At 41.4% G+C, this 57,671-nt stretch carries 58 protein-coding genes and 1 tRNA gene (1 of these 59 running past the window's edge); 35 read left to right on the top strand and 24 right to left on the bottom strand.

Annotated elements, in window-relative coordinates; translation table 11 throughout:
* Window positions 1–25: 25 nt before the first annotated feature.
* Window positions 26–730 (bottom strand): 2OG-Fe(II) oxygenase, encoded by a 705-nt coding sequence (locus tag H5162_RS16295; protein WP_145238009.1) that lies wholly within the window; start codon window positions 728–730, stop codon window positions 26–28.
* A gap of 31 nt (window positions 731–761) precedes the next feature.
* Between H5162_RS16295 and H5162_RS16300 the strand changes: the two genes are divergently transcribed.
* Window positions 762–1,160, top strand: a complete 399-nt coding sequence (locus tag H5162_RS16300) for a thioesterase family protein (RefSeq protein ID WP_182718911.1) — start codon at window positions 762–764, stop codon at window positions 1,158–1,160.
* Between the two features lie 7 nt (window positions 1,161–1,167).
* Here H5162_RS16300 and glpD read toward each other — a convergent pair whose 3' ends face one another.
* From glpD to H5162_RS16315, 3 genes are all read right to left on the bottom strand, one after another.
* Entirely contained in the window at window positions 1,168–2,661 is a 1,494-nt protein-coding gene (glpD, locus tag H5162_RS16305) for a glycerol-3-phosphate dehydrogenase (protein ID WP_182778998.1), read from the bottom strand.
* 47 nt (window positions 2,662–2,708) lie between these two features.
* Window positions 2,709–4,211, bottom strand: a complete 1,503-nt coding sequence (glpK, locus tag H5162_RS16310; protein ID WP_145238018.1) for a glycerol kinase GlpK — start codon at window positions 4,209–4,211, stop codon at window positions 2,709–2,711.
* Window positions 4,212–4,386: 175 nt separating this feature from the next.
* A complete protein-coding gene (locus H5162_RS16315; protein WP_145238021.1) occupies window positions 4,387–4,632 on the bottom strand; it encodes a YdcH family protein in 246 nt (81 codons plus the stop codon).
* Between the two features lie 268 nt (window positions 4,633–4,900).
* Here H5162_RS16315 and H5162_RS16320 point away from each other — a divergent pair, with 268 nt between their 5' ends.
* From H5162_RS16320 to H5162_RS16365, 10 genes are all read left to right on the top strand, one after another.
* Complete coding sequence (locus tag H5162_RS16320; RefSeq protein ID WP_145238024.1) at window positions 4,901–5,482, top strand: aminodeoxychorismate/anthranilate synthase component II; 582 nt, start codon at window positions 4,901–4,903, stop codon at window positions 5,480–5,482.
* A gap of 57 nt (window positions 5,483–5,539) precedes the next feature.
* A complete protein-coding gene (locus H5162_RS16325; RefSeq protein WP_145238027.1) occupies window positions 5,540–6,700 on the top strand; it encodes an HDOD domain-containing protein in 1,161 nt (386 codons plus the stop codon).
* 383 nt (window positions 6,701–7,083) lie between these two features.
* A complete protein-coding gene (locus tag H5162_RS16330; RefSeq protein ID WP_149980483.1) occupies window positions 7,084–8,289 on the top strand; it encodes an aspartate aminotransferase family protein in 1,206 nt (401 codons plus the stop codon).
* Window positions 8,290–8,377: 88 nt separating this feature from the next.
* Window positions 8,378–9,394 carry an arginine N-succinyltransferase gene (astA, locus tag H5162_RS16335; RefSeq protein WP_145238033.1) on the top strand — a complete coding sequence of 339 codons (1,017 nt, stop codon included), beginning with the start codon at window positions 8,378–8,380 and terminating at the stop codon, window positions 9,392–9,394.
* A 15-nt stretch (window positions 9,395–9,409) separates the two neighbouring features.
* Window positions 9,410–10,879, top strand: coding sequence for a succinylglutamate-semialdehyde dehydrogenase (gene astD / locus H5162_RS16340; RefSeq protein WP_182740846.1), 1,470 nt, complete (start codon window positions 9,410–9,412; stop codon window positions 10,877–10,879).
* A gap of 140 nt (window positions 10,880–11,019) precedes the next feature.
* Entirely contained in the window at window positions 11,020–11,367 is a 348-nt protein-coding gene (locus H5162_RS16345; protein WP_149980484.1) for a DUF3802 family protein, read from the top strand.
* Window positions 11,368–11,448: 81 nt separating this feature from the next.
* On the top strand, window positions 11,449–11,862 hold the full coding sequence (locus tag H5162_RS16350) for an OsmC family protein (protein ID WP_145238042.1): 414 nt from the start codon (window positions 11,449–11,451) through the stop codon (window positions 11,860–11,862).
* 88 nt (window positions 11,863–11,950) lie between these two features.
* The gene (gene speD / locus H5162_RS16355; protein WP_145238045.1) at window positions 11,951–12,763 is read left to right on the top strand and encodes an adenosylmethionine decarboxylase; all 813 of its coding nucleotides are present in this window, start codon (window positions 11,951–11,953) and stop codon (window positions 12,761–12,763) included.
* A 220-nt stretch (window positions 12,764–12,983) separates the two neighbouring features.
* Complete coding sequence (locus H5162_RS16360) at window positions 12,984–14,474, top strand: NAD(P)H-hydrate dehydratase (RefSeq protein WP_182779000.1); 1,491 nt, start codon at window positions 12,984–12,986, stop codon at window positions 14,472–14,474.
* Window positions 14,475–14,661: 187 nt separating this feature from the next.
* Window positions 14,662–16,554 carry a methyl-accepting chemotaxis protein gene (locus H5162_RS16365; protein ID WP_259398268.1) on the top strand — a complete coding sequence of 631 codons (1,893 nt, stop codon included), beginning with the start codon at window positions 14,662–14,664 and terminating at the stop codon, window positions 16,552–16,554.
* Between the two features lie 45 nt (window positions 16,555–16,599).
* On the opposite strand, the gene H5162_RS16370 is transcribed toward H5162_RS16365, so the two are convergent.
* The 6 genes from H5162_RS16370 to H5162_RS16395 form a co-directional block, all read right to left on the bottom strand.
* The gene (locus H5162_RS16370; RefSeq protein ID WP_149980487.1) at window positions 16,600–16,884 is read right to left on the bottom strand and encodes a hypothetical protein; all 285 of its coding nucleotides are present in this window, start codon (window positions 16,882–16,884) and stop codon (window positions 16,600–16,602) included.
* A gap of 131 nt (window positions 16,885–17,015) precedes the next feature.
* Window positions 17,016–17,414 (bottom strand): VOC family protein, encoded by a 399-nt coding sequence (locus tag H5162_RS16375; protein ID WP_149980488.1) that lies wholly within the window; start codon window positions 17,412–17,414, stop codon window positions 17,016–17,018.
* A gap of 236 nt (window positions 17,415–17,650) precedes the next feature.
* Window positions 17,651–18,064, bottom strand: a complete 414-nt coding sequence (rnk, locus tag H5162_RS16380; RefSeq protein WP_182718918.1) for a nucleoside diphosphate kinase regulator — start codon at window positions 18,062–18,064, stop codon at window positions 17,651–17,653.
* Between the two features lie 178 nt (window positions 18,065–18,242).
* Window positions 18,243–19,889 (bottom strand): chaperonin GroEL, encoded by a 1,647-nt coding sequence (gene groL, locus H5162_RS16385; protein ID WP_145238063.1) that lies wholly within the window; start codon window positions 19,887–19,889, stop codon window positions 18,243–18,245.
* A 47-nt stretch (window positions 19,890–19,936) separates the two neighbouring features.
* A complete protein-coding gene (locus H5162_RS16390; protein WP_054204533.1) occupies window positions 19,937–20,224 on the bottom strand; it encodes a co-chaperone GroES in 288 nt (95 codons plus the stop codon).
* A gap of 153 nt (window positions 20,225–20,377) precedes the next feature.
* Window positions 20,378–20,854: an FxsA family protein gene (locus H5162_RS16395; protein ID WP_182735547.1), complete on the bottom strand. Its 477-nt coding sequence runs from the start codon at window positions 20,852–20,854 to the stop codon at window positions 20,378–20,380.
* 211 nt (window positions 20,855–21,065) lie between these two features.
* Here H5162_RS16395 and cutA point away from each other — a divergent pair, with 211 nt between their 5' ends.
* The 15 genes from cutA to H5162_RS16470 all read left to right on the top strand — a co-directional run bounded on the left by cutA (window position 21,066) and on the right by H5162_RS16470 (window position 36,626).
* Window positions 21,066–21,386, top strand: a complete 321-nt coding sequence (gene cutA, locus H5162_RS16400; protein ID WP_182732161.1) for a divalent-cation tolerance protein CutA — start codon at window positions 21,066–21,068, stop codon at window positions 21,384–21,386.
* Window positions 21,386–23,215 (top strand): protein-disulfide reductase DsbD, encoded by a 1,830-nt coding sequence (locus H5162_RS16405; RefSeq protein WP_182760333.1) that lies wholly within the window; start codon window positions 21,386–21,388, stop codon window positions 23,213–23,215. Before cutA ends, H5162_RS16405 begins: the two co-directional genes overlap by 1 nt.
* A gap of 227 nt (window positions 23,216–23,442) precedes the next feature.
* Window positions 23,443–23,895: a type II 3-dehydroquinate dehydratase gene (gene aroQ / locus H5162_RS16410; protein WP_145238079.1), complete on the top strand. Its 453-nt coding sequence runs from the start codon at window positions 23,443–23,445 to the stop codon at window positions 23,893–23,895.
* Between the two features lie 33 nt (window positions 23,896–23,928).
* Window positions 23,929–24,390, top strand: coding sequence for an acetyl-CoA carboxylase biotin carboxyl carrier protein (gene accB, locus H5162_RS16415; RefSeq protein ID WP_182735549.1), 462 nt, complete (start codon window positions 23,929–23,931; stop codon window positions 24,388–24,390).
* 26 nt (window positions 24,391–24,416) lie between these two features.
* Window positions 24,417–25,757 (top strand): acetyl-CoA carboxylase biotin carboxylase subunit, encoded by a 1,341-nt coding sequence (gene accC / locus H5162_RS16420; protein WP_145238085.1) that lies wholly within the window; start codon window positions 24,417–24,419, stop codon window positions 25,755–25,757.
* Between the two features lie 128 nt (window positions 25,758–25,885).
* Window positions 25,886–26,359, top strand: coding sequence for a tRNA (adenosine(37)-N6)-threonylcarbamoyltransferase complex ATPase subunit type 1 TsaE (gene tsaE / locus H5162_RS16425; RefSeq protein WP_145238089.1), 474 nt, complete (start codon window positions 25,886–25,888; stop codon window positions 26,357–26,359).
* 29 nt (window positions 26,360–26,388) lie between these two features.
* Window positions 26,389–27,732: an N-acetylmuramoyl-L-alanine amidase gene (locus H5162_RS16430; protein ID WP_145238092.1), complete on the top strand. Its 1,344-nt coding sequence runs from the start codon at window positions 26,389–26,391 to the stop codon at window positions 27,730–27,732.
* Window positions 27,733–27,748: 16 nt separating this feature from the next.
* Window positions 27,749–29,596 carry a DNA mismatch repair endonuclease MutL gene (gene mutL / locus H5162_RS16435; protein WP_182760334.1) on the top strand — a complete coding sequence of 616 codons (1,848 nt, stop codon included), beginning with the start codon at window positions 27,749–27,751 and terminating at the stop codon, window positions 29,594–29,596.
* A 10-nt stretch (window positions 29,597–29,606) separates the two neighbouring features.
* Window positions 29,607–30,524, top strand: a complete 918-nt coding sequence (miaA, locus tag H5162_RS16440) for a tRNA (adenosine(37)-N6)-dimethylallyltransferase MiaA (protein WP_182760335.1) — start codon at window positions 29,607–29,609, stop codon at window positions 30,522–30,524.
* A 79-nt stretch (window positions 30,525–30,603) separates the two neighbouring features.
* Window positions 30,604–30,867 (top strand): RNA chaperone Hfq, encoded by a 264-nt coding sequence (hfq, locus tag H5162_RS16445; RefSeq protein WP_064668197.1) that lies wholly within the window; start codon window positions 30,604–30,606, stop codon window positions 30,865–30,867.
* Between the two features lie 16 nt (window positions 30,868–30,883).
* Window positions 30,884–32,167, top strand: a complete 1,284-nt coding sequence (hflX, locus tag H5162_RS16450) for a ribosome rescue GTPase HflX (RefSeq protein ID WP_149980498.1) — start codon at window positions 30,884–30,886, stop codon at window positions 32,165–32,167.
* Between the two features lie 106 nt (window positions 32,168–32,273).
* On the top strand, window positions 32,274–33,440 hold the full coding sequence (gene hflK / locus H5162_RS16455) for an FtsH protease activity modulator HflK (RefSeq protein WP_145238104.1): 1,167 nt from the start codon (window positions 32,274–32,276) through the stop codon (window positions 33,438–33,440).
* A gap of 5 nt (window positions 33,441–33,445) precedes the next feature.
* On the top strand, window positions 33,446–34,324 hold the full coding sequence (gene hflC, locus H5162_RS16460) for a protease modulator HflC (protein WP_145238107.1): 879 nt from the start codon (window positions 33,446–33,448) through the stop codon (window positions 34,322–34,324).
* Between the two features lie 216 nt (window positions 34,325–34,540).
* On the top strand, window positions 34,541–35,854 hold the full coding sequence (locus H5162_RS16465; RefSeq protein ID WP_145238109.1) for an adenylosuccinate synthase: 1,314 nt from the start codon (window positions 34,541–34,543) through the stop codon (window positions 35,852–35,854).
* A 148-nt stretch (window positions 35,855–36,002) separates the two neighbouring features.
* Window positions 36,003–36,626 (top strand): tetratricopeptide repeat protein, encoded by a 624-nt coding sequence (locus H5162_RS16470; RefSeq protein WP_145238110.1) that lies wholly within the window; start codon window positions 36,003–36,005, stop codon window positions 36,624–36,626.
* A 66-nt stretch (window positions 36,627–36,692) separates the two neighbouring features.
* On the opposite strand, the gene H5162_RS16475 is transcribed toward H5162_RS16470, so the two are convergent.
* A complete protein-coding gene (locus H5162_RS16475) occupies window positions 36,693–38,555 on the bottom strand; it encodes a sodium:proton antiporter (RefSeq protein WP_145238113.1) in 1,863 nt (620 codons plus the stop codon).
* 919 nt (window positions 38,556–39,474) lie between these two features.
* Between H5162_RS16475 and proB the strand changes: the two genes are divergently transcribed.
* Window positions 39,475–40,581: a glutamate 5-kinase gene (gene proB / locus H5162_RS16480; RefSeq protein WP_145238116.1), complete on the top strand. Its 1,107-nt coding sequence runs from the start codon at window positions 39,475–39,477 to the stop codon at window positions 40,579–40,581.
* Window positions 40,578–41,825 (top strand): glutamate-5-semialdehyde dehydrogenase, encoded by a 1,248-nt coding sequence (locus H5162_RS16485; RefSeq protein ID WP_145238119.1) that lies wholly within the window; start codon window positions 40,578–40,580, stop codon window positions 41,823–41,825. The genes proB and H5162_RS16485 overlap by 4 nt, the downstream gene beginning before the upstream one ends.
* A 193-nt stretch (window positions 41,826–42,018) precedes the next feature.
* Here H5162_RS16485 and H5162_RS16490 read toward each other — a convergent pair.
* Window positions 42,019–42,094 (bottom strand) — tRNA-Ala (locus tag H5162_RS16490).
* A 175-nt stretch (window positions 42,095–42,269) separates the two neighbouring features.
* Here H5162_RS16490 and H5162_RS16495 point away from each other — a divergent pair.
* The gene (locus H5162_RS16495) at window positions 42,270–42,659 is read left to right on the top strand and encodes a hypothetical protein (RefSeq protein ID WP_145238122.1); all 390 of its coding nucleotides are present in this window, start codon (window positions 42,270–42,272) and stop codon (window positions 42,657–42,659) included.
* Window positions 42,660–43,160: a prolyl-tRNA synthetase associated domain-containing protein gene (locus H5162_RS16500; RefSeq protein ID WP_145238125.1), complete on the top strand. Its 501-nt coding sequence runs from the start codon at window positions 42,660–42,662 to the stop codon at window positions 43,158–43,160.
* On the opposite strand, the gene H5162_RS16505 is transcribed toward H5162_RS16500, so the two are convergent.
* Window positions 43,127–44,269, bottom strand: coding sequence for an MFS transporter (locus H5162_RS16505; RefSeq protein ID WP_145238127.1), 1,143 nt, complete (start codon window positions 44,267–44,269; stop codon window positions 43,127–43,129). The genes H5162_RS16500 and H5162_RS16505 overlap by 34 nt on opposite strands.
* A gap of 222 nt (window positions 44,270–44,491) precedes the next feature.
* On the opposite strand from H5162_RS16505, the gene H5162_RS16510 reads away from it, so the two are divergent.
* The 4 genes from H5162_RS16510 (at window position 44,492) to H5162_RS16525 (ending at window position 47,629) form a co-directional block, all read left to right on the top strand.
* The gene (locus H5162_RS16510; protein WP_149980503.1) at window positions 44,492–45,031 is read left to right on the top strand and encodes a DUF2058 domain-containing protein; all 540 of its coding nucleotides are present in this window, start codon (window positions 44,492–44,494) and stop codon (window positions 45,029–45,031) included.
* A gap of 142 nt (window positions 45,032–45,173) precedes the next feature.
* Entirely contained in the window at window positions 45,174–45,497 is a 324-nt protein-coding gene (locus H5162_RS16515) for a c-type cytochrome (RefSeq protein ID WP_145238134.1), read from the top strand.
* Between the two features lie 160 nt (window positions 45,498–45,657).
* A complete protein-coding gene (locus tag H5162_RS16520) occupies window positions 45,658–46,425 on the top strand; it encodes a class II aldolase/adducin family protein (RefSeq protein WP_182735552.1) in 768 nt (255 codons plus the stop codon).
* Window positions 46,426–46,453: 28 nt separating this feature from the next.
* Entirely contained in the window at window positions 46,454–47,629 is a 1,176-nt protein-coding gene (locus H5162_RS16525) for a mandelate racemase/muconate lactonizing enzyme family protein (RefSeq protein ID WP_064668182.1), read from the top strand.
* A gap of 128 nt (window positions 47,630–47,757) precedes the next feature.
* Here the strand turns inward: H5162_RS16525 and H5162_RS16530 are convergent, their stop codons facing one another.
* The 9 genes from H5162_RS16530 to zapB form a co-directional block, all read right to left on the bottom strand.
* Window positions 47,758–48,138 carry a hypothetical protein gene (locus tag H5162_RS16530; protein WP_182732169.1) on the bottom strand — a complete coding sequence of 127 codons (381 nt, stop codon included), beginning with the start codon at window positions 48,136–48,138 and terminating at the stop codon, window positions 47,758–47,760.
* 31 nt (window positions 48,139–48,169) lie between these two features.
* Complete coding sequence (locus tag H5162_RS16535; protein ID WP_182779002.1) at window positions 48,170–49,741, bottom strand: S41 family peptidase; 1,572 nt, start codon at window positions 49,739–49,741, stop codon at window positions 48,170–48,172.
* Window positions 49,742–49,789: 48 nt separating this feature from the next.
* The gene (locus H5162_RS16540; RefSeq protein WP_145238147.1) at window positions 49,790–50,632 is read right to left on the bottom strand and encodes an amidohydrolase; all 843 of its coding nucleotides are present in this window, start codon (window positions 50,630–50,632) and stop codon (window positions 49,790–49,792) included.
* Window positions 50,629–51,357: an SDR family NAD(P)-dependent oxidoreductase gene (locus H5162_RS16545; protein ID WP_145238150.1), complete on the bottom strand. Its 729-nt coding sequence runs from the start codon at window positions 51,355–51,357 to the stop codon at window positions 50,629–50,631. The genes H5162_RS16540 and H5162_RS16545 overlap by 4 nt, the downstream gene beginning before the upstream one ends.
* A 9-nt stretch (window positions 51,358–51,366) precedes the next feature.
* Window positions 51,367–51,855: a peptidylprolyl isomerase gene (locus tag H5162_RS16550; protein WP_182732172.1), complete on the bottom strand. Its 489-nt coding sequence runs from the start codon at window positions 51,853–51,855 to the stop codon at window positions 51,367–51,369.
* Between the two features lie 76 nt (window positions 51,856–51,931).
* Entirely contained in the window at window positions 51,932–53,422 is a 1,491-nt protein-coding gene (locus tag H5162_RS16555) for a LysM peptidoglycan-binding domain-containing protein (protein WP_182779007.1), read from the bottom strand.
* A gap of 54 nt (window positions 53,423–53,476) precedes the next feature.
* The gene (locus H5162_RS16560; protein ID WP_149980510.1) at window positions 53,477–54,496 is read right to left on the bottom strand and encodes an MBL fold metallo-hydrolase; all 1,020 of its coding nucleotides are present in this window, start codon (window positions 54,494–54,496) and stop codon (window positions 53,477–53,479) included.
* Between the two features lie 107 nt (window positions 54,497–54,603).
* Entirely contained in the window at window positions 54,604–54,903 is a 300-nt protein-coding gene (locus H5162_RS16565) for a cell division protein ZapA (protein WP_145238162.1), read from the bottom strand.
* Window positions 54,903–55,133, bottom strand: a complete 231-nt coding sequence (gene zapB, locus H5162_RS16570) for a cell division protein ZapB (protein WP_145238165.1) — start codon at window positions 55,131–55,133, stop codon at window positions 54,903–54,905. The genes H5162_RS16565 and zapB overlap by 1 nt, the downstream gene beginning before the upstream one ends.
* 234 nt (window positions 55,134–55,367) lie before the next feature.
* Between zapB and H5162_RS16575 the strand changes: the two genes are divergently transcribed.
* Window positions 55,368–56,207, top strand: a complete 840-nt coding sequence (locus H5162_RS16575) for a 23S rRNA (adenine(2030)-N(6))-methyltransferase RlmJ (RefSeq protein ID WP_182732175.1) — start codon at window positions 55,368–55,370, stop codon at window positions 56,205–56,207.
* Window positions 56,208–56,258: 51 nt separating this feature from the next.
* On the opposite strand, the gene H5162_RS16580 is transcribed toward H5162_RS16575, so the two are convergent.
* Complete coding sequence (locus H5162_RS16580) at window positions 56,259–57,071, bottom strand: META domain-containing protein (protein WP_182735556.1); 813 nt, start codon at window positions 57,069–57,071, stop codon at window positions 56,259–56,261.
* Window positions 57,072–57,219: 148 nt separating this feature from the next.
* Window positions 57,220–57,671: the 3' portion of an alkylphosphonate utilization protein gene (locus H5162_RS16585; RefSeq protein WP_145238171.1), read on the bottom strand. The gene runs 115 nt beyond the window's last position; only the last 452 of its 567 coding nucleotides appear in the window; the start codon falls outside the window, past its right edge — the gene reads right to left on this strand; its stop codon occupies window positions 57,220–57,222.

A 57,671-nucleotide genomic window follows, 5' to 3' on the forward strand; every position in this document is an offset into this window, starting at 1 on the left:
CCGCTTACCGCTTACCGCTTACCGCTTAGGCCTGTGGCTGCCCGTATATTTGCTCTGCGCGGTTAAATAGCACCCACGACGTTAAAATATATTTATCATTCGATACTGGCTTATTACCGCGATGAGTATGAGTAAAGTAGCCTGGGGCAATCACCATAGTGCCTTTTTTCGGAGCTATCTTACGATTTTGATAATAAAACTCGGTTTCACCGCCTTCTTCAACATCGTTTAAATAAAACATAAATAACAATACTCGATGCAGTGCTTCGTTATGGTGTAACTGTGGGTACACTTCACTATGCCAATACGGGTAGCCGCCTTTGTTAACTTCGTATTTTTGCGCTTGGATATTACCGAGTCGAAAAATTTGCTGTACCAATAAAGGTAATTGCGGTTTACCTACCTCGTCAAAATTAGCTTGCGTTAAATCAACAGGTTGTCCTGTTTGGGGGTGGTACACTTTTAAACCAAACGCCCCAATCATTATAAAAATATGTTCTTCAATGTAGTTAAAAACATATTGTGCAGTAGTTTGTTGAATATGTTTTAATTGCTCAGCGTATTCAGGATGATTGTTTAAGTGTAAGTCGTGGCTATCTTTTTTATTAAGATCTATGCCGCCTGATGTCATCCCTTGTTTTATATGCGGGCTTTGCGAAAAGGTGGTGATAAAGTTATCGCAAAAGTCATTACTGAGCGCGTTGTCATACACGCGGATAAAGTCCGTCATGAGTTACCTGTTTAATTATTATTGGATTATTATGTTTACTGAAAAAGTGATGCCGCGCTTTAGCGAAACGGATGCACTCGGACACATCAACAATACCGTACTCCCTGTTTGGTTTGAAGCCGCACGTGCACCTATTTTTAAATTTTTTACCCCCGATTTAAATCCTCACGATTGGAAGCTTATTATTGCTAAAATTGAGGTGTCGTTTGTAGGTGAGTTGTTTTACTCGCATGAAGTAAGTATTAAAACATCGGTAGAGCATATTGGCAGCAGCTCATTTGTGCTTCGCCAAGAGGCATGGCAGCAAGATAAATGCTGCGCAATCGGTAAAACAGTGCTGGTACGTTACGACTTTGCCGCTAAAGCTAAGCAAGCTTTATCTAGTATTGAAAAAGCAGCCTTAAATGAGCATTTTATTGCAGCTTCTTAATGTGTAGTTAGTAATTTAAGGTGCGCAAGTAGTTATCTAAAGCGGTGACTTGCGCTTTACTAAAGCGTAGCCCGAGCTTTGTTCTGCGCCACAATATGTCATCGCTGGTTTTTGCCCACTCTTTGTTAATTAGGTAATCGACTTCTTGAGCGTATAGACCATGGCCAAAATGACAACCTAAGTCAGCCAATGCACTGCAATTACCTAGCAGTGCATTAGTTAGCGTGCCATAGGAGCGTACCAGCCTATTTAATAATAACTCAGGCAACCAATTATATTTTACTTGTAGTTGCGTTATTAACGTCGCTTTTTCACTAAAATCTCCGCCTGGTAACGGCGCGCTTTTTGTCCACGCTTCAGTCATATGAGGATAAAATAGCGCGAGTTTGTCCACAGCATTTTCTGCCAGTTTTCGATAAGTAGTTATTTTTCCGCCAAACACACTTAACAAAGCAGCCTGATTATCATCATTATTTAATATCAGCTTATAATCGCGGGTTACAGCTTGAGCATCTGCTGAGTGGTCATCGAGTAATGGCCGTACGCCACTGAATGTATGTACTATATCAGTCGCTTCAATCGGAGTTTTAAAGTAATGATTAGTAATATTGATTAAGTAACTAATTTCTTGTTTGCTAATTTTTACATCTTTAATATTGCCGGTATATTCTTCATCAGTAGTGCCAATGAGAGAATAGTCATCTTCAAAGGGAATGACAAAAACAATACGTTGATCTTCATTTTGGAGAATATAGGCACATGGCTCGTCATGAATACGTGGCACCACGATATGGCTGCCTTTGACTAAGCGAATATGCTGTGGTGATGGCTGAATAAATACATTATCAAACAATGAAGCAACCCAAGGGCCTGCGGCATTAACAATGCATTTGGCTTTGATTTGTAGTTGCTGCTGGGTCGTTTGTTGCGCTAGAGTTACATCCCAATGTTCAATATTGCGCTGTGCCTTTATACAACGAGTACGTGTTGCTATGGTTGCTCCGTGTTGTTCGGCGGCAAGGGCGTTTAAGATCACTAAACGCGCGTCATCTACCCAGCCATCAGCATATTCAAACCCTTGTGTAATTGATGCATTTAGCACACTGTCTTTTGTGAAAATAATCGACTTGGAAGCGGGTAGCGTGTCTCGTTTTCCTAGATGGTCGTAAATAAATAATCCTAGGCGGATCATCCATGGCGGCCGCAAATGTGACTGATGAGGAAGCCTAAACGAGAGCGGCCAAATAATATGCGGTGCTTTTTTTAATAACACTTCACGCTCTAGCAATGCTTCTTTTACTAACCTAAATTGATAGTGCTCTAAATAGCGCAGCCCGCCATGAATAAGCTTACTGCTGTTTGATGAGGTGGCTGAGGCTAAATCGTCTTGCTCACACAATAATACTTTCAAGCCTCTACCACTTGCATCTGCTGCAATACCAGCACCATTAATGCCACCGCCAATGACAAGTAAATCATATTCGTTATCGAGTAACTGCACGGGTGAACCTTAAAGTTAGTTGTTAATGCCAGATTATATTAACGCGATTAGCCGTCATTCTGCGGATTATTAGCAAGCGTCACTTGCGCAATACAATGTAGCCATTTTGCATATAAATCGTTACGCTCAAAGCTACTCATAGTTGGCTCAAAGCGGCGGTCACATCGCCACATAGTTGCTAGTTGCGCTGTTGATTCATAAACACCACTTTGCAGGCCTGCTAAATAGGCGACGCCAAGCGAGGTGGTTTCGGTTAAGGTGGGGCGCTCAACACTCGCACCTAAAATATTAGCTAAAAACTCCATAGCCCAATTATTATTAGCCATACCGCCGTCAACGCGCAAGATGCTGGGGCGCAAGCCATCCCCTTCCATCGCTTTTTGTAAATCTTTAGTTTGATAACCCACTGATTGCAAAGCTGCAGCGACAATCGTACTAATACCTGAATCTCGAGTAAGCCCTAAAATAGCACCTCGGGCATTGGCATCCCAATAGGGAGCGCCTAAACCTGTAAAAGAGGGCACTAAAAATACCCCATGATCTAAGGGAACACCTTTGACGAGGGCTTCACTTTCTCCCGCGCTTTCTAATAATTTCAAGCCCTCTACAATCCACTGCATGGTGGCACCTGCCATAAAAATACTGCCTTCAATGGCATACGTAGGTTTGCCGTTAAGTCTATATGCGATGGTGGTTAATAAGCGATTGTTTGACTTTAGTGCTTTATCGCCGGTGTTAAGCATTAAAAAACAGCCTGTTCCGTAGGTGCTTTTTGCCATACCTTCTTCAAAACAAGCTTGGCCAATTAAAGCGGCTTGCTGATCACCCGCTATGCCGTTAATTGGAATTTCACCACCAAATAACTCGCTGCTAGTAACACCAAAGTCAGCCGCTGAGTCCATTACTTCAGGTAGCATCGAGGCTGGAATATCAAATAAGGCGAGTAAGTCTTCATCCCAGCATTGCTGGTGAATGTTAAACAGTAATGTGCGAGAGGCATTGGTTGCATCGGTTTTGTGTACTTTACCATCGGTTAATTGCCATAGTAAGTAGGTGTCTACCGTACCAAACGCCAGCTCACCTGCTTGTGCTTGCTCTTTAGCGCCAGTGACGTTATCTAAGATCCAACGAATTTTGGTGGCAGAAAAGTACGGATCGAGTAATAAGCCGGTTTTATCATTGACGATTTTACTGTGCCCAGCATCGCGCAAACTATCACAGTACTGGCTAGTGCGTCGGTCTTGCCACACAATCGCGTTGTAAATAGGTTGCCCGGTTTTTTTACTCCACACTAAGGTGGTTTCTCGTTGATTAGCAATGCCTATGGCAATAATGTCGGCAGCCGTTACCCGTTGCTGCGCCAATACGTTTTTAACGCTCGCGAATACGGTTTGCCAAATATCTACAGGATCGTGTTCAACCCAACCATTTTGCACAAAGTGCTGCGGGAAGGTTTGTTGGGCTGTGCCAAAAACCTCGGCATCTTTGGTGTATAAGATGGCGCGAGAGCTCGTCGTTCCTTGGTCAATCGAGAGTATGTATTTGCACATAAAATATAATGTTATTTAACTTAGATAAAGATAGCTTGTCTCTAAGCTAAACGAATAGCAATGCTTTTGCACCATAATGGATGTAATTTTAGGCAAATAGGATGAGTGAAAGGGAGTTAAGGCTCAGTGCTGGCGCTTAGTTTTAAATAAGCGCCAGATATATATAATATAATTATTAGTTGGCAGCATCAGCTAATTGCTGATGGAGCCAATCTTTTAATGCCATTCTATCGTGTTTTAATTGATGCATTGCTTCATCATCAATAGGGGCATCTTGTAACTCCAGGACACGGATTTCTTTATCAATTGCATTGTATTGCTTTGCCCTTGCCGCGAACTCTTCATTATCAGTGTTGAGCTTAGTGATAGTGCTTTGGTATTCAGGGAAATCTTTAGTTAATGAATGATCTTCGCCTAACATAGGTCGCTCCTTATTAAAGCGTGTTACATATTAATCTCGATAGATAAACACGCATGGGTTTTAGTCAAATTAAATGCTCTGAGGCGTTTTGCCAATACAATAGAGCTTGGGCTGATTTAAAATAAATCAACATCAAGCTCAGTATTATCGTTATTAAAGTAATTTCCCTTTGCCTGAATACAAAACACTGACACTCGTGCGGGCTTAAGTTAGAATATGAACGCAGGCAGTTGCCTGCAAACAATTTCTATTTTGAGTGCTTTATTACATGCTTTTAATGATCGATAACTACGACTCGTTTACCTACAATTTGGTACAGTATTTTCAACGTTTAGATCAAGAGGTGCTAGTAAAGCGCAATGATGAGATTTCGGTTAGTCAAATTGCCCAGTTAAACCCTAAGCATATCGTGATATCTCCCGGCCCATGTTCACCAAATGAAGCGGGTATATCTTTGGAGCTTGTTGAGCAATTAAAAGGTCAATTTCCAATTTTAGGTATTTGTTTAGGTCATCAAACAATAGCACAAGCACTAGGTGCGAACATTGTTAGGGCAAAGCAAGTGATGCATGGTAAAACCTCGCCAATTTATCATGCTAATCAAGGTGTATTTGCCGGCTTACCAAATCCATTAACAGTTTGCCGTTATCATTCGTTGGTTGTTGAACAAGATAGCATTCCTGATGAGTTGCAGATCACCGCTTGGACCGAAACTGAAAGTGGCCAGTTAGATGAAATAATGGGCTTAGTTCATAATAGCTTAGCGTTAGAGGGGGTACAATTTCACCCAGAGGCAATTTTAACGCAGCGAGGACTTGAATTACTTGCTAACTTTTTAACTCGGTTCTAGGCTTATGCTAACAAACGTAGTAGCTTCCCTTAATTTATTTATAAAAGATAACTATTAATGACAGATGAAATACGCCAACAAAGGACAGCTAAGGCATTAGAGCAACGAGCCCATGATTTGTTGCTTGGACATAGCTTTGCGCAACGTCAAATTGGCTATATTCATACTCTAGATATAAATTATGGTGAGGCGATGAAGCAGCGCACCTTACTTGAGGTTGAAGTTGCTGCGCAAAAAATACGTAAACTCTCCAGTACTTCGCATCATAAGTACCGCGCTCAAGCCAGCCAGCAGTTACATCAAGTTATTGATACCGCCATGAACAAGCAGTTAGCCGATATTGATACGGTACTACATGAAACCATTGGTATTGAAGATAATGTCCCCGCGATTTTAGACATACTTGCGGTAAAATCAGCATCGGTAGGGCGCCTTGAGCCATTAGTTAAAGATTTAACTTGGTTAGGACGTGAGTTAGTTGCTTTTGTGAATTTGCCTTATTATCGCGCGCAGCGCAATAAACATACTTCGGTAAAAGTTGATAATCCCTCTTTAGCTCTGCGTTATATTGGTTTAGACAACTTACAGTTTGTAGTGCCTACCTTTGCGGTACGTCATTGGATGCCACACAGCACCGAACCATTTCCATTATTGAAGCGTCGCCTACGCGATAACTCAATGGCTTGCGCGATTGCGGCGCAAGAGTTGGCTAAGCTCAATGGTATTAATGAAGTACATGCATTTACTTTGGGTATGTTACTCGATGTTGGCAAGATAGCTTTGATTCGACTCTATTTACGTACATTCGAACGAGTGTGGCAGCGCAAAGTAACCCTTGCCCGAGAAGACCAACATAAAGATCTTCACACCGCATTGTTAGAGTTAAAACCTGATCCGTTATTTTTAAGTACTTTACTTAATCAGCATGCGCTAAAAGTCACGGCGACGGTGATTGATAAAATGGCGTTTCGGTATTTACCTTTTAATGCTGTGTTATCGCAGTTGATTAATGGTGTGTCCAAAGGGGATTCACTATTGCCATTAGCGATGTTAATGCAAAAGGCACGTTGTTATAGTCAATGTGTTACTTTGAGCGAACATCAGCTGGTGGAAAGTGATGAAAAATCACTCTGGTTTGATTACGTTGGGTTATCAAAACAGGAACTAGAACAGCTTGAAAAAACCAATTTGCAGCACTTTCATATTAAAATTGACTAGTTTCATAAATTTTTTGTTAATTTTTTTACGACTATTCATTCATCATTAATATCTACTCTTACCCATATTTTATCTTGCAAAGCTCTGCCTGGTGGGTGGTGGGGCAGCTATATAGAATAAACAACCCCATAATTCGTTATTCAGATAGTTATTCACTATCTCTGAAATTATATCTCAAAGCCTTTAATAACAAGGGCTACATGAAAGTTTTATAAGAGACAATAACGAAAAACTCTGAAATAATGATTATCTGAAAATTGAACCAGAGAGTATTTTTTGGCGATGTGAGCTATGCTGATTTACGCCAAAGGAGATGGTACAACAGTCTATCATCAAGCCTATTTTTTAAACTTTCTGTAGGATCACAATTAAGAGGATATAAAATGACAGTCAATCGCGAATTATTTGATCAAGTAATGGTTCCTAACTACGCACCTTCAAGCGTTATTCCTGTTCGTGGCGAAGGCTCACGTGTATGGGATCAGCAAGGTCGTGAATATATCGATTTTGCCGGTGGTATCGCTGTTAACTGTCTAGGTCATTGTCATCCAGCATTGGTTAAAGCATTAAAAGAGCAAGGCGAAAAAATCTGGCACCTATCAAATGTAATGACTAATGAGCCAGCACTTCGTTTAGCTAAAAAATTGGTAGATGCTACATTTGCTGAAAAAGTATATTTCGCCAACTCAGGCGCAGAAGCAAATGAAGGCGCACTAAAATTAGCGCGTCGTGTTGCGCTTGAAAATTTTGGTGAGCAAAAATCGCAAATCATCGCTTTCAATAAAGGTTTCCATGGCCGTACATTCTTTACTGTAACCGTGGGCGGTCAAGCTGCTTACTCTGATGGTTTTGGTCCTAAGCCGGGAGATATCGTACATTGTGACTATAACGATTTAGCCGCATTTGAAGCACTAATCTCTGATAACACATGTGCGGTAATGATGGAGCCATTACAAGGTGAAGGCGGCATTATCTCTGCTACTGACGAGTTTGCTCAAGGTGTACGCCAGTTATGTACTAAACATAACGCATTACTTATTTTTGATGAAGTACAAACTGGTGTCGGTCGTACTGGCGATCTTTACGCATACCAAGGGTTAAATGTAGTACCTGATATTTTAACTACTGCAAAAGCACTTGGCGGCGGTTTTCCAATTGGTGCAATGATCACCACGACAGAGATTGCTAAGCACCTTAAAGTCGGTACTCATGGTTCTACTTATGGCGGCAATCCGTTGGCATGTGCTGTTGGTGAAGCAGCCTTTGATACTGTGAATACACCAGAAGTATTAGCTGGCGTAAAAGCAAAGTCAGCATTGTTTAATGAATTACTAACTGCAATTAACGATAAGTACAACGTTTTCTCGGAAATTCGTGGTCAAGGTTTATTAATTGGTGCTGTGGTTAATGAGCAGTTTAAAGGTCGTGCTAAAGAGTTTTTAGTAGCAGGAACCGCTGAGGGTGTGATGTCGTTAGTCGCGGGTGCCGATGTGGTGCGTTTTACTCCATCTTTAGTGATCCCTGAAGCGGATATCCGTGAAGGGATGGCGCGCTTTGAAAAAGCCGTAGCCAACGTTGTGAACGGTTAATCAACACCTCTAATCATAATAAGGGCAAGTAGCAAGCTTGCCCTAATATTCTTAATTTACCGTTATTTATAAGGGAGCAAGCGGACTCATGATGATCCTTCGCCCAATCCAGCAATGTGATTACCCAGCTTTATTGAAAATTGCCCACGAATCAGGACATGGTTTTACCTCTTTACCTAATAACGAAGAGTTATTACAAAAGAAGATAGCTCATTCAATAAGCTCATTCGCAAAAAGTGCATCTCATCCGGGTGATGAAGGTTACTTGTTTGTTCTTGAAGATAGCGAAACAGGTGAAGTAGTCGGTACCTCAGCAATTGAAGCTGCGGTTGGTTTAGATGATGCGTTTTATCACTATCATTTAAGTAAAGCTATTCATTCATCTCGTACATTGAATGTTTATAAAGCGGTTGATATTTTAACCTTGTGTAATGATTACACTGGAGCAACTGAGCTTTGTACGCTGTTTTTAAAAGATGGTTACCGTAAAAATAATAACGGTAAGCTGCTTTCAAAAGCACGTTTTATGTTTATCAAGCAGCACCAAGAACGCTTTGCTGAAACCGTAATTGCAGAAATGCGCGGTGTTTCTAACGAACACGGCAGTAGTCCATTTTGGCAATGGTTAGAAGAACACTTTTTCTCGATGGATTTTCCAACAGCTGATTACTTAACCGGTATTGGCCAAAAAGTGTTTATTGCTGAACTAATGCCAAAGTACCCAATTTACGTCAACTTATTAAGTAAAGAGGCGCAAGCCGTGATCGGCAAGGTGCACAATAATACGCGCCCTGCGATTGAACTACTGAAAAAAGAAGGCTTCACCTTTAATGGCTACGTTGACATTTTTGATGCTGGCCCAACGGTAGAAGCAAAAGTAGATAATATTGCAACTATTCGTAATGCCAAAAACTTTACCGTAAAAATCGGTGAAAACAGCGGCGAGACGGCTATCATGCTAGCGAATGACAAACTCAATGATTTTAGAGCAACCGTTGCACAACTAAACCTTGATGAAACAAGCTCTGAGTTGACTTTGCCACAGGCAATGGCCGATGCACTGCACTTACAAGCTGGCGATATAGTTACCGCAACACGTATATAATTTAGGAGAAAGTACATGACTCATCCTGCACAATTTATTAATGGTCAATGGTCGCAAGGCCTAGGCGATGCATTTAATTCAGTAAACCCAGCCAATAACGAAATTATTTGGCAAGCAAACTCAGCCACCAGTGAGCAAGTAGACACCGCTGTTAACTCTGCGCGTGCAGCATTTTATAGCTGGGCTGATAAATCATTTGCAGAACGTTTAGCGATTGTAAAAACTTTTGCCGAAACCCTAAAAGAGCACAGCGAAGAGCTTGCTGTTGTAATAGCCCAAGAAACGGGTAAGCCGTTATGGGAAACTCGCACTGAAGCGGGTGCTATGGTCGGTAAAATAGCTATCTCTGAAAAAGCATTTTTAGAGCGCACTGGCGACGTAGAAAACCCAATGCCGCAAGGTCGTGCAATGATCCGCCATAAACCACATGGTGTAGTGGCGGTATTTGGCCCTTATAACTTCCCTGGTCATTTACCTAATGGCCATATTGTGCCTGCACTTTTGGCGGGCAATACCGTGGTGTTTAAACCATCGGAGCTAACTCCAGCTGTTGCTGAGCTAACGCTTAAGTTATGGGAAAAAGCAGGTTTACCAGCAGGGGTTATTAACCTAGTACAAGGCGAAGTAGCCACAGGTAAGGCTCTTGCTGCTCACAAAGGTATTGATGGCTTATTCTTTACCGGTTCATCACGCACAGGCCATATTCTGCATGAGCAGTTTGCCGGTCAACCAGGTAAAATCTTAGCATTAGAAATGGGTGGTAACAATCCGCTTATTATTACTGATGTTGCTGATACCAAAGCCGTTATTCACGATATTATTCAATCAGCATTTATCTCAAGTGGCCAACGTTGTACCTGTGCACGCAAGCTATTTTTACCAGCAGGTGAGCAAGGCGATGCAATTTTAGCCGGTTTAATTACCGCGACTAAAGCCATCAAAGTGGGCAACTACGATGATGTAGAGCAACCGTTTATGGGCTCGATGATCTCATCAGCTGCGGCTTCTGGTATGGTAAAAGCACAGCAACAACTCGTTGAGCTTGGTGCTGAAGTATTGGTTGAGCTTAAGCATACTGAAAATACAGGTTTTGTAACGCCTGGTATTATTGAGTGCACAGATGTTGCTAACTTCCCAGATGAAGAGCACTTTGGTCCACTATTAAAAGTATTCCGCTTTACAGATTTTGATAGTGCGATTGATAAAGCCAACGATACCAGCTTTGGTTTGTCTGCGGGTTTACTCAGTGATAATGCGGCAGATTACGACCATTTTTTACGTCGTATCCGTGCTGGTATTGTTAACTGGAACCGCCCAATCACCGGTGCCTCAAGTGCAGCTCCTTTTGGTGGTATTGGTGCATCAGGTAATCATCGTGCAAGTGCTTACTATGCAGCTGATTATTGCGCATACCCAGTTGCCTCTGTTGAACTTGAAAAAGTAGCAATGCCAGCAACATTAAGCCCAGGCTTAAAAATCGATTAATCGATTTTGGTCAAATAGTAATAAATAACTAAAAAAGCAGCCAAGGCTGCTTTTTTTGTATTGGTTAATGCTCAAAGGTAGCAATTAAAAGCGCTTTCTGCTTAAATCAATACAGTCGTTTTAATTAGGTGTGGATAATTATGGTTTTAGATAGGCAAGGATATGATGACCTCATCATGTATCTTACTCAAAATTTAGCATTATTTGAGAAGTCCGGCGAAATAAAACCAGGCGCTCCTACTATTATGGAGCTAATAGAAGATGATATTGCTGAAAATGTTATGTTGTTATGCCAGCAACACACAGAGCTTTCTACTGAACAACGTAGTCAAATCGTGCGTGAAGTAGATGGCATTGTATACGACTTACAAGAAGTTCTCAGCAGCGTCACCAGTAATCAAGTGACAATAGAGCAACATGCATTTATCGATGAATTTGCCGCATTGGTAAAAAACCTCTTTGATAGCGCAGTTGTCGAAAGTGCCTGATCATTCCAATTATCGTTTTTAATTTGCAACTGCGTGTGACTTCCTTACAATCAAGGAAATAACTTCTTTGAGAGTAATAAAATGCAAGCGAATGTGAAATGGGTTGAAGGCGATACTTTTTTAGGGCGTTCTAATTCTGGTCACAATGTTGTGTTTGATGCTGGTAGCGATAGCGCCGCACCAAGCCCAATGGAAATGGTATTAATGTCAGTTGGCTGCTGTTCATCGGTTGATGTAGTCAGTATTCTAAAAAAAGCTAAACAACAGTTTTCAGATGTGCAAGTGCAATTGAGTGCTGAACGCGCAGAGTCCGCTCCGCGAGTATTCACTAAGATTAACTTACACTTTGTTGTGACTGGCGACAACGTTTCAGAAAAGCACCTTGCGCGTGCCGTTCAACTATCTGCAGAGAAGTATTGTTCAGTAGCATTAATGCTTGATAAAACAGTAGAAATTACCCACACACACGAAGTTATACAAGAACAGGGAAAATAACGCTTTTTCCTGAGGTGAAATTCGTATAAAATCCGCGAACTTTTCATTCTGCTCTGGCAGATTTCACTTGTTTATAGGTTGGTTTATCATGAACAAACCCTTCGATAAAATTAAACTTCATGGCTTTAATAACTTAACCAAAAGTTTAAGCTTTAGTATTTACGATATTTGCTATGCAAAGACTGAGCAACAACGTAAAGAATATATTGAATATATCGACGAACAGTACAGTGCTGATCGACTAACCGATATTTTAGGTGAAGTAGTAGACATTATCGGTGCGAATATTTTAAATGTTTCGCGTCAAGATTACGACCCTCAAGGTGCTAGTGTAACAATTCTGATCTCAGAAGAGCCAATTGAGCAGCAGCAAACTTATGAAGTTGATGAAGCACCAGGACCATTACCTGAAACAGTTGTTGCTCATTTAGATAAAAGCCATATCTGCGTTCATACCTATCCTGAAGCTCACCCTGATGATGGTATTTGTACTTTCCGTGCCGATATCGAAGTATCGACCTGTGGCATTATTTCGCCATTAAAAGCGTTAAACTTCCTAATTCATAGCTTAGAGTCAGATGTTGTAACAATTGACTACCGAGTACGTGGTTTTACCCGTGACGTAGATGGTGTTAAGCACTATATCGATCACGCGATCAACTCAATTCAAAACTACATGACCGAAGATACCAAAGAAGCGTACCAAATGATGGACGTGAATGTGTATCAAGAAAACTTGTTCCATACTAAGATGATGCTAAAAGAAACAGACCTAAATACTTATTTATTTGGTGTTACTACGAGTGATTTATCTGAAGACGAAGAAGAAGCAATTCGTTCTAAATTAACACGTGAAATGCAAGAAATCTTTTACGGCCGTAACCTGCCGGAAGCAGAATAAACTCACTTAATTAGTAAGTTTTAAAAAACGGCGCGCAATGTAAATTGCGCGCCGTTTTTTATTAAAGTTGCTAAATGCAGCAACAAAAGCAAACGAAAAGACCATCCTTCCTAAGTATACCTCCTAAATTAGCCTGAAAATGTTGGTGACGACATTCCTTGACGCTAGCAGCTGTGGCTAATAGTCTAAGTAAACAGCCCGTCTTCTATTATGGATCAATATGCAGAATCAAGGCCTAGCACAGCAACTATTTTTGGCAAAGCAGGTGAGGGAGCACGAAGCAAAAGCAGCGACCTTGGCAGGCGTTAGCATGTTCACTTTGATGGAGCGCGCAGGGCATGCGGTATTCTCGCAGTGTATCGAGCATTTTCCGAATGCTCAGCGCTACTTTATTCTGGTCGGTTATGGTAATAATGCGGGCGATGGCTATATTGTGGCAAGCCTTGCCAAGCAAGCCGGTAAGGAAGTCATTGTACTTGCAGCCGATACCAGTAGACATCTCACCGGGGATGCGCTTACAGCTCAGCAACGTTGGCAAGCATTGGGGGGCGAAGTTGAAAGTTACACGGAAGGTCGCCTCAATAATGCCGATATTATTATTGATGGTTTGTTAGGTACCGGAATTAATAGTCAAGTTCGTCCGCCATTTTTAACGATGATTGAAGATGCCAACGCGCAACCTAGCGCAATAGTGGCAATTGATTTACCTTCAGGCATAGACGCCGACACCGGGCAGCCACTTGGCATCGCTATTCAGGCTACTATTACCGTTACTTTTGTGGGGATTAAACAAGGCTTAGTAACCGGTGCCGGGCGAAGTGCTGCAGGAAAAATCATTTTTAATGATTTAGGGATCGCAGAATCATTTACCAAGTTAGTGGATGCTAGCGCAACACTTATCAATATCACTAGTTTTAAACCACTTGCTGCACGAAGTCGCAATAGCCATAAAGGGAACCACGGCAAGCTGTTATGCGTCGGTGGGAATCAAGGTACTAGCGGGGCCATTCGTTTATCAAGTGAAGCAGCACTTCGTACAGGCGCTGCAATGGTGCGTGTTTATACTCATCAAAGCAGTGTACAAGTCGTTAGTAGTGGTCGCCCTGAATTAATGGTCAGTTGCGACAGTTTATCCGCAGCCCTTGAATGGGCAAATTGTGTCATTATTGGTCCAGGTCTTGGTCAGGATAGTTGGGCGCAAACGACATTTGAGCAGGTTATACAATATTGCTTAGCAAATAATTTACCATTAGTTATTGATGCTGATGGCTTAAATTTGTTGGCTAAGCATGCTTTAGAGTATCGCCTTAAAAATTGCATAATAACCCCGCATGCTGGTGAAGCCTCACGGCTAATGAAAGTTTCAATTGCTGAGATTGAAGCAAATCGCTTTCAATCTGCTACGGATTTAGCTAAACGTTATACCAGTACCAGTGTGCTGAAAGGCGCGGGTAGCCTGATCGCCAACGGGCAGCAAACTTGGTTGTGCGAAAATGGTAATCCAGCGCTTGCCGTTGGTGGCAGTGGTGATGTGCTTACCGGCATCATAGGTGCGTTACTTGCTCAAGGTTTCGCTGTTGATCAAGCCGCATGTTACGGTGTGACATTGCACGCTAAAGCAGCCGATATTTTGGCAGAACGCGAAGGGGAGCGCGGTATGTTGCCAAGTGATTTATTTGCTATTGTTAGGCAGCTCATTAATGGTAAATAGCGGTTAAATATACTTTTTGGTCACTATTTTTAGGAACTCGTTTTGCTAAATACAGCACAGTCCCTATACTCTAATTTGCGCGGCTATTATTTACTACTGAGGTAAAAAGAAGATGTTGATACAAAAAAAAATGTACCTAGGGAGTTTTCTGCTGCTGTTGTTTGCTTTAATTATTCTGTCAGGAATAATGCAGCTAGTTGTTACGCCAATCATTAAAAATGACGCTATATCCAGCGCAAAATTACAAGCAAAGGTGATCGGCGAATCGTTAGCAAAAGATTTAGCTAAAAGTGCCACCTTAACGCAAAGCTTAGCCGTGGTAGCCGAGACTTTGCCATTGCAGCAGGCGGCCTTTATTGAAAATATTGCTCCTTTGATTGCAAGTGGCAAAGGTATTGCGGGTGGTGGTATTTGGCCTGAGCCGAATAAAATGCTGCCTTCAGCAGCAAAGGCATCTCTTTTCTGGGCGAAAACAGGTAATGGCCAATATAAACTTTTAGATGATTATAACCAGCCCGACAGCAGCGCGTATCAACAAGAAACCTGGTATAAAAATGCCATTAACGCTAATCGGGGTGAGTGCGTTTGGTCCGAAGCTTATGTAGACACGGTATCGAATGTACCGATGGTTACCTGTTCCGTGAAAATAATCCGTGATAACCAATTTTGGGGGGTTGCCACCTTAGACGTTGAACTGGCATCTATCGAAAGCTCATTGATCGCAGAGAACAATGCTACGGGCACCTATAACTTTATTTTAGATAGCGCCGAGCAATTAGTATCGATTCCATCGATACGCAATACTAACTTAGCAATGATGAGCCTTACTCAGGTTGCCAGTAAAGACAGTAGCTTAAAGCCGTTGGTCAGCGCCTTGCAAAACAGCAATACAACTGTTGCTGAATTTGCCAGTGGTGTGGTTAATAATGACGAATCTATTTTAGTAACTTACTCATTGGCAGAGCAAAATTGGCGCTCAGGGGTTATTATTCCTGCCGCAATTGCCAAGAAAACCGTTAACACCCTCACTTATTATTTATACAGTTCATTTATCGCCCTTATTCTCGCTTTTGTATCAGTATTACTGATTTTTGGTAATCGCCTGGTGCAGCAAATTAACACCACCACAGAGCAAGTTAGAATGTTGGTGCAAGGTCGCACGAATTCAAAACTGGCCGTGCGTGGAAGTGATGAAATGAGCCACTTATGCGAAGCGATTAATGATTATGGCGATCATCTGATTAAGATTTTAGAACAGATCCAAGCAGAAGCCGCTGCGGTTAAAAACAACGCTGAAGCGATGGATAACTTAAGTAATAACAGCCAAATTCGTACGCAAGAGTTAATGGAAGAAAACAACATGTTGGCTGAGGCAATTCATGAAATGTCGATAGCAGCCTCATCAGCCTCACAAGATGTTTTGAGCGTTGCAGATATTACTACGCAATCAGCTGATTTAGTGAATTCTGGTTTTGATGTTATTGAGAAGAATGCCGAATCAATCCAGTTATTATTTGATAAATTAACGGAATCATCAGATGCCATTTCACGGATTGCACAAGACTCAAAACAAGTGGGCTCGGTGCTTGATGTGATCATGAATATTTCAGAACAAACTAATCTACTTGCGCTTAATGCCGCCATTGAAGCTGCTCGAGCAGGTGAATCAGGGCGTGGTTTCGCGGTAGTGGCTGATGAAGTTAGAACTTTGGCACATCGTACTCAGCAATCGGCTGGCGAGATTGAAACCATGATCAGCCAATTGCAAGAAGCCGCTAGTCGAGGGGTTAACGTTATTGGAGAATGCCGTGAATACTCTGAAGTGGTGAACGAGCGCTCAGCAACAACACGTGCACAGTATGAAAGTATTGTTACCGCGTTTAATGATATTAAAGAGCGTTCATCAAGCATTGCCGTAGCGACTGAAGAGCAATCACAGGTAACCGAAAATGTGAAAAACTTGGCAGAGCGAATTCGTGAGATCTCTGTGCAAAATGCCAGTGATGCTGAAGAATTTCGTAGCGTCAGCAAAGATTCAAATAGCCAAGCACAGCGTTTATATCAAATTAGTCAGCAATAATGTGATTCATTGATAGTGTTTTTCAAGCATCGTGAGCTGAGAATGTCAGCGCGATGCTTCACCTTCGTCCTCTTCTGGTGGATCGCCGGAGTCTTCTTTGCGTTTACGCTGCTCTTGTTTGGCTTTTTGTACATTCTCAAATTGCGGGGGTGGAATAGGGAATAACGAAATAAGCGGAAAGAACGACAAAAATAAAAAAGCCCCTCGTGACATGGTTTTACCCCACACAACTATTTTTACCATTGACCACAATATCACCAGTAACAATAACGTCACTACACCAAGGTGAACTAATAATGTTTCAATGCTAACTTTGTTTAATAAATCCATTTGTTTTTAATATGGTTACTAATAGTTAGTTAATGAGGGTTAATTGAACAATATCAAGTCAACCAGAGGTTCCATATTAAGCGCCAGTAGGTTGTGATTTATCGCGATTAGTGACCTCTCACAGACTGCTTTTAATTTAATTGTAGTAAGTCCCATTTATTACCATACAAATCTTCAAATACCACAACGGTGCCGTATTCTTCTACGCGGGGCTGTTCATTAAAGTTAACGCCATTTTTTTGCATTAATTCATAATCTCGCCAAAAGTCATTGGTATGTAAAAATAAAAACACTCGGCCCCCAGTTTGGTTGCCCACAGCCTCTAACTGCTGTTGAGTACTTGCTTGTGCGAGTAATAAATTAGTGCCATTAGAGTTAGGTGGTGATACTAATACCCAGCGTTTGCCATTACCCTGATCAGTATCTTCGATTAAATCAAACCCCAGTTTTTGAGTGTAAAATGCAATCGCATCATCATAATTCCCTACAACTAATGCCATGCTACCTATATGCTGTTTTATGTTTGTCATTGTCCTACCTTGAAATAATGCAGTGCTTAAAGATGCTTTTTAGCATATAAGAAAATATAACCCGAGGACAAAAGGCTGGTACGTTAAGTGCGGTGCTAGATTTATCAGTAGGTCTGACTTCAGTCAGAAAGCTTTTCCCGATAAATCTGGACTTACGTGTGGCTGGCGCTAGGTTTTAAACTTATTATCTTTAAAAACAAAACCCAGCTTTCACTGGGTTTTTAATAACATAAATATTATCGATGTAACTCACCGGCTCGTTCTGGCTGATAAGTGATTGCTTTTATTTTTACTTTTATGAGACCGCCACTTGGTTTTGGCCATTCAATTTCATCACCTTGCGATAGACCAAGTAGGGCGCTGCCAACAGGGGCTAAAATTGATATTTTATCAGCACTTGCATCAGCATTTTTCGGATACACTAAGGTCTTAGTGAATTCTTCTTTAGTTGATTCAACAATAAAGTTTACCGTTGAGTTCATAGTAACCACTGTCGAAGGCACATCTTTTGGCTCAACGATTGTTGCGCGGCCAAGTTCAGCTTCAAGTTCTTTTTCGCCAGCAAAGCTTCCTGCTGGTAATGATTCCATTAAATCATACAATCTATCAGCATCGAGTGACGAGATGATCAGTTCAGGCTTTTTATTCATCTTAATATCCTTAATTATGGCTTATAAATAAAATTAACTCTGAGTATGGTTTTGGCATACAGTTAAAAAGCACTGCAATACGCTGGAGTCATTTTATTTGCTACTTTATCGTTGCTCTTAAAGCTAAAAACCCAGCCGAAGCTGGGTTTTTATTTTAGCTAGATGGTTAGGAGATGAATTACATCATGCCGCCCATACCACCCATGCCGCCCATGCCTCCCATGTCAGCGCCGCCAGCTTCATCCTTTGGGATTTCAGCTACCATTGCTTCAGTGGTGATCATAAGGCCAGCAATCGAGCCTGCAAATTGTAGTGCAGAGCGCGTTACTTTTGTTGGATCTAGGATACCCATTTCAATCATGTCGTTGTATTCGCCAGTTGCTGCGTTGTAACCGAAGTTACCCGTGCCGCCTTTAACTGCGTTAATAACAACAGACGCTTCGTCACCTGCGTTGGTAACGATTTGACGAAGTGGTGCTTCCATAGCACGTAGTGCTACTTTGATACCGTGGCTTTGATCTTCGTTGTCACCAACTAAATCAACAAGTTTGCTTGCTGCACGTACTAGTGCAACACCACCACCAGGCACTACGCCTTCTTCAACCGCAGCGCGAGTTGCATGAAGTGCATCTTCAACGCGGTCTTTTTTCTCTTTCATTTCTATTTCAGTAGCAGCACCTACTTTGATTACCGCAACACCGCCGGCAAGTTTAGCCATGCGCTCTTGTAGTTTCTCTTTATCGTAGTCTGATGTTGCTTCTTCGATTTGTGCTTTGATTTGCGCAACGCGACCGTTGATGCCAGCTTCTTCGCCTGCACCATCGATGATAGTTGTATCATCTTTAGTGATAACTACGCGCTTTGCAGTACCTAAATCTTCAACTGTCGCTTTTTCAAGTTCAAGGCCGATTTCTTCAGAGATAACCGTACCGCCAGTTAATACTGCGATATCTTGTAGCATTGCTTTACGACGGTCGCCAAAACCAGGTGCTTTAACTGCTGATACTTTAACGATACCGCGCATGTTGTTAACAACTAGAGTAGCTAGTGCTTCGCCTTCAAGGTCTTCAGCAATGATAAGTAATGGTTTGCTTGCTTTAGCAACGGCTTCTAATGTAGGTAGCAACTCACGAATATTAGAGATTTTTTTATCTACAAGTAGAATAAATGGGTTATCTAATTCAACAGCGCCTTTTTCTGCGTTGTTGATGAAATACGGAGATAAGTAACCACGGTCAAACTGCATGCCTTCAACAACATCTAGTTCGTTTTCAAGTGATTGACCTTCTTCAACAGTGATTACACCTGAATTACGGCCTACTTTTTCCATTGCTTCTGCAATGATGTCGCCAATTTCTTTATCAGAGTTAGCTGAAATAGTACCCACTTGAGCGATTGCTTTTGCATCTGCACATGGTACTGAAAGTTCTTTTAGCTCAGCAACAGCTGCGATGATTGCTTTATCAATACCGCGCTTAAGGTCCATTGGGTTCATGCCCGCAGCAACCGCTTTTAAGCCTTCGTTTACAATTGACTGTGCTAATACTGTTGCAGTAGTTGTACCGTCACCGGCTGCATCGTTTGCTTTAGATGCAACTTCTTTAACCATTTGTGCGCCCATATTTTCAAACTTGTCTTCAAGTTCGATTTCTTTTGCCACTGATACACCATCTTTAGTGATCACTGGAGAGCCAAATGATTTGTCTAGGATTACGTTACGGCCTTTAGGACCTAAAGTTACACGAACTGCGTTTGCTAAGATGTTTACGCCAGCTAGCATTTTAGCGCGTGCGTCACCTGCAAAAAGTACTTCTTTTGCTGCCATGATTAATTTCCTTTGAATTCTGAATGTTTGTTAAACGAAAAGTAGCTTTAGCCTACAATGCCTAAAATATTGTCTTCACGCATGATCAGGTACTCTTGACCTTCGATCTTTTCAGCTTTTTCAACATATGAGCCGAATAACACAGTGTCACCGACTTTAACTTCTAATGCTCTCACATCACCGTTATCTAGAGTACGGCCATTACCCACTGCAACAACTTTACCGCGGGTTGATTTCTCAGCCGCAGAACCAGTTAATACAATACCGCCAGCAGATTTGGTTTCTTCTTCTAGGCGCTCAACGATCACGCGATCATGTAAAGGACGAATGTTCATTTTATTTAGTTCTCCTAACAGTTTCTGAACAGGACAGAAAAAAGCTTTATATGTACCAGTTTGCATTAAACCCTGTGGTTCAAGGCAATTGATTTAGTTGTACTCAGTAATGGGGGTATTGCTTCAAAACCCAAGTGATAAAAATTAAAATTTTTAATCTTTTCTCTCGTACTCACCATCAATAGTGGTCGGCTCGCTCATTTTGCGAGGTTCTGGCTCTGAATGGGTGTGCTGATTAAATGCTGTTGGACCTTGTTGCATGCCTGCACTCATACGCACCGTTGCTTGACTAGCAAGGCCTGCAGCTAGTTTATTGCGAATGGCCGGGGTCAATAATAAAAAACCGAATACGTCGGTCATAATGCCTGGAGTTAGCAATAATATGCCAGCAATAATCACACATAAACCGGTAAATAATTCTTTGGCTGGCATTTGCCCTTGCGCCATTTGTGTTTGCACATTTTGCAGTGCGCCCATACCTTGTGTTCTAACTAATTTTGCGCCGAATATTGCGGTTACAATAACCAGTGCAATAGTGGCGAATCCACCAATTACATCAGCTACTTGAATTAACAACGCAATTTCAATAATTGGCACGAGAATAAATAATAAAAACAAAAATCTAAACATAAGGCTCTCTAAATAGTGATCACTCAGTTGAGTTGATGAAATATAAATATGGGTTATCAGGTCTTTTTTCAAGGCTAGTGGTAAAGCAGTGTTGGCTAAATCGCCTGAACTCTGATTAAGCGATTTATTATCCGCAGTTTAGGTTAACTACACTTTGCCTTAGCTATCAGCTACTATGGCATTGGGCAGAGCAATCAATCAAAGGTTCAATATGACGACTCATTTTCGACTTATTTTTACCACTTGCGCAGATGTAAGTGAGGCACGCTCCATAGCTGAGCAATTAGTTAAGCTTAAATTAGCTGCGTGTGTGAACATTCTTCCAAATGTGGAATCTGTTTATATGTGGCAAGGAGAGGTTGCTTATGCAACCGAGTGTAAATTATTAATTAAAACGAAGTCAGAAAAAATGAATGAATTGATTCAAACTATCAAGCAATTACATAGTTATGAAATTCCTGAAATACAGGTTATTGATGTGGCCACTGGCAATTTAGCCTATTTTAATTGGATGGATGAGGTGCTTAATTAATGCGTTGTTTTCTTTTATTGCTTTGTGCGCTGTCGTTAATGCCAGCACAGGCTGCAACTAATAATTTATTAAGTGATTTGCTGCAGCCCAAAGAGCAAACATTTTTACCTGTTGATCAGGCATTTTCATTTGATTTTGATCAGCAAGGCAGCACACTTTTTGTTGGTTGGGATATTGCGCCGGGTTATTACCTATATAAAAAGAAGCTAGAAATTATTGGTAAAGGTGCTGATATTGAAGTGCCCGATCTTGGTAAAGGCGTGATCATTGAAGATGAGTTCTTTGGCAAAACAGCAGTGTTTTTTGATTCACTGAGTGTGATCAGTAAGCTAAGTAATATAGCTGAAGATGGCGTAATTAAAGTTCGCTATCAGGGCTGTGCTGAAGCAGGGCTATGTTACCCGCCAGAGATCATTACTATTCCATTGAGTACGATTGCCGGTGAAACCCCTACAACAGATAACGCGACAGCAGGCAATGCATTAGCTGCGCTTAACGCTGAATCAGCGGCTGCTGCAGAGAATGTTGTAACGCAAGATGATGACTCAGAAAAAGAATTAAACTTTACTGAAAAACTGGCCTCGCAAGGTTTGTTAGCGAACTTAGCGATTTTCTTTTTGGTCGGTATTGGTCTGGCATTTACGCCATGTGTATTTCCGATGTTTCCTATTTTGTCGAGCCTAATTGCAGGACAAAAAAATCTTTCCACTAGAAAAGCTTTTGCGCTTTCTTTTGTTTATGTGCAGGGTATGGCCGTTACGTATGCGGCGCTGGGCCTTGTGGTTGCATCACTTGGTGGTCAAGTGCAAGGTTATTTGCAGCACCCATATGTATTGATTAGTTTCAGTTTATTATTCGTTTTACTCGCTATGTCGATGTTTGGTTGGTACGAAATAAAGCTCCCTAGCGGCATGATGAATAAGCTCACACAAGTAAGTAATAATCAAAAAGGCGGCAACTACATTGGCGTGTTTTTAATGGGGGTTTTATCGGGTTTAATTGCGTCACCTTGTACCACTGCACCGTTATCAGCTGCGCTATTGTTTGTTGCGCAAAGCGGCGATTATTTAGTTGGCGGCTTAACTTTGTATGTGCTGAGTTTAGGGATGGGTATTCCGCTGCTGTTATTAGGCACCTCCGGCGGTAAATTATTGCCAAAAGCAGGCGGCTGGATGGAACAAGTTAAAACCCTGTTTGGTTTTATCATGCTGGTAGTGCCATTGATCTTGCTTGAACGTATTGTCGATGCAGACATCATATTACTTATGGCGGGCTTATTAGCATTAGCAACGGCCTTGTATTTACATCATTGGCAGAGCGCTCAAACACAAGGTAAGTTAAAAACTGCATTGTGGTTTGTTGCAACGTTATTAGTTGTTAGCGGTGTGAGCTTAACTAAAAACTATATATGGCCAACAGCGCAAGTTGTTAGTGCCGCAAATGGCGAGCAACAAGAGCGCGGCTTTAAATTAGTTGCTGACTTAGCTGAGCTCAAACAAGCAATAAATGATGCAAACAGTGATGGTCGTTTAGTGATGGTCGATTTATATGCAGATTGGTGTGTTGCGTGTAAAGAGTTCGAGAAATACACTTTTCCTGACGCTAAAGTACAAGGTGAGTTTGCAAACTTTGAGTTGTTAAAAATTGATTTGACCGAAAGTGATGATAAAACAATTGCTGTAATGGAAGAGTTTTCGGTATTTGGTTTACCCAGTATTTTGTTTTTTGATACACAAGGTGAAGAGCTTGCAGCACAGCGTGTGACGGGCTTTTTAAATGCCAAGGACTTTGCTGAGCATTTAGCAAAAGTGAAAAATAGCGCTAAATAAACATTTTTCGCACCGCTATTTTAAACGCCACTTTATATGAGTGGCGTTTTTGTTTTTGTGGTGGTTACTAGTGATTAGACCAGTATTTTGCTGCTATTTACATCGAACTGGCTATAATAGGTGGTTAACGTGAGAAATACTTGCTATTTTAGTTTTCCCCCTCTACATTTTGCGGGGATTTCTAATCAAAATGGCTTAACTCATTATTTATAGGATTATCGCGTATTATGGCTGCAAAATTTAAACTTTTAGTTATAAATGGCCCTAACTTAAACATGCTGGGTAAGCGTGAACCAGAAAAATACGGTTTACAAACACTGAGTGAGATTATGAGCGAACTAACTGAGTTTGCGCATGGTCTAGATGTTGAGCTAACGCATTTTCAAAGTAATAGTGAGCAAGCTTTAATTGAGCACATACATAGTGCATGGCAGGTCATTGATTACATTATTATCAACCCAGCGGCATTTACGCATACAAGCGTGGCTTTACGTGATGCGTTACTGGCTGTTGATATCCCGTTTTTTGAAGTGCACTTAACTAATGTGCACACGCGGGAAGCGTTTCGTCATCATTCATATTTTTCTGATGTGGCGCAGGGCGTGATATGTGGATTAGGCGCAATGGGTTATCGCGCAGCACTTGAAGCTGCGGTCAATCGGTTGCAAAACTCGAATTAATTTTAAACTAACAAACTAACAGGCGGGTCGTTCATGGATATTCGCAAGATCAAAAAACTAATTGAACTAGTAGAAGAATCAGGTATTGCTGAATTAGAAATCACCGAAGGTGAAGAATCAGTACGTATCAATCGTAATAATATGAGTGCAGGTCCTGCTTACGCTCCGCATTATGCACCACAGTACGCACCAGCACCGGCTCCAGCCCCTGCAGCTGCACCTGTTGCAAGCGCAGAAGCGGCAGCACCTGCCGGTCCTACTGGCCATCAAGTATTATCGCCAATGGTTGGTTCTTTCTATACAGCAGCTTCTCCTGAAGCGCCTTCATATGTAGAAGTGGGTTCACAAGTCAAAGTAGGTGATACGCTTTGTATCATCGAAGCGATGAAAATGATGAACCAAATTGAGTCAGATAAAGCGGGCACCGTGAAAGCGATTTTAGTTGAAAATGGCGAGCCAGTAGAATTTGATCAACCTTTATTCATCATTGAATAATAGCGCAACCTAAAAGGCCAACTCTAATGTTAGATAAAGTAGTCATTGCAAACCGAGGTGAAATTGCACTTCGTATATTGCGCGCCTGCAAAGAGCTTGGGATCAAAACGGTTGCTGTGCATTCAACGGCGGATCGCGATCTTAAGCATGTATTGCTTGCAGATGAAACAATATGTATTGGTAGACCTTCTGCCACTGAAAGTTACTTAGACATTCCGCGCATTATTGCGGCAGCTGAAGTAACCGATGCAGTTGCTATCCACCCGGGTTATGGTTTCCTTGCAGAAAACGCTGATTTTGCTGATCAAGTTGAACAAAGTGGTTTTGTGTTTATTGGTCCGCGCGGCGACACGATTCGTCTAATGGGCGATAAAGTATCTGCAATCGAAGCAATGCGTAAAGCTGGCGTACCATGTGTACCAGGTTCAGATGGTCCGGTATCGGATGATAAAGACCGCAACATGCAAATCGCTAAACGTATCGGTTACCCAGTGATCATTAAAGCCGCTGGTGGCGGTGGTGGTCGTGGTATGCGGGTTGTTCGCAGTGAAGCTGAGTTAATTGACTCAATCGCTTTAACGCAACAAGAAGCAAAACAGTTCTTTGGTAATAGCATGGTTTACATGGAAAAATTCCTTGAAAACCCACGTCATATCGAAGTTCAAGTATTGGCTGACGGGCAAGGTAATGCTGTTCACTTAGGTGAACGTGATTGTTCTATGCAACGTCGTCATCAAAAAGTAGTCGAAGAAGCGCCAGCACCAGGTATTACTGCTGAAGTGCGTAAGTTTATCGGTGAGCGTTGTACGCGTGCATGTATCGAAATCGGTTATCGTGGTGCGGGTACATTTGAGTTCTTATACGAAAATGGTGAGTTCTATTTCATTGAAATGAACACTCGTATTCAGGTTGAGCATCCAGTGACAGAAATGGTTACCGGTGTTGATTTGATCAAAGAGCAGTTAAAAATTGCAGCGGGCCAACCACTATCATTCACGCAAGACGATGTCGTTATTCGTGGTCATGCAATTGAGTGTCGTATTAATGCTGAAGATCCTGAAACGTTTATCCCGTCACCGGGTAAAATTACGCGTTTCCACCCAGCAGGTGGTTTAGGTATTCGTTGGGACAGCCATATTTATGCTGACTACACAGTGCCACCACACTATGATTCAATGATCGGTAAATTAATTACTTACGGTGAAAACCGTAATGTAGCAATTGCCCGTGCACGTAACGCATTGAATGAGCTTGTGATTGACGGTATTAAAACTAATACGTCATTACATAAGCGCATCTTAGCGGATGAAAACTTCCAAAATGGTGGTACTAATATCCACTATCTTGAGAAAAAATTAGGTCTATAGTCCTAATTACAAAAAAAACCGGCAACTTTGCCGGTTTTTTTGTGTCTATAAGTGTCGATTCTCGCCTTAGTAAAATAATCTGGTATGATTAACAAGTTATCGTTTTTAATACTATCCATGAGGTTAGAATGACGCACTGTGTTGGTTTTCAACTCGCTGATGAAGCTGCAACGGTTAAAATGGGCAATCAACTTGCTATGCTAATGGAGCAAGGTGCAGTTATTTACTTACACGGTGATTTGGGAGCAGGTAAAACCACTTTAACACGTGGTGTGATCCAAGGCTTTGGTCATCAAGGTAAAGTTAAGAGTCCAACTTATACGCTGGTGGAGCCTTATGAGTTGGCAACGGCCAATGTTTATCATTTTGATTTATATCGTTTAGGCGATCCAGAAGAATTAGAATACATGGGTATTCGAGATTATTTTTCGCCAACAGCTATTTGTGTGGTGGAATGGCCTGAAAAAGGCGGCGAGTTTATCCCAACACCAGACTTAGATATTACTTTACGTTATGTCGGCGATGCACGAGCAATTGAGATCCAAAGCATTAGCCCGCGTGGTCACAGTATCGTGGATAAACTCAAAAACCATAGTGAATAACAACAAATAATAAGGGTGTGAAGATACCGATGAGTCGAGTTGTCATAAAGTGGATGGGTGCTTTTTTGCTGTTAGCAATCAGTGCTAATCTCTATGCACAAAATACTATCAATAGTGTACGGGTGTGGCCATCGCCAGATAGTACGCGGGTAGTATTCGACTTAACGGATAAGCCCGACTTCAGTTATTTTATGCTAAAAAATCCACTGCGCTTAGTGGTCGATTTAGAAAATACAGATAAAATAAAAGACCTACCAACTATTCCCAGTAAGCATCAAATCGTCAGTAAACTACGTTACTCGAAAGCGAAAAGCAGCCAGGGGGTACGATTTGTTTTTGAGCTTACAGGGGCCGTTAAACCGGTGATTTTTGCACTGGCGCCAACGGGACCTTATAAAAATCGTTTAGTGGTCGACTTATATGACAAAAATCAAGCAGAGCCAGTAGCTGCAACGAGTAATACTGCGGTTAAAAAGCGTGAGCTTAATCAACAACGCGATATTATTATTGCTATTGATGCAGGCCATGGCGGCGAAGACCCTGGGTCAATTGGCCCCTCTGGTACTTATGAAAAAGATATCACACTACAAATTGCCAAACGCTTAGAGCGGATGATTGATGCTGAACGCGGGATGATTTCGCGAATGGTGCGAAGTGGAGATTACTTTGTCAAACTTAATACTCGCACTAGCCGTGCAAGGCAGAAAAAGGCTGACTTTTTAGTTTCAATTCATGCGGATGCATTTACTAGCCCGCAACCAAATGGCGCCTCTGTTTGGGTGTTATCACTTCGTCGTGCTAATTCAGAAATTGGTAAATGGATAGAAGATAAAGAAAAACATTCAGAGCTACTCGGTGGTGCTGCTGGAGTGATTAAAGACACGGCCAGTGAAAAGTACTTGGCGCAGGCGCTGTTGGATATGTCGATGGATCATTCGATGAAAACCGGTTTCAGCGTTGCTGAAGGCATGGTTCATGAGCTTAAAAAGGTCGCTAAGTTACATAAAAAAGAGCCGCAAGCGGCTAGCCTAGCGGTATTAAAGTCACCAGATATTCCATCTATTTTGGTCGAAACTGGGTTTATTTCAAACCCGCGAGAAGAAAAACTATTAAAAAGTGCTAATCACCAAGAGCGCTTAGCGAAAGCAATATTTACTTCTATCAAAAGTTATTATCTTAAAAATCCTCCGGATGATTCGCTGTTTGCGTCGTTAAAATCGCAATATCCTACTAAACATAAAGTTCGCCCTGGTGAGTCGTTAAGTTTGTTAGCTAGTCGCTATGGGGTATCTGTAGGTAAACTTAAACAAGTCAATCAATTAAAATCTAATACCTTGTTTATTGGTCAAGAGTTAGACATTCCGCAAAGTTAAAATCGTTAGGATCAGTATGAGCATTGAAATATTACCCGCGCGATTAGCTAACCAAATTGCTGCGGGCGAAGTGGTTGAGAGACCCGCATCTGTGGTTAAAGAACTCGTTGAAAATAGCCTAGATGCAGGCGCAACACGTATTCAAATTGATATTGAGCGCGGCGGTCATAAGCTTATTCGCATTCGTGATAACGGCTCAGGCATTGATAAAGACGAGCTCACGTTGGCGCTTTCTCGTCATGCTACTAGTAAATTAAAGTCCCTTGATGATTTAGAAAATATTTGTTCTTTGGGCTTTCGCGGCGAAGCATTGGCGTCTATTAGTTCGGTATCGCGTTTGACACTTAGCTCAAAAACCAAACAGCAAGAGGCGGCTTGGCAAGCATTTGCGCAGGGGCGAGATATGGCGGTGCAGATTAAACCCACTGCCCACCCTGACGGCACCACCATTGAAGTTAAAGACTTATTTTTTAATACGCCCGCTAGACGTAAATTTTTACGCACCGAAAAAACCGAATTCACTCACATTGATGAGTTAATAAAGCGTATTGCCCTGAGCCGTTTTGATGTGTCAATTACCCTCACCCATAACGATAAAGTAGTGCGTCAATATCGTGCTAAAACCGACCCTGCACAGGCTATTGCTCGGGTCGCTCAGGTTGCAGGTAAAGCCTTTGCTGAGCAGGGGTTATATATTGAGTCAGGCGATACAGGCTTGCAGCTACATGGTTGGGTGCTACCAGTTGGCTCGAGTAATACTACGCAATATACCTATGTAAATAATCGTATGATGCGCGATAAGCTTATTTCTCATGCCATTCGTCAAGCGTTCGAAGAAGTCGCAGGCCAAGAAGAGCTACCGGGCTTTGTTATTTATATCGACATTGATCCGCGTCAAGTGGATGTAAACGTGCATCCTGCGAAACACGAAGTGCGTTTTCATCAAGGTCGCTTAGTGCATGATTTTATTCTGCAGGCAATTAAACAAGTCGTGGTGCCGCTTCAAGATGAGTTTGCTGGTGTTACTCAGCATGTTGATTCGCAACACAGCGATGCTAAAGCAGCGCATACAGCAACACCCGCTCACTCCAGCAATACAGCAGGCAGTTTGTTTGATTATCCTAAGTCGCACTTACAACCAGCGGAGCAAGCTCGCTACGGTGCTAATTTAGCACCTAGTGGTGGTGGATATACAGGTTCAAGCGAGCGAAGTAAGCAAGCGAGCCGGACAAATCATCAAGATGTGAATGCGTTTTATCAAGGGGTCAATGAGCAACACGCCAGCCATTTTGATCAACCTATTGGCGTTACTCAAGAAGTAGCACCATTGTTACAGACGCAAAGTGCGCAGCCGTTGCTGGTACAAAGTGATGGCGGTTGTGTATTTAGCCTGCAACAGCAATTATATTGCTCACACTTTAAATATTTATTAGTCAATGATTGGCTTGAGCTTATTGCTGAGCAAGGCAGCTTAGAAGGAAAAGCCTTACTATTGCCTGTGCGAGTTAATATCAGTAAAGAAGACAGCCAAAGCTTAACACAGCAACAATCATGGTTTACCTTGCTGGGCTTTGAGTTATTGATTGAAAAGCAATTTGTGATGGTTAAAAAGTTGCCACAGAGTTTGTATCTGCTTGATGTGAGCCAAGCCGTAGATGCGCTATTAAAAGCCACTAAGGCTGAGCTTAATAGTGTGGAGCAATGGCTAAACTGGCAGCTTAGCCAAGTGCCCGAGCGCTTTTTTGCCAGCCAAGCTTTTGCCTTGGCGGTTACGCGAATGCAAAATAATCCGCAAACAATCCAGCGTTTATCTGCAAAAGCAGTTAAAATAGATTTAAGTTATTTTTTAGCACAGTTAGATTAAGGTTATTGAGTTGAGTAATTTACCGGTCATTTTTTTAATGGGCCCAACCGCTGCAGGCAAAACTGCATTAGCAATCGCCTTATGCCAACATTTAAAAACTGAAATAATCAGCGTCGATTCAGCCTTAGTGTATAAAGATATGAACATAGGTACGGCAAAACCTGATCAACATGAGTTAGCGCTTGCGCCACATCATTTAATTGATCTAATCGACCCTAGTGAAAGTTACTCAGTAGCTGATTTTCGTCGTGATGCAATTGAAAAGATTGACCAATTTCACCAACAAGGTAAAGTGCCTGTATTAGTTGGTGGTACAATGATGTACTTTAAAGCATTAATTGATGGATTATCGCCATTACCTGAAGCATGCTCGGTAGTACGAGCAGAGCTTGAGCAACAAGCTAAGCAACATGGCTGGCCGGCACTTTATAAAGAGCTTGAGATAATTGATCCGCAAGCGGCACAAAAAATGAGCGAGAATGACTCGCAACGCATTAACCGCGCCCTTGAAGTTTACCGATTAACGGGTAAAACAATGACTGAATTACAAAAAAGTAAGCAGCCGAGTTTACCGTATACTTTTCATCAATTTGCTATTGCGCCTGATGATCGCGCCGATTTACACCAGCGAATTGAACAAAGGTTTAAAATAATGCTTGAGCAGGGGTTTGAAAATGAAGTTTCATCCCTATATCAACGTAAGGATTTACACCCTAACTTACCTTCCATTCGTTGCGTGGGTTATAGACAAATGTGGGATTACATTGCTGGCGAGATTGATTACGATGAAATGGTCTTTCGCGGTATTGCAGCAACACGACAGCTTGCTAAGCGTCAATTGACGTGGTTAAGAGGTTGGCCCGATGTAACGTGGTTAACAACGGGTGATGAAGAAAACTTGCAACGTGTTGTAAGTTCGCTAAGCTAGTAGTAGTTGAAATTTTTTAGCTTTGTTAAATGAGTTCAGCCACTTAATTATAATAACACCTAGAACGAAGGAAAATAACATGGCAAAAGGCCAATCGTTACAAGACCCATTTTTGAATGCGCTACGTCGTGAGCGTATTCCAGTATCAATCTTTTTGGTTAATGGCATCAAACTACAAGGTAAGATCCAGTCATTTGATCAATTTGTTATTTTACTAGAAAACACCGTGAATCAAATGGTGTATAAACATGCGATTTCTACCGTAGTTCCTGCTCGTGCTGTTAACTTCCAAGGTATTCAAGGAAGCGAAGACGGTGAAGAGCCTGAAGCTGGAAATTTTTAAATTAGGAGCATAATGTTTGTTTGACCGTTATGAAGCCGGCGAACAGGCAGTCTTAGTTCATATCGACTTTCCAAAAGAAGGGGATCGTGAAGATCTTCATGAATTGGAAATGTTGGTATCTTCTGCTGGTGTTAGCAGTTTGGCGGTTGTGCAAGGCAGCCGTCAAGCACCACATCCGAAACTATTCGTCGGTACCGGAAAGGCTGAAGAAATCGCTGAGATTGTCAAAATCCACAACGCAGATGTCGTCATTTTTAATCATCAACTCAGACCGTCACAGGAACGCAATTTAGAACGCGTTTGCCAATGTCGTGTGCTTGATAGAACGACGCTTATTCTTGATATTTTTGCGCAACGTGCACGTACCCATGAAGGTAAGTTGCAGGTTGAGCTAGCACAATTGCGTCATATGTCGACGCGTTTGATCCGAGGCTGGACGCATCTTGAACGCCAAAAAGGCGGGATCGGTTTGCGCGGGCCTGGTGAAACTCAGCTAGAAACAGATCGACGTTTATTGCGAGTTCGTATTCAAAGTATTCGCGCGCGTTTAGAGAAAGTGGCAGTGCAGCGTGAGCAAGGTAGACGTGCTCGTAACCGCAATGAAATTCCTACGGTGTCGTTGGTAGGGTATACCAATGCGGGTAAGTCGACGCTATTTAATCGCATTACTAACTCTAATGTGTATGCTGCTGATCAACTGTTCGCGACGCTTGATCCAACTTTACGCAAACTCGAAATAGAAGATGTTGGTTCGATAATTTTAGCCGATACCGTTGGCTTTATTCGCCATTTACCCCATGACTTAGTTGCCGCATTTAAAGCGACGCTAACCGAAACTCGTGAAGCTGATTTACAACTTCATGTGGTCGATGTTGCGGATCATCGTCGTAAAGAGAATATTGAACAGGTACAATCGGTTCTTAAAGAAATAGAAGCTGATGAAGTGCCGCAATTGTTGGTTTACAACAAAATTGATGCGCTTGAAGATATTGAACCACGTATTGACCGTGACGATGAAGGCATGCCTATTAGAGTATGGTTGTCGGCACACAGTGGCGCAGGGTGTGAACTATTGTCTGAAGCTATCAGCGAGCTGTTAGCAAAGAAAATGTTTGTTCATACGCTTAAATTAGCTCCGCAATATGGTCGTTTACGTGCTGCGTTGTTCAATTTAAATGCCGTGCATCAAGAAGACTTTGATGAACAGGGTCATTGGTTACTTGCTACTCGACTGCCTATGGTAGAATGGAATCGTTTAAGAAAAGAGTTTGGTCCTGAAATCGACGCTTTTATTTCGTAATTCGAAAAAACTACTGCACAATGTCATTTTTAGTATGAGAACTGCGGTATTTTTGTTAGATTTAACGTAATTACCTAAATTATTTAGATAACAATGGAGTATAGCTATGGCCTGGAATGAACCGGGTAATAATGGCAATGACAAAGATCCGTGGAACAAAAAAGGCGGACGTGATCAAGGCCCACCTGACTTAGACGAGGTGTTTCGTAAATTCAGCAGCAAGTTTGGTGGCTTATTTGGCGGTAATAAATCCGGCAATGGCGGCGGCGGACTTGGTGGAGCTGGTCTTTCATTTGTACTGATCATTGCTGCAATTGTATGGGCATTGAGTGGTATTTATACCGTGAAAGAAGCAGAGCGCGGCATCGTTTTACATTTTGGTCAATTTGACCGCATTGCAGATCCAGGTCTGCGTTGGAAAATGACGTTTATTGAAACGGTAATTCCGGTAGATATTGAAGCCGTTCGCTCATTATCGACGTCTGGTTTTATGCTCACTGAAGATGAAAACGTGGTAAGCGTTGAGTTTCAGGTGCAATACCGTGTAATTGACCCTTTCCTATACAAATTTAGTGTAACTAATGCTGATTCTAGCTTAGAAGAAGCGCTAGAGAGTGCACTGCGTTATGTTGTTGGTCATTCAAAAATGGACCAAGTATTAACAAATGGCCGTGAGGTTGTGCGTCAAAATACCTGGGATGAACTGAATAAAATCATCGAACCGTATAACTTAGGCTTGATCGTAACTGACGTTAACTTTAAAGACTCACGCCCACCGGCTGAAGTTAAAGACGCGTTTGATGATGCCATTGCCGCACAAGAAGATGAACAACGTTTTATTCGTGAAGCTGAAGCATACGCGCGTGAAATTGAGCCACGTGCTCGTGGTCAAGTTACCCGTATGACGCAAGAAGCTGAAGGTTACGGCGAGCGCATTATTTTAGAAGCACAAGGTGAAGTCGCGCGTTTTGAAAAGCTATTACCTGAATATCAGGCTGCTAAGCGTGTAACCCGTGAGCGTTTATATATTGATGCCATGGAAGAAGTGCTAGGTAACAGTTCAAAAGTGTTAGTTGATGTTAAGGGCGGCAATAATATGATGTATTTACCGCTTGATAAAATCATGGATAAGCAAGGGAACGCAACCCGTGTTGCATTACCTAGCTCAAGTGATATTAACGACTTACGCAATAAAGTTAATACATCGCGCAATAGCACTGTGAACTCAAGTTCAGACCGCTTTGGTGCTGATCGCTTTAACGACGGGAGATAAGCGCAATGAAAAACTTTAGTTTAGTTATATTACTAGCGGCCGTTGTGTTGTCTTTTTCGTCAGTGTTCGTAGTACCTGAAGGGCAAAAAGCAATTGTTATGCTATTCAGCAAAGTGCAAAAAGACAGTGATGATAAAGCAATTGTTTATGGTCCTGGCTTACAATTCAAAGTACCTTTCTTTAGTCAAGTACGTCGTATTGATGCGCGTATTCAGACATTAGATGGTGCACCGGATCGTTTTGTTACTAGTGAGAAAAAAGACTTAATAGTTGATTCGTTTGTAAAATGGCGTGTTAGTGATTTTAGTGCTTTTTACTTACGTGCCCGTGGTGATAAGCAATACGCTGAAGCACTACTTAAGCAAAAAGTAAATAATGGTCTACGTACTAACTTTGGTTCACGTACTATCCGTGAGATTGTTTCCGGTGAACGTAGCGAGTTAATGGAAGAAGCATTAGTTCAAGCTTCTGAAAGTGCTCAAGAGCTAGGTATTGAAGTACTTGATGTACGTGTTAAGCAAATCAATTTACCGTCAGAAGTGAGTAATTCGATTTACCAACGTATGCGTGCAGAGCGTACTGCTGTTGCTAAAGAGCATCGCTCTGAAGGTCAAGAAAAAGCCGAAACGATTCGTGCTGACATTGACCGTCGTGTCACAGTAATGCTGGCTGATGCTGAGCGTAATGCCCGTACCGTTCGCGGTGAAGGCGATGCAAAAGCTGCGGCTATTTATGCCAATGCGTACAATAAAGATGCTGAATTCTTTGGTTTTGTACGTTCATTAGAGGCCTATAAAAAGACCTTTAAAGATAAGCAAGACGTAATGGTATTATCACCAGACAGTGACTTCTTTAGATATATGAAAGGTGCTGCAGCGCAGTAATCTTTTCTAAATCTAGCACAAATCCAAACCCTGTGTATGCAGGGTTTTTCTTTTAGTAAGATGAATTTTTATGAGTAACTTAATGTTATTCAACCAGTTAATTTTTATTGCAAAGGTCGTTGTACGACTGCGCAGAAAAAATAACCTAAACGGGGGTGATCTTTCCCCTCATTATCTGGTAAAATCTCGTCCTAATTTTTTCTAAGTGAATTTACAATGGGTAAAAACGTTGTTGTATTAGGCACCCAATGGGGTGACGAAGGTAAGGGTAAGGTAGTTGACCTCCTTACAGACAAAGCATCTTTAGTAGTTCGTTACCAAGGTGGCCATAACGCTGGTCATACACTGGTAATCGAAGGTGAAAAGACAGTTTTACACCTTATTCCATCGGGTGTATTACGTGACAATGTTAAGTGTGTGATTGGTAATGGTGTTGTTGTTTCACCAGAAGCGCTAATGAAAGAGATTGGCATGCTTGAAGAACGTGGCGTACCAGTACGTGAACGTTTATTGATCAGTGAAGCATGTCCGCTTATTTTGCCTTTCCACATCGCATTAGATGTAGCTCGTGAAAAAGCACGTGGTAATAAAGCGATTGGTACAACAGGTCGCGGCATAGGTCCTGCTTATGAAGATAAAGTAGCCCGTCGTGGTTTGCGTATCGGTGACTTATTCAACCCTGAATTATTCGCTGCGAAGCTTAAAGAAGTATTGGAATACCATAACTTCACTTTAGTAAATTATTACAAAGTAGATGCGGTAGATTTCCAACAGACGTTTGATGATGCAATGGCTGTTGCAGATATCCTTAAAGCAATGGTTGTTGACGTAACTGAGTTACTTGATCAAACGCGTCTAGCGGGCGACAACATCTTGTTTGAAGGCGCGCAAGGTACATTACTTGATATCGATCACGGTACTTACCCATATGTAACGTCTTCAAATACTACTGCTGGTGGCGTTGCTACAGGTGCTGGTTTTGGTCCGTTAAATCTTGATTATGTACTAGGTATTATCAAAGCTTACACCACGCGTGTTGGTTCTGGTCCTTTCCCTACCGAGCTTTACGACGGTTTAGAAAAACAAGACCCAGTTGGTAAGCACTTAGGTACCGTAGGTCATGAGTTTGGTGCAACGACTGGTCGCTTACGTCGTACTGGTTGGTTAGATGCTGTGGCTATGCGCCGTGCAGTACAAATTAACTCTATCTCAGGTTTTTGTTTAACTAAACTAGACGTGTTAGATGGTCTAGAAACACTAAAAATCTGTACTGGTTATCAGTTAGAAGATGGCACTATCACTAATGTGACGCCACTTGCTGCTGAAGGTTATGATAAAGTAACGCCAGTTTATGAAGAGATGCCTGGTTGGACTGAAAATACAGTGGGTGCTACTACTGTTGAGCAGCTACCAAAAGCGGCACTTGATTACATCAAACGCATTGAAGAAATCACCGGTGTACCTGTTGATATTATTTCTACAGGTCCTGACCGTGTAGAAACTATGGTATTACGCAGTCCGTTTGCATAATTACTAATAGTACTAAAAAAGCTGCCTTGTGCAGCTTTTTTTGTGTCTGGGGATAGTGTTTATAATAAATAAGCTATTTATAAATTTCATTATGGAACGATCTTTGTATAAACTTTAGCAAGATGGTTTTTAATTTAAAGTGACCTAAATGCGTTTGTTAACTTGTTTATCATTAGTGCCGTTATCGTTTTTGCTGGCAAGCCACGCCAAGTCTGAAGAGACCATAGCTGCCGTGCCACTATATACAGAAACTGAGCTGCTTGCTTTGATCAATAGTAATACACATCTTGCGCGTGTAAAGGCAGATGACTGCCAGTTAGTACAAGATATCGAAGCACGAGCCAATAAAATGGCACTGCCTTCTTATCAATTTTTATATGGCGATATGCTGGCGTATGCGGTGTGTGTTGATCGTAATGTAGAGCTTGGTGTGTATTATATGCGTCAAGCAGCGCAGCAAGGCTTAGCGGCGGCATTAGAGCAACTCGGGCGATACTATGACACGGGTCGATTAGTGCAAAAGGATAAAGCGCTTGCTGTGACTTACCTACGTGAAGCTTCATCACAAGGTAATTTAAAAGCACAATTGCGGTTAGTTAATTTATTTAATCAAGGCTATGGCAGTCCACGTGATTACGAAGACGCATATCGTTGGTTATTTCATAGTATGGTTGCAGATAAAGCAACCCATAAAAAGATTGAACGCTCGCTAGCCCAATTGGCGCAAAAAATGCCCGATAGTGTTGTCGCGCGAGCACGCTTGCCGATGTAGGTATGAGCTGATCAGTTAGCAAGTTGAAAGTAAAAGGGCTAGGTGTGATACCTAGCCCTTTTCGTTTTACTCTTTTATTTCTTTCGGTTCTTTGTTTTTGCCATTATTAGGATCTTTCAATACCGACATTTTTGGTGGCAGCATCGCGACGACACGTTCACCTTCTTGCGGCGGTTTTTCCATATTAATAGTAAACGGACGCAGTTTGATAGGGCTATCATCATCACTGTCTTTGTCACCATTGAGGATGAATAACGGAATTGCATCGCTGTTCATCTCTTGGTATTTGCCCCAGTTAAACTCTTCAGAAATTCGCGTTACACTGACCTTGCCGCCTTTGGCAATTAAGCTACTTAAACGTGCATAAGAGCCGCTGTCACCAAACAAAATTTGCCGAGATAGAAACGTCGCGCTGTCTTTGTTTGCTTTGGCGTGAGAGGTAGAAGAACGCAATGAAAAGACATTCTTTTCATTCAATAAATGTGAAAAATACTGCACGCCTAGCGCGTTATGATGGCGGTTTGGCGAAAGCGCCATTACGCTGCGTAGAGTTGTCAGGGGTAAGTAACGTTCAGCATGTTCTGATTGCGGGTTACCATAATAACAAGGCAGCCCATCCATACGTGCCATGCGGCAGTTTTCCCAAGCTGGATCTGATAAGTGTACTTGAATATTTTGCTCTTTTAGCCCACAAGCAATGGCACGAGCGACATGGTTTGCACCAATGATCAAAATAGTATTAGGTGAAGGCTGACGAACACCTAATAGCTTCGCAATCGGAATCGCAGTTAAGCTTTGCAAAACTACTGTGATAATGATAACGGTAAAAATCAGTGGCACCATTTTCTCGGCGTCAGCAACACCAGCTTCCATCATACTAATAGCAAAAACAGAGCCTACCGCTGCTGCGACAATACCGCGCGGAGCAATCCACGCGAGTACTAAGCGAGATTTAATTGGTAGCTCAGTGCCGAAAGTGGAGATCGCAATACACAATGGGCGAGCGATAAATAATACGATAGCCAAAAAGATGAACACATCGGCATCAAGCATCATTAAATCAGCTAATTCTAAACGCGCAGCAAGCAAAATGAATAAGGTTGAAATTAAGATCATAGACAGATCTTCTTTAAACTCTAAAACAGAATCAATTTCTAAATCGTCTTGGTTCGCTAACCAAATACCAAATACAGTAACCGCTAATAGACCTGACTCATGGCTCAAATGATTTGAGACTGTAAAGCTAATAAGTACCAGAGCTAAGATGCCGAATTTATGTAATTCAAATGGTAGCCATTCGCGGCGGATCAGTAACGTTGTAAGCCAACCTGCGACCACACCAATAGATAAACCGACTCCTAAGGTTTTAAACAAGGCGATTACGGTATGGATAAACACTTCACCTTGACCAACTAGCATTACCGCTTCAAATACTAAAACCGCAAATAAAGCACCAATTGGGTCAATAACAATGCCCTCCCAGCGTAGTATGCGATCAATGTCTTGGGTTGGCCGCATTGAGTTTAATAGCGGTGCAATAACTGTTGGGCCAGTAACAACCAATACCGCACCGAGCACCGCTGCTACACGCCAGTTGAGTTCTAAAATCCAATAGGCACTGAGGCTTATCACTATACAAGTCGTAATCATGCCAATAGAGCACAAGTTACGGACTACCTTGCCAATACCTTTGAGCTCTCGAAAGTGTAGAGTTAAAGAACCTTCAAATAAGATCACCGCAACACTGAGCGAGACCACAGGGAAGAGTAAATCACCAAGCAGTGCATCTGGATCAAGTAAACCCGTAGCAGGGCCAAGTAACAGGCCGGTAAGTAACAAAAATAAAATAGCTGGGACACGAAAACCCCATGCTATCCATTGGGCGAGAACCGAACATAGAGCGATCCCTGCGATATAAATAGCTGACATAGATGAAGTATTCCTTATTTATTACAACAGTTAGGAGTAAACCTTTCGATACTTATAATACAGGGGTATACACGTGTATGTTAATTTTTCCTAATAGAATTTTAGCTGTTTACGAACTTATTTGTAGAAGAAATGATAATTTATTGGTTTTGAAATATTTGAAACAAATTAAACTCTGTTTAACTGACTGAATCTTATAGACTTTAAAATTTATTAGCTGCAATAGTAAGCCGAGTGAATAAAATATAGTCTTGATCTTTAGGCTAAAAGTAGCGTAATATAGTTAGTGTTCAAACAATTAGTCATCTAATTAGTTACTTGTTAGGTATAAGCGAATACATATAGTTATTTTTAAGTTGCTTTAAATTACAACAACTTAGATTGAGGTCACTATATTTATATGCTTAAAAATCAATTTGTTAATTGTTTTGAATGCAGTTTGTACAATTTTACTCATTTTTAGTAATTAGTTAATTTGAACATAAATTACATTTTATTGTGATTCATATTGTTTGAGTTGAACTGTTACTTACTCAATATTTGACACCCATCGTGGTGAGCAAATCTCGGTCCTTGAGTCATCACCCTATCTGTTGGTGTACCAGACTTTAGAGGCTCTATGTATGTTGTTAATAAAAAAGCTTCACACAGCTTTTTACAGCGATGCATAAACAACACTTTTTATTTACTTTATAACTGTTCAGTCTTAATGATTGAGCCAAAGTTATGCTATATCTAACGCACTTTGTTAATTAACTAAGTGAGCGTTTCCGGCTGGGTATTAAAAAGTGATGGCTAAAGAAAGTGAGCAAAAGCAAGTGCAAATTGTTAACTCGTAACCTAGGTAAACACTAGGTGGTTGTTTTCAGATTTATCCAAACTAGGGTAAGTCACAGTTAAAATGGAAAGTTGAACATTTATGCAAAAGTTAAATTGGCGACGTATCGTATTAAAAGTAGGTAGCGCATTGATTGCACCTGATCAAGATGGTTGTCGCTCACGCTATTTATTAACCATCGCTCAGTTTATTGTTCGTTGTCGTAGTCAAGGAATTGAAGTTATTTTAGTTTCGTCAGGCTCAGTTGCCGCTGGCGCGCATTTATTTCCGAAGACACAAGAGCGCACTGTGGCAATGAAAAAAGCCATGGCAGCAGCAGGGCAAACCGAAATGATGGCTATGTGGGACCGCTTTTTTGATTTCCCATCGGCGCAGATTTTATTAACTCATGGTGACTTACGTGACCGTGAGCGTTATGAGAGTATTAGAGAAACTGTTTTCACTTTGTTGGATCATGGTGTGCTGCCAATCATGAATGAAAATGATACTGTGACAACTGATGATTTAAAAGTCGGTGATAATGATAACTTATCGGCAATGGTCGCTGCGGCAGCAGATGCTGATGCATTGATGATTTTTTCAGATGTGGATGGGCTTTATGATAAAAACCCTAATCTGCACGATGATGCAATATTACTGCCTGAAATTAAATCAATTGATGAATCAATCTATGCTATGGCAGGATCTGCTACCAGTGCGGTTGGTACAGGTGGTATGAAAACTAAAATTGAAGCAGCTGAAAAAGCGACTTCACATGGTATTACTACTTATATAATTAATGGTTTTAAAGAGCAGACATTTACAAAACTGCTGGAAGGTGAGAACCCAGGTACTATTTTCTTACCGTACGAAAAACCGATGCAAGAAGCTGTTCACTGGATGACTCATACTGCAAGTGAGCAAGGTGAAGTTGTTGTCGCAGGTTCATACGATGAATCTTTAGAAGGTGAAACTGGCTGTATCCGTGGCGATGAAATTGTCGCAGTGCATGGTGAGTTTGCAATTGGCGATACCATTTTGGTACGTAGCAGCGACGGCACTCGATTAGCCAAAGCAACTGCAAATTACAGTAGTTGTTTATTGAATTTTATAGCTGATAACGAACAAAGCGAATTTAGCGACAAGATGCAAGATTCGATTGGTCCTGTTATTTCAGAGAAAGATATCGCATTATTGGAGAAGTCATGAGTTTAATTACAGATATTTCACGTCAGGCAGCAAAAGCGGCACATCAGTTAGCCTTACTCGATACCGAGACTAAAAATCAGGTGCTACTGGATATGGCTGCAGCATTACGCCAACAAAAAGCATTTATTATTAAAGAGAACGAAAGTGATTTAGCCGCAGCCCGCGATAACAATCTAGCAGCCGCTATGATTGACCGTTTAACGCTCAATGACGAACGTATTGAAGCGATGGCTGAAGGCATTGAAGTGATTGTAAGCCTTGATGATCCGGTGGGTCAATTACGCGATATTACTGAACGTCCTAACGGGATTAAAATTCGTAAAATGCGCGTACCACTTGGTGTGGTATGTATGATTTATGAAGCGCGTCCAAATGTAACCGCTGATGCTGGAGCGTTATGCTTCAAATCAGGTAATGGGGTTATTTTACGTGGTGGTAAAGAGGCGCTTAAAAGCTCGCAAGCAATTGCTAGTGTTATGCATCAAGTATTAGAGCAGCATAATTTACCGGCAGCGTTAATCTCCGTTATTCCAGATCCAGACCGCGGATTATTAATGGAATTGATGCAGCAACGTGACAGCATTGACTTAATTATTCCACGCGGCGGCGAAGGGCTAATTAACTTTGTAACAGATAACAGTACAATTCCTGTGATCCAGCATTTTAAAGGTGTGTGTCATTTATACGTAGATAAAGACGCTGACTTAGAAGTGGCGATTAACTTGCTACTGAACGGTAAAACTCAGCGTACTGGCGTATGTAATGCATTAGAAGGACTTGTCGTTCATCAGGATGTTGCAGATGAGTTTTTAAATTTATGTGCTGTTGTATTACGCCAAGAAGGTGTAAAAATAAATGCAGATAGCCAAGCCGCACAATATTTTGATGATGCAACAGTGCTTGCGCCAGAGGAATTTGGCGAAGAATATTTAGATTTAGAAATCGCTATTCGTGTAGTACCAGATTTTGCTGGTGCAATTGAGCATATTGCGCAATTTGGTTCAAACCATACGGAAGTTATTTGCACTAAAAACCAAGCCGCGGCTGAATTGTTCCAGCGCAGTGTTGATGCCTCAGTAGTGATGGTTAATACCTCATCACGCTTCTCTGATGGTTCACAGTTAGGTTTAGGTGCAGAGATTGGTATCGCAACGTCAAAACTACACGCTTACGGTCCAATGGGCTTAGAATCATTAACGACGGAGAAATACCTCGTCAATGGTGTAGGTCAAATTCGCGAATAATTGGTAGTCGAATAACCAAATTAAAATGCCGAGTTTATGCTCGGCATTTTTGATCGTAAATACCATGCAGCGCACAACTGATAGCTAAAAAATAACTAACATAAAATAAACAGTTTTTTGATTAAAATGACAAAGATTTAAAAATTGAATTTGGCATGAGAGCCATAGTGATAAAAATTGAAGAGTAGGAAAGTGGTGGAGCTAAGCAGGATCGAACTGCTGACCTCCTGCGTGCAAGGCAGGCGCTCTCCCAGCTGAGCTATAGCCCCACATTCCTAAAGTTACGAATTTCGTAACCTACTTGAGGTTCCGTTTCAAGCGGGACGAACTTTAATGAGATTTCTAAATTTGGTCAAGTATTATTTATATATTTTTTGAATTTTTACGCAAACAATGAATTTTTGGTAGACTAACGGTCACTGGATAACAGGAATGATACTAATAATGAAAAAATACGCGTTGATGTTACTCGTTTTACTCTGTGGTTGTGCTAGCCAAAGTGATGAGCCGCCTTTTGAAATTAATAATAAACAGTTACACACTAAATTAGATGAGCAAGGTAATAAGATTTTTGCTTATGTGGTATCGGTTAAAGCTAATAGTCGCGCAAATTTAAACTTAGATCGACCACTGACACGCCAGCAATTTAAAAACTTTGCAGAGCAAGAATATTTTGAAGAATCAAATAGCTTAAAATTAGAATTAGAAGATCAAGCCGTGCACTTATTAAAACAAGAGCTGCATGACAAAAAATATTGTCGCAACGATAAATATGAGATAAATGAAGTATTGTGGCGAGATTTAAGTGTACGCTTGATGGGGCGTTGTTTATAAATGTTAGCGGATAAAAGTAAATTAGCGGCGCTGTTAGCGCATTTAAATATCAATTATGACGTTATCGAACACCCTGCATTACATAGTAGTCTTGCTGCAGATGAATTAATGGTGGAACGGCCCGGAACGCGATTAAAAAACTTATTTTTGCGTGATAACGAAGGTAAAAAGCATTTTTTGGTGATCACCGCACATGACAAGCAGTTAGACTTAAAATCACTGGCTAAATATCAAGGCTTGTCACGCTTAGGGTTTGCCTCTGATGAGCGCTTAGCACGCTTTTTAAAAGTCGCACCTGGATGTGTATCTATGCTTGCTCTGATGAATGATAAGCAAAATGATGTCACTTTATGGCTTGACCAAGACATATGGTTTGGTGATCTATTTCATTGTCATCCATTTGAGAACACCCAAACATGGTTATTAAAAAAAGCCGATTTAGACGCTTTTTTTGCCACCACAGGGCATCAGCCTAAAGTGGTTTTTTTACCCGCTAGATAAGCCGAACTTACTAAAATTAATCCGCATATACAGACTAATAATAACGAGGCCATAAATGCGATATGGCCAAGTTGTTGATATACCAAGCCTGGTACAAAAGAGCCTAAAGCCCCGCCACTATAATAAAACGACACATAAGCACCATTAGTGACACTCGGTGGTGCACTGCTTATTTTATTAACCAGTGGCGCTGCGGTTGAATGAATAATAAACATCGCGCCGCAAAAACCAGTGAATGCCAGTAAAAAAATCACTAATTGTGAGCTCATCAAAAATACTAGTGTAGTGCTGTAAAAAGCAAATATAGCAGACAATAAATGCCACGGTGAAATACTCTTTTTTAATAACCAAGGAGTCGCAATAGAGGCGAGGGCGCCAATCAAGTAACCGCTATAAACTAAGCCAATATCACGGGTATTAGTAATTAAAAAAGTGTCTTGTAAAATGAACGGTAAATAATTTAATAACGCAGCAAAGCAAAAAAACATACAAAACACCGCACCATATAATTTTAATACCGCAGCATTCGCGAGCTGTTTTAAATAATTTAATGGGGAAAGAGTGCTGTTAACAATGGCTGTTTGATTACGTGGAATACTCAGTGCAAAGCTAATTAAACCTGCGGCAATAACAAAATAGAAGCTTTGCCAAGTCCATAAATCAGCAAAAATAGCCGCTAACACTCGGCCAAAGTAACCCCCAGCAATTGTACTGCCAATATAGAAGGTCATATTCTTTTGCAAACTATCAGCTTGATAAGTGCTGCCTATGTAAGTGGTCATTGCGGTGAGTGCGGCAGGCAAGGTTAAACCTTGTAAAAATCGTAGTAACAGTAATAACTCAAAACTGGGGGCATAGGCAAAAGCAACACAGGTAACAGCTAGTACTAGCATCGCGTAGCGAAGAATTGTTAAAGGGTTACGTTTAGCTAGTAATAAGCCGTATACCAAAGGAGCAATCGCCAAAGGGAGCATAGTTGCCGTCATCAAGCTACCTGCGGTTGCAGGACTAACTGAAAATTGCTCTGCAAATAAGCTTAATAATGGCTGCGGTGCATAGAGCACGAAAAAGATAAACAGCGAGCAAACTAATAAATGACCGAAACGCATTTTATTGGCCCTACTACAAAAAACACAGCTTAACCTGATTGATATTAAATTCAACCTCAACGCGTTCTTTAAGTGGTTACTTTTATTCTAGAAATAAGTATTTATTGCGCTAAATCAGGTTTTCAATCACAACACTTTGCTAGATTAATGGCCACAGCACTATGATTTGTTTTAATTGGTGATTAAAATAAAGCTAATATCAGTTTTTAATGGAACAAAGCTATGGGTTCATTACAAGACCAATTGCTACAAGCAGGATTAACCACATCACATAAAGCTAAAGTTGCTAAAAGTGAAAAGCGTAAGCAACAAAAAAAGCCAAAAAAAGGGGCAACTAGTAACCCTAGTGATCTGCAAAAGCATATTCAGCAAACAAAGTTAGAACAGCAGAAAAAAGCAGAAGAATTAAATCAAGCTCGCCAAGGTGAGTTAAAGCAACGTGAGCAAGTTGCCCGCGTAAAGCAGATATTAGAACATCATAATCAAGATTCGATTCGTGGTGAGCGGACTTTCAATTTTACTTACGAAAATAAAGTCAAAGAGCTCGACGTAAATGAACAAACGCAAAAAGCCTTGTCAGGTGGCCGACTGGCAATTTGTGTATTGGAAGGGCAGTTTTTTGTACTTGAAGATGAGCCAGCCCGTAAAGTGGCAGAAGTTGATGAAAAGTACATCGTGTTTCATGTAGAGCCTGAAGACAAAGGCAAAGATGCTGATGACCCATACGCTGATTTTGAAGTACCAGATGATTTAGTGTGGTAGCCTAAGAGATGACTTGAACAGCGTGTTTGGTGATCTACTTGGTGTATAAATTACGTACATATGTGATGTACAAAGATCCGTTATTATGGTCTACAATTAAGCTAATAATTTTTATAAACCGTCAAAAAGAAGAGAAAATACAATGAGCAAGATAACAAAATTACTCTTAGGTGCAAGCCTCTCTATGGTTGCTAGTATGTCATTTAACAGCATGGCTGCCGATGGTGCTGCGCTTTATACAGCAAAAATGTGCCAAACATGTCATGGCCCTGAAGGTAAGGCACCGATCATGGCAATGTATCCTAAACTAAATGGTCAGAATAAAGACTACTTAGTGGCCCAAATGAAAGACATTAAATCAGGTGCGCGCAACAATGGCATGACTGCAGCGATGAAAGCGATGGTTGCGACTGTTACTGAAGAAGAAATGGTCGCTATTGCCGATTACTTAGCAAACGTAAAATAATTTTTGCTGAGTGTGAGTTATCAATGGGCTCACCGAAAACAGCCACACCAATTTGGTGTGGCTGTTTTGTTTTAAATATTGATCATCCACGCACACTACTTTAGACTTCTATCCATCTATTTCGTGTTTTGTTTTTAACGCGTTTAAATAAGGCCCCATAATGTTTGAATTACCACAACTTGATTTAAAAAATAAAGTCTCTGCACAAGAATGGCAGTTACGAGTTGATTTAGCCGCCTGTTATCGGTTGGTTGAGCATTTTCGTTGGGGTGATTTGATTTACACACATTTATCGGCGCGTTTGCCGGGGACTGACCATTATTTAGTGAATGCGTTTGGCCTCACATTTGATGAAGTAACAGCTTCTAACCTAGTCAAAGTGGACTTGGCCGGAAATATTTTAGATGACACGCCATTTGCAATCAACCCTGCTGGTTTTACGATTCACAGCGCGATTCACGAAGTGCGTGATGACGCTCATTGTGTTATTCACTTACATACTAAAGAAACGATTGCCGTTGCCACGCAGCAAAATGGTCTGCTGCCACTTAGTCAGTATTCAATGTTTTCACTGCCGTCATTGTCTTATCACGGCTATGAAGGCTTAGCAGTTAATAGCGATGAGAAAAAACGTTTACAAGATGATCTCGCTAATACTAATCATATGTTGTTAGTAAACCATGGTGGTTTAACTGTGGGGCCAACGGTGGGTGATGCATTTATGCGTTTTTATGACTTACAGCGTGCTTGTGAAATACAGCTGGCTTTACAAGCCAGTGGCCAAGCTGTTACACCAGTACCTCAAGCCATAATCGATAATATTTATAATCAAGCGAATGTAGTGCACAGCGGTAGTACCGGTGGGCAATTAGCTTGGCCTGCGATGTTACGTAAGGCCCATCGTCTTGATCCTAGTTTTGCAAAATAACCTAAGCCTTGGTTAATAAGGAATTGTCATGAAAGTTAATCGCGTTGAAGTTTTTGATATCCACTGTCCAGACAGACCTGCTTGGACTCCTGTATTTGTCCGTATTCATACTGACGAAGGTATTAGCGGGGTTGGCGAAGCTGGCCTTGCTTATGATTTAGGACACAGTGCTGCCGCTGCTATGATCAAAGAAATGGCTGATGCTTTCTTAATTGGTCATGACCCATTTCAAACCGAAAAATTATGGTCGCGTATGCTGCGTGAAAGCTTTTGGGGTTTAGGTGGGGGCCCAGTAGTCTATGCAGCAATGAGCGCGATAGACACTGCTTTATGGGACATTAAGGGTAAAGCACTAGGTTTGCCTGTGTATCAGTTGCTAGGCGGTAAAGTCAACGACAAGCTGCGTACTTATGCTTCGCAATTACAGTTTGACTGGGACACTGAGTTTAAAGCTCTGGTACATCCACAAGAATACGCAGAAGCGGCGTTAAAAGCAGTGGCTGAAGGCTACGATGCCGTTAAAGTTGATCCGATCCAATATGATAAAGACGGCAATACCTATTACGACCGCACTAACATTATTTCACGTGCTGAAATGAAGCTATATCGCGCCCGTATGCAGGCAATTCGTGAAGCTGTTGGTGATGAAGTCGATATCATTTTTGAATGCCACAGTTTACCGGGTGTTACCTCTGCTATTCAAATCGGTGAAATCGCTAAAGAATTTGACTGTATGTTTTATGAAGAACCAGTTAACTACTTAAATCATTCGTTACATGCCAAAGTGGCAGATAAAGTATCAGTGCCAATTGCCGGTGGCGAGCGTTTATATAATCGTTGGGGTGTGCGCCCTTACTTAGAAGATCAAAGTATTAATGTATTACAGCCAGATATCGGTTTATGTGGTGGTTTTACTGAAACTAAAAAAGTGTGTGATTACGCTGATATTTTTGATGTACGTATTCAGGCTCACGTCTGTGGCGGCCCCGTTGCAACCGCAGCATCATTACATTTAGAAACGGCTATTCCAAATTTCTTAATTCATGAGCATCACACTTATGCAATTAAAAAGTGGAACCGTGAGTTATGCTTGCAAGATCCACAGCCTAAAAATGGTTTCTTTGAAGTGTCTGAAGAGCCGGGTATTGGTATTGAACTTAACGACGAAATAGTGATGCGCTCTCAGCGTGTTGAGATCAAATAAAATCATAGGCTACGAGCTATGAATAGCGAGCTAATTCCTGCTCGCTATTCATTAAATTTATCTACTTTGACCTTTGCAAATTTAAAACTATTTCTTACTAATTCAAAGCGTTAAAATTTTCCTAGCACCTAGATATCATTCACCTTACATTGTACATCCGGTAGCGGCTCGGTGGCTTTGCTATCGAGATGACGTACAAAGCATAGGTTGTTTTTTATCAGTAATTCAAAACGGTCTGGCATGTTTAGCTGTTTACCCATAATAGGGTTGCCAAGCTCGTCGGTTTTAGTGACGTTATCAACGACCATCAAGCTGCGCTTCATAAACACATCATTAGCTACTGCAATCTTCTCTGAGCGCATTAGGCGAGCAATTCCTTGAGCAATCAGTTCACCTTGTGGCTCTATTAGTAATGCATGCTGTAATTTTGGTGTTGGTTTTTCATTTTGTACAGAGCAGCCGCAGATCAAGAGCGCGGCTAGTATTGATGATGAACATTCTTTTAGCATAACAATTCTGCCTTGAGTTTAATGCTAACGCTTAATGCGAAGGCAGTATTTTATTTTGCTCAGCAAGAGATCCAGCCCGCGTATCTAATACTGCTGGGGTGTCACCAAAGCGTGCAGGTGCAAAACCTAGCTTACTGGCTATTGAACTGGCTGCTGGACAACTACCATTATCACGATAACCCAACGCGGCTTTTAGTACCGCTTCTTCAGGATCGCCTAACTGGTGGCTAAAGTCATCAGCAACGGCGCAACCGGCTATGCGTACTGGTAAGCGGGCATTGTCAGTGGTGTTTTGCGGCGCAAAACCATCTGAATATTCACCAAAACCTTTATTGTTTTCGCCAGTAAATTGAATGCTAAAGTAAGTCGTATCGCAGTTATCGGTGGGATAAAAACCGTATGGTTTACCGCAGGTACCAGAGCCAATTTGAATTACCTCAATATCTGCACCGCGTAAACCATTTATTATCGCTTCGCTGGCAGAGCAAGTGCTGGCGGTAGTTAACAAGTACACGCGTTCTAAATTTAAGGTTGGTAATGGCGTGCCAACAACTAGAGCAGGATTATCAGCAAAACCAACAAACTCATTGGTAAACATGACGGGTTTTAAGCGTTGTCCTGTTACTGGATTAAATGTTGGGTGTTGATCGTTAAAAATGGTTTTTTCGAAAATTTTACCGTTGGTATTCGCGGGGCCTGCGATCATATAAGCAACTTGACTAGCCATTTGTAAAAAACCACCGCCATTGTAACGAATATCAATAATTAGGTCAGTGACATTACTTGCTTTGAGATTATTAAAGGCATCATAAAGCGGTTTTTCAGCAATTGCATTGTGGCTATTAAATTGAAAGTAACCAACAGTGCCATCAGCTAAGGTCTTCACGTTTGTGACTGGCCTAGAAGTAATCGTTTGCGAGTTTAAAATAACTTCGCGGGTTTCATCGGTATTTATATCTTTGAATACAAAGCTGGTGCTTTTACCAACTTTAGTTGGATATAAACCTGCGTTGAGGGTATCTACTTCAGCTTGCGTATTGGCATTGATAAAATCAACACCATCGATTTCTAAAATCTCAAAGCCGCGGGCAAGATTTTGCGCACTTGCAGGTGAGTTAGGTTCTGTATAGCTGATCACACCTTGGCGTGGTGCTGTAGGGCTTATTAATTTAACGTTAAAACCATAGCCGAAGGTTACCCCTGATTGGCTTTGGGCTCTCCATTGTGCGGTCGGCAGACTGGAGTGAAAGTTATCTTTGTTTGCGCCTGACTCGGTAATTTGCTCGGTTTTTAGTAATTTAAAATATTCACTTACAGCAGGGGTCAGCGCTGGATCACGATCGATAATTTCGTCATACCAAAGATAGGTTTCGTTACTCCATGATCGCAGCCAGTGCTTTTCGTTTAATACTTGGCATTGTTGATAAAAGTTACTAGAGGGCTGAAATACACCTTGCGTCCAATTGATACTGCTACCAGTGTCGCCACCACCATTGCTGTTGTTGTCGGTCATTGTACTACCGCCACCACAGCCAGAAAGAAACGCTAGAAAAGAAACATTGAAAAACCCAATAGTGAGCTTTTGAATAGAAGAGATAGCCATGATGATGCTCTGTTTTTATACAATATAACTCAATATAGCGGTTTTTTATTAAACTTGGTAGCAGTGCTGAGCATTTTTGTAGCTGAGTTTTTGCCATAAATTATGAGTGTTACAAAGCTCAAAATGGTTTGACCAACGCTGTTGATAACTCGCGTTGATTTGACATACAGGGAAATTACTAGCAAACATAACGCGGTGCTGGCCAAAGTGCTGCAGGATAAAGTTAAAACACTGCTGTTGCTGAGCTTGCATCTGCGCGGTGAGTAGCTCAAAGCCTGAAAATTTAATCCAGCAGTTAGGTAGTTGCGCTAATTGGCTGATCCCATGCTGCCAAATTGACAGATTATTGGGTAAACCCGCATGGTTTATTATTAATTGTAAATGCGGAAGTTGTTGGCAGTAGTTGATTAGCTGTTGGGTAATTGTAAGCTTTTCAACTTCAAATTGAGCTTCAAATATCAGCTGCTTACTGGCTAATAGCGCTAAGTTATCATGGCATGTAGCATCGCTTAAGCGCATGGCATCAGCGCCTTCGGTAATATCTCTAATGCCCACTAAGCTTGGGTGTGATAAAGCGGTAATTGCATTATTAAAATCGTCGGGATGACTGTTAATATTGGCAAAGCTGATAGCTTTATAATTGTGGCCACTTAAGTGCTCAGCTAGCCAGTGCAGTTCATTGATGGGGTGCTGGTTATCAAAGCCTGCTTCAATGTGTACTAGGCCAGCAATTTCAAACTGACTTATATGCTGTAATTGGTTAACACTTATGGGCGCTTTAATCGTATCTAAATTTGGCCAAGGCACAGGATTGTTACCTTGTAGCCAATCATATTGCCCTTGGACTAAATTAAAAAAGTGTACGTGGGGGTCAATAATACGTTCACTCATTGCGCGGTGTAACCACCGTCAATGGTTTGCAAACTGCCGGTAATAAAGCTGGCATCATCACTGGCTAAAAACGTAACCAATGCTGCGACTTCATCAGCTTGGCCTAATCGTCCGAGTGGCTGTAATGCGCCTTCTTCGGCAACTATAGTGGCTTTGTCGGCGCCACTACGAGCACAATATGCGTCGATAGCATTATGAAAAAGCGGTGTTTCTATGGTGCCTGGGCACACTGCATTGGTGCGAATATTAAACTGGGCATAATCCAATGCGGTGGTTTTTGCCATTGAGGCTAACGCATGTTTGGTCAGGTTATACGCAAACGAGTTGTTTTTAGCTATGATGGCTTGATCTGAGGCAATTAAAATAATTGCCCCATTTTGTTGCGCTTTCATGCTTGGTAACACGCTTTGAATTGCCGCGTAGGCACCTTTTACATTAAGTGCAAACAAGCTATCGAAGGTTGCTTCGTCAGTGTCTTCAATTGTCGCGCTTAGATGACGGCCGGCATTCGATACCAACACATCTATACATTTGCCATTACTGGCAATTTTTGCAATAACCGTTTTTACTGCGCTAACATCACTCACATCGCAGTGGTGCCAAGTGCCTAAATTTGCAGGTTCTAGATCAAGGTTATGTACTTGGTAACCATTATTTAGAAAACGCTTTACAACAGCAAGACCTATACCTTTACTGCCGCCTGTAACGATAGCAACCTTTGACATGGAATTTCCTTAGTGGTTGTGACCACAACCGCCTTCGCTATGGACATGGCCGTGTGATACTTCTTCGCTGGTTGCTTCACGTACGCTAAGTACTTGCACATCAAACGTTAGAGTTTTGCCTGCAAATGGGTGGTTTAAATCACAATCAGCATTGAAACGACCTACTTTCACGATCGTTACTTGATGACGGCCTTGATTAGAGCTAACCATTGCTGTCATACCTGGCTTCCATACTTTAGTGTCACCTTGAAGGTGTTTAAGAGGAATACGTTGAATAAGATCATCAACACGTTCACCGTAAGATTCACTCGGTGTAAGTGTCACGCTGAAGCTATCGCCAGCAGCCTTGCCTTCAAGAGCCGTTTCAAGACCTGGAAGCATACCTTCCAAACCATGAATATAGGTTAGCGGCTCACTGCCAGTACTTGTTTCTAGTTGCTCGCCCGCTTCACTTAATGTGTAGTGAAATTCAACTGCCGAGTTTTTGCTAATTTGCATGCCGATCTCTTTAATTTAACTGTAATGAAAAGCCAATTTTACGCTAAATAAGCCGGATTATAAACTACTGGTTCGGTTAGTGTGGTTGCTTTAAGGTTCTTGCAAGCTCTGAAAGTAAACCTTCGTCATGCAATTGTGACACGGCCTTTGTTGCTTGCGGCAAATGTAGCACCAGCTGCGTGCCAGGCGTTAAAATACTCGAGGCACTAAGTTTATTCCACCGGGCTAAATCACTATGCGGCACATCATAAAGTTGGCTAATTCCCCAGATAGTATCACCAGGCTTTACCTGATATTGAATAGCGATAGTGGGGATCGCTATTTCAGTTTGTTCAAGGTAAGGACTGATTTTATAATTGATAGTTAACGAGTCTGGCATGGTGCGAGGTTGGCCAACCATCAATGCTTCACCAATACCAATTAAATTAGAGGTTTTGTTATTCATCGCTTTTAGTTTGTTAACTGATAATCCAAAACGACGAGCAATCGAGTACAAAGTATCATTTTTTTTCACTGTATATTCGCCAGTGAAATTATTTTTAAAGAACTGGCTGCTTAATAAGCTTTGCTGTTGCAGTGGTAGTAATAAAGTATGGGGACCATTAGGTGAGCTTTGGTTTTTTAAATAGCCAGGGTTGAGTTTGTGTAGTTGGCTGCGACCAATACCAGATAAATTGGCAATCACCGAAAAATCAAATTGCTGGCCAACGTTAAGCTCAGTTGTAAGGGCTTTGTTGGCAAGTTTAGGGCGGTATAGTCCGTGCTGAGGGTTTTGTATTAAGTAGCTTAATGCCATTAGCTTTGGCACGTATTCAGAGGTTTCTTTGGGTAATTTCAACGACCAGTAATCAGTGCTTTTGCCGCGCTTTTTATTTTCTGCGATGGCGCGCTTTACACGTCCTTCGCCACTATTATAAGCCGCTAATGCATGTAGCCAGTCGCCATCAAAGCGCTTATGTAAATACTCTAAATAGGCCAAAGCTGCATCTGTTGAAGCGAGAACATCTTTGCGCCCGTCATACCATTGATCTGATTTTATGCCGAAATGATGAGCCGTCGCACCGACTAATTGCCATACCCCAACAGCTTGTTCTGATGAGCTAACAGTCGGACGAAAATCACTTTCCACAAAGGGCAATAAGGCTAATTCCATGGGTAACTTACGTTGTTCTATTTTACTAACAATATGATAAAGATAAGGCGCAGCCCGGGCACTGACAATCTGTAAGTATTTTGGTTGCTTGGTATACCAGGTAATCCGTTTATTTAGTGCTTTGTTTAGGTAAATTTGAATGGTTAAGTTGTCGGCTATATGTCGCCATAAATCTTTATTGCGAGTGTGCGCTTGAGGTGATGTAGCGGCTTGTTGCGCTGGAGCTGTTAATGTTATTTTTTGTTTTTTATGCTTGGCATCTGTGGGCTGTGCCGAGTTATTCGATGACGGTTTAACGTGATTAAAAATAACCGGAGTTTGCATAGTATCATTTGGCGCTGAATGCGGTTCAGTTGTTTGGCAACCAGATAGTAAGATTAAAGTCACAAACAGGGCAAAGAGGTAACAGCGCATAAAAATCACTAAATTAATATCCTTTTAAAAGTCTAGCACATCCGTGTGCGAGCGCTATTTTGACTGTTTAACTCGTTTAAGTCCAGCCTCTAGAAACAGCGGGTAAGCTTTTCGTGCTATCTCATCAACTTGGTAGTCTTTCGCAAACTGCTGATTAAAGCTTTGCTGTAATTGCACTAAATCTTGCTCTGGATAGTTTGTTACATGCTGTTGTATCGCGTGCAAAAAGTTTAATGGTTGCTGTAAATCGTCTCGTTTTAGTACGCTTCCGTGGCCAGGAAGGATTATCTTGATGCGCTGATCTGAGTGAAGTTGCGTGAGTATTTGCAACCAGTTATTAAAATTACCATGGCCGGGATAAGGTAGCCAATCAACCACATCAGCACCGACTAAAATGCGATGATTTTCGGCGCTGAGAGTTAAATCACCATTAGTATGGGCTTGGTGTGCGTTAATAGTGACCGGGTAGTTGCCAAGTTCAATGGTTAAGCTATCAACAACGTAAGTTTGTGGTGGTTGTAGTTGATATTGGCGCCATCGTAATAATCGCTGCTTAGCTAAGTTGAGTTTGTTTTGCCAGTGCTGTTGTTGCGCTTCGGGCTGCTGGGCTAAACGCTGTAAACTCAATTCTATACTTTTTTCATAACTATCAAGTTTATTAGTATAGGTTTGTTGGAGTTGACTAAATTCAGTAGCAAGTTGTTGATGGACAATTAATTGAGCATCAGGGAAATGATGCTGCAAAATAGCCATGCCCAGTAAATGGTCGTCGTGGAAGTGACTAGCAACTAAGTAACACAAAGGGGTTTTTAAGGTGCTTTTTAGTTGCTTAACGGTTGCTTCAACAGCGGCAAAGTCGCCACTGGCATCAAACATTAGCGCGCATTTATCACCTTCAATGAGCACTTGGTTTGAGTCATAAAAGCGTAGGGCTCGTTGCTGCTCTAAAAATTGTACGTTAGGGGAGATTGTTTGCCACTGTGTTGCTGCAACAGCAGAGCGGGGTGCAACAAGACTAAAGCTTAGCAATAAAAGTGCAGTTAACTGAGTGGGGATATAAAAAGGGTGAGTCATAACCGTATTGCCAAAATAGAGAAAATAAAATAGGCAAGTTAGCTGATTTTGTTTTTAATTGATACTGGAATCCACGAGATAATAAAAAAAGCGCGAGTGCGCTTTTTTTATTCGGCTGACGATTGCCCTAAGTAAGCACTGAGCTTATCGATGAGTTGATCCTGCTGCTGTTGGGTAACGCTTTGCTGTGTTTTTGCTTCGAGTAACTCATGGCTAATATTCAAGGCCGCCATTAATAAGGCTTTTTGATCATTGCGCACTGTTGAGCGCTGCTTCATTTTATCAACCAAATCATTTAAGTATTTGGCTGATGCAATGAGTGCATCCTCTTGCCCAGCTGGGCAAGCAAATTGCTGCTCTTTACCAAGCAACTCAACTGTGACTCGCTGGTTTTGCAGCTCAGACATTAGTTAGCCTGTTGGGCGCTTTGTAGCTTCTCAAGTAAACCCGTTAAAGTTGTGCTGGTGTCTTTTTGTTTTTCTTCACTTTCAAGTACTTCAAGTTGAAGAATTTCATTTTCATCGATTAGCTTACTATTTTTATCTTTAAGCTCGCTAACCTGAGTTTGTAGCTGTGAATTTTGGCTAATTAATTGGTCGATCAATTGTTCTAGTTGAGAAAGGGTATCGTTATTCATAAAGGCGCTCATAAAACTGTGATTATTGTCATGCAAATGTAAAGCAAAGTTGCTTTATATGCCAGCATTTACGTGTGTTTTGGCTGATTTTTATTTAATGTTAATAAGCTGTTCAGGCTAGCGACTAATTTGTTCATAAGTGGTTCACTTAATGGCCAGCAATTTATGACCCTTGGCGTTTTATGTTGTAGAATATAACTAACTTCAATGAGTTTATTTAAGCGAAATTATATTATGCTCAGTTACAGACACTCATTTCATGCTGGAAACCCAGCCGATGTCGTTAAACATTTGGTATTAGCTCAGGTATTAAGTTACCAGACGCTCAAAGATAAGCCATTGGACTATATCGATACTCACTCAGGAGCTGGCTTTTTTGAATTAGCCAGTGCTGATGCACAAAAAACGCAAGAATACCTTAATGGCATTGCTAAGCTTTATCAACATCGCAGTGAGCATCAGGAACTAAATGATTATATTGATTTAATTAAATCATTTAATGACACAGAACAATTAGCTTTTTATCCGGGCTCGCCGAAAATTGCTGAGCATTTCTTGCGTCGCCAAGACAAAGGTTGGTTTTTTGAACTACATCCGCGAGATTTGGCATTACTACAAGAAAACATGAGCGGTAAGCGCTCAATTCGTGTCCGCGGCGAGGATGGCTTTACGGGCCTAGTGGGGTTATTACCCCCCGCTTCGCGTAGAGCATGTGTACTCATTGATCCACCTTATGAAATTAAAGACGATTACGACACTGTGGTAACAACATTAACGAAGGCTTATCAACGCTTTGCTACTGGCACTTACATGATTTGGTATCCGGTGGTCGACAGAGAAAGAATTGAGCGTATGGAAGAGGGATTGATTGCTTCAGGTATGCGTAATATTCAGTTATTTGAATTGGCGACTGAAGCAGATACTGACGTGCATGGCATGACTGCATCGGGGATGATAGTGATTAATCCACCGTGGAAGTTAAAACAAACTATGGATAAGGTATTACCTGAACTAGTTAACTTATTAAGCGATTCATCAGGCTTTTATCGCAGCGAACAATTAGTTGCCGAATAAACATCGAAACGCCCAGTTTACTGGGCGTTTAATTACAGAGAGTGATTAGAGTTAATTAAAATACACGGCTTTAAATGTTGCCAGTACTTTACCTTGCTTATCTTTTAAGGTGAGTGATTCACCATTAATATTCCACGTCGCAGTATTTTCTAGTACGCCAGACATTGCAGTTTCTTGTTCCATACCTTGAGAGCACATTTTTCTAGTACTAGCTTGCGGGCTGAATGTCAGTGCTTGTTGATCTACTTGATAACTACCAGCAAAATTATTGCAGCCTAAAAAGCCATGGCTTTTGTTATCTTTACTAAATTGAATAAAGGGTTCTTTTGTTTCAACAGTGACTTGCACGCCATTTATAGTAACAGCTTTAAAATACGTATTTACTAAATCGACATTGGGCTTTTGCGGCGCAACTTTAGACACGACGACTTCAAAAGATGCTTGTTGTGATTGCTCAAATGGATTGTTATGTGTAGTGCTTACATATAATAGTTGGTCTTGATTGGTGATCCGTGCCATCAAACTATAGCGATGACGTTGAGCAATTTTTCTTGTGTCATAACTAAGCTCTACCGTGTAAGGTGGTGCGCCATTGATATCAATAGTTTGTTGACTAATTATTTCTGCTTCAGTATCCATCTTTGACACATCAGCTAAAGTCACTGTGAGTTGTGATCCCGGACGTAGCATACTACGATCAAGGTAGCTAACTTGAGTTGTTAAAGTGGCCATAGCTGCATCATCAGTCATCTGTTTAGTTGGCTCAGATTGATTTTGGCATCCTGAAAGCACAACAGCACTACTGGCTAATAGACTAATACCAACAATCGATTTTAAAATTGCATTTGGTTTGTGTAATAGCATGGCTTATTCCTTGATGTAATTAAATCGGTGAATTCTTAATTACTATAAGTGTACGGGGTAGTTACTTAATCATAGCTTAATTATTCTAAGTTGTTATTTAATAACAAAAAAGGCGCATAAATGCACCTTTTTGTAGGCAGAGATATATTTACTTCTTCACAAACTTGGTCAAAATAACAATGCGCTGACCGTCAACACGTCCTTCAATATGTTCAGGGTTGCTGGTTAAGCCGATATTACGCACAGCAGTACCACGTTTAGCCGTTAAGCTACTGCCCTTAACATCTAAATCTTTAATAAGTGTGACTGTATCGCCGGCTTGCAGTACCACGCCGTTGCTATCAACATGTTTAATATCATCATTTTCAGCAAGTACTTTTTTAGCCCATGCTAACGTATCTTCTTCAAGATAGATCATGTCTAGCGCATCTTGTGCCCAGCCATTATCAGCAGCTAAACGGGTTAGCATACGGTACGCCACCACTTGTACCGCAGGTGTTTGGCTCCACATGCTATCGTTTAAACAATGCCAATGAGTAGGGGTAATATCAGTGGTGCCTTCAACTTGGTCTTTACACGTTTGGCAAGTATAAATACATT

It is taken from the genome of Pseudoalteromonas sp. SR41-8 (assembly GCF_014163915.1).
GTDB classification, from domain to species: Bacteria; Pseudomonadota; Gammaproteobacteria; order Enterobacterales; family Alteromonadaceae; genus Pseudoalteromonas; species Pseudoalteromonas rhizosphaerae.

Bases quoted from the DNA above. Each gene is read 5' to 3' on its own strand.
- astD (WP_182740846.1), top strand. From the start codon at position 9,410: ATGACTCATCCTGCACAATTTATTAATGGTCAATGGTCGCAAGGCCTA.
- H5162_RS16405 (WP_182760333.1), top strand. From the start codon at position 21,386: ATGCGTTGTTTTCTTTTATTGCTTTGTGCGCTGTCGTTAATGCCAGCA.
- H5162_RS16560 (WP_149980510.1), bottom strand. From the start codon at position 54,496: ATGACTCACCCTTTTTATATCCCCACTCAGTTAACTGCACTTTTATTG.
- H5162_RS16580 (WP_182735556.1), bottom strand. From the start codon at position 57,071: ATGCTATTACACAAACCAAATGCAATTTTAAAATCGATTGTTGGTATT.
- H5162_RS16370 (WP_149980487.1), bottom strand. From the start codon at position 16,884: ATGGATTTATTAAACAAAGTTAGCATTGAAACATTATTAGTTCACCTT.
- H5162_RS16555 (WP_182779007.1), bottom strand. From the start codon at position 53,422: ATGCGCTGTTACCTCTTTGCCCTGTTTGTGACTTTAATCTTACTATCT.
- H5162_RS16500 (WP_145238125.1), top strand. From the start codon at position 42,660: ATGTTAGCGGATAAAAGTAAATTAGCGGCGCTGTTAGCGCATTTAAAT.
- H5162_RS16360 (WP_182779000.1), top strand. From the start codon at position 12,984: ATGCAGAATCAAGGCCTAGCACAGCAACTATTTTTGGCAAAGCAGGTG.
- H5162_RS16535 (WP_182779002.1), bottom strand. From the start codon at position 49,741: ATGGCTATCTCTTCTATTCAAAAGCTCACTATTGGGTTTTTCAATGTT.
- speD (WP_145238045.1), top strand. From the start codon at position 11,951: ATGAACAAACCCTTCGATAAAATTAAACTTCATGGCTTTAATAACTTA.
- zapB (WP_145238165.1), bottom strand. From the start codon at position 55,133: ATGAATAACGATACCCTTTCTCAACTAGAACAATTGATCGACCAATTA.
- proB (WP_145238116.1), top strand. From the start codon at position 39,475: ATGCAAAAGTTAAATTGGCGACGTATCGTATTAAAAGTAGGTAGCGCA.
- H5162_RS16295 (WP_145238009.1), bottom strand. From the start codon at position 730: ATGACGGACTTTATCCGCGTGTATGACAACGCGCTCAGTAATGACTTT.
- H5162_RS16390 (WP_054204533.1), bottom strand. From the start codon at position 20,224: ATGAACATTCGTCCTTTACATGATCGCGTGATCGTTGAGCGCCTAGAA.
- H5162_RS16575 (WP_182732175.1), top strand. From the start codon at position 55,368: ATGCTCAGTTACAGACACTCATTTCATGCTGGAAACCCAGCCGATGTC.
- H5162_RS16330 (WP_149980483.1), top strand. From the start codon at position 7,084: ATGACAGTCAATCGCGAATTATTTGATCAAGTAATGGTTCCTAACTAC.
- H5162_RS16430 (WP_145238092.1), top strand. From the start codon at position 26,389: ATGAGTCGAGTTGTCATAAAGTGGATGGGTGCTTTTTTGCTGTTAGCA.
- H5162_RS16345 (WP_149980484.1), top strand. From the start codon at position 11,020: ATGGTTTTAGATAGGCAAGGATATGATGACCTCATCATGTATCTTACT.
- rnk (WP_182718918.1), bottom strand. From the start codon at position 18,064: ATGAATAAAAAGCCTGAACTGATCATCTCGTCACTCGATGCTGATAGA.
- tsaE (WP_145238089.1), top strand. From the start codon at position 25,886: ATGACGCACTGTGTTGGTTTTCAACTCGCTGATGAAGCTGCAACGGTT.
- accB (WP_182735549.1), top strand. From the start codon at position 23,929: ATGGATATTCGCAAGATCAAAAAACTAATTGAACTAGTAGAAGAATCA.
- H5162_RS16395 (WP_182735547.1), bottom strand. From the start codon at position 20,854: ATGTTTAGATTTTTGTTTTTATTATTTATTCTCGTGCCAATTATTGAA.
- H5162_RS16495 (WP_145238122.1), top strand. From the start codon at position 42,270: ATGAAAAAATACGCGTTGATGTTACTCGTTTTACTCTGTGGTTGTGCT.
- H5162_RS16520 (WP_182735552.1), top strand. From the start codon at position 45,658: ATGTTTGAATTACCACAACTTGATTTAAAAAATAAAGTCTCTGCACAA.
- H5162_RS16465 (WP_145238109.1), top strand. From the start codon at position 34,541: ATGGGTAAAAACGTTGTTGTATTAGGCACCCAATGGGGTGACGAAGGT.
- aroQ (WP_145238079.1), top strand. From the start codon at position 23,443: ATGGCTGCAAAATTTAAACTTTTAGTTATAAATGGCCCTAACTTAAAC.
- H5162_RS16365 (WP_259398268.1), top strand. From the start codon at position 14,662: ATGCAGCTAGTTGTTACGCCAATCATTAAAAATGACGCTATATCCAGC.
- H5162_RS16375 (WP_149980488.1), bottom strand. From the start codon at position 17,414: ATGACAAACATAAAACAGCATATAGGTAGCATGGCATTAGTTGTAGGG.
- H5162_RS16315 (WP_145238021.1), bottom strand. From the start codon at position 4,632: ATGTTAGGCGAAGATCATTCATTAACTAAAGATTTCCCTGAATACCAA.
- H5162_RS16300 (WP_182718911.1), top strand. From the start codon at position 762: ATGTTTACTGAAAAAGTGATGCCGCGCTTTAGCGAAACGGATGCACTC.
- hfq (WP_064668197.1), top strand. From the start codon at position 30,604: ATGGCAAAAGGCCAATCGTTACAAGACCCATTTTTGAATGCGCTACGT.
- astA (WP_145238033.1), top strand. From the start codon at position 8,378: ATGATGATCCTTCGCCCAATCCAGCAATGTGATTACCCAGCTTTATTG.
- H5162_RS16510 (WP_149980503.1), top strand. From the start codon at position 44,492: ATGGGTTCATTACAAGACCAATTGCTACAAGCAGGATTAACCACATCA.
- accC (WP_145238085.1), top strand. From the start codon at position 24,417: ATGTTAGATAAAGTAGTCATTGCAAACCGAGGTGAAATTGCACTTCGT.
- H5162_RS16540 (WP_145238147.1), bottom strand. From the start codon at position 50,632: ATGAGTGAACGTATTATTGACCCCCACGTACACTTTTTTAATTTAGTC.
- cutA (WP_182732161.1), top strand. From the start codon at position 21,066: ATGACGACTCATTTTCGACTTATTTTTACCACTTGCGCAGATGTAAGT.
- H5162_RS16545 (WP_145238150.1), bottom strand. From the start codon at position 51,357: ATGTCAAAGGTTGCTATCGTTACAGGCGGCAGTAAAGGTATAGGTCTT.
- H5162_RS16525 (WP_064668182.1), top strand. From the start codon at position 46,454: ATGAAAGTTAATCGCGTTGAAGTTTTTGATATCCACTGTCCAGACAGA.
- H5162_RS16565 (WP_145238162.1), bottom strand. From the start codon at position 54,903: ATGTCTGAGCTGCAAAACCAGCGAGTCACAGTTGAGTTGCTTGGTAAA.
- H5162_RS16515 (WP_145238134.1), top strand. From the start codon at position 45,174: ATGAGCAAGATAACAAAATTACTCTTAGGTGCAAGCCTCTCTATGGTT.
- H5162_RS16470 (WP_145238110.1), top strand. From the start codon at position 36,003: ATGCGTTTGTTAACTTGTTTATCATTAGTGCCGTTATCGTTTTTGCTG.
- H5162_RS16325 (WP_145238027.1), top strand. From the start codon at position 5,540: ATGACAGATGAAATACGCCAACAAAGGACAGCTAAGGCATTAGAGCAA.
- H5162_RS16320 (WP_145238024.1), top strand. From the start codon at position 4,901: ATGCTTTTAATGATCGATAACTACGACTCGTTTACCTACAATTTGGTA.
- glpK (WP_145238018.1), bottom strand. From the start codon at position 4,211: ATGTGCAAATACATACTCTCGATTGACCAAGGAACGACGAGCTCTCGC.
- H5162_RS16550 (WP_182732172.1), bottom strand. From the start codon at position 51,855: ATGCAAATTAGCAAAAACTCGGCAGTTGAATTTCACTACACATTAAGT.
- hflK (WP_145238104.1), top strand. From the start codon at position 32,274: ATGGCCTGGAATGAACCGGGTAATAATGGCAATGACAAAGATCCGTGG.
- mutL (WP_182760334.1), top strand. From the start codon at position 27,749: ATGAGCATTGAAATATTACCCGCGCGATTAGCTAACCAAATTGCTGCG.
- H5162_RS16530 (WP_182732169.1), bottom strand. From the start codon at position 48,138: ATGCTAAAAGAATGTTCATCATCAATACTAGCCGCGCTCTTGATCTGC.
- H5162_RS16350 (WP_145238042.1), top strand. From the start codon at position 11,449: ATGCAAGCGAATGTGAAATGGGTTGAAGGCGATACTTTTTTAGGGCGT.
- H5162_RS16505 (WP_145238127.1), bottom strand. From the start codon at position 44,269: ATGCGTTTCGGTCATTTATTAGTTTGCTCGCTGTTTATCTTTTTCGTG.
- H5162_RS16475 (WP_145238113.1), bottom strand. From the start codon at position 38,555: ATGTCAGCTATTTATATCGCAGGGATCGCTCTATGTTCGGTTCTCGCC.
- groL (WP_145238063.1), bottom strand. From the start codon at position 19,889: ATGGCAGCAAAAGAAGTACTTTTTGCAGGTGACGCACGCGCTAAAATG.
- hflC (WP_145238107.1), top strand. From the start codon at position 33,446: ATGAAAAACTTTAGTTTAGTTATATTACTAGCGGCCGTTGTGTTGTCT.
- H5162_RS16485 (WP_145238119.1), top strand. From the start codon at position 40,578: ATGAGTTTAATTACAGATATTTCACGTCAGGCAGCAAAAGCGGCACAT.